At 64.6% G+C, this 55,605-nt stretch carries 54 protein-coding genes (2 of these 54 cut by a window edge); 32 read left to right on the top strand and 22 right to left on the bottom strand.

Annotated features, from left to right (window positions below; genetic code table 11):
- Positions 1–374, top strand: the end of a protein-coding gene (locus tag ISX93_RS12965) for an EAL domain-containing response regulator (protein ID WP_195779152.1). The gene continues 1,681 nt to the left of window position 1, outside the view; only the last 374 of its 2,055 coding nucleotides appear in the window; the start codon falls outside the window, past its left edge; it ends in the stop codon at positions 372–374.
- 56 nt (positions 375–430) lie between these two features.
- Here the strand turns inward: ISX93_RS12965 and serB are convergent, their stop codons facing one another.
- On the bottom strand, positions 431–1,645 hold the full coding sequence (serB, locus tag ISX93_RS12960) for a phosphoserine phosphatase SerB (RefSeq protein ID WP_195779151.1): 1,215 nt from the start codon (positions 1,643–1,645) through the stop codon (positions 431–433).
- 130 nt (positions 1,646–1,775) lie between these two features.
- Here serB and ISX93_RS12955 point away from each other — a divergent pair, with 130 nt between their 5' ends.
- On the top strand, positions 1,776–3,299 hold the full coding sequence (locus ISX93_RS12955; protein WP_195779150.1) for an AhpA/YtjB family protein: 1,524 nt from the start codon (positions 1,776–1,778) through the stop codon (positions 3,297–3,299).
- Positions 3,300–3,437: 138 nt separating this feature from the next.
- On the opposite strand, the gene ISX93_RS12950 is transcribed toward ISX93_RS12955, so the two are convergent.
- Entirely contained in the window at positions 3,438–4,304 is an 867-nt protein-coding gene (locus ISX93_RS12950; protein WP_195779149.1) for a hypothetical protein, read from the bottom strand.
- A gap of 133 nt (positions 4,305–4,437) precedes the next feature.
- Here ISX93_RS12950 and ISX93_RS12945 point away from each other — a divergent pair, with 133 nt between their 5' ends.
- From ISX93_RS12945 to ISX93_RS12935, 3 genes are all read left to right on the top strand, one after another.
- Positions 4,438–5,202: a hypothetical protein gene (locus tag ISX93_RS12945; RefSeq protein ID WP_195779148.1), complete on the top strand. Its 765-nt coding sequence runs from the start codon at positions 4,438–4,440 to the stop codon at positions 5,200–5,202.
- 451 nt (positions 5,203–5,653) lie between these two features.
- Positions 5,654–6,262, top strand: coding sequence for a glutathione transferase GstA (gstA, locus tag ISX93_RS12940; RefSeq protein WP_195779147.1), 609 nt, complete (start codon positions 5,654–5,656; stop codon positions 6,260–6,262).
- Between the two features lie 304 nt (positions 6,263–6,566).
- Positions 6,567–7,691 (top strand): methyltransferase, encoded by a 1,125-nt coding sequence (locus ISX93_RS12935; protein WP_195779244.1) that lies wholly within the window; start codon positions 6,567–6,569, stop codon positions 7,689–7,691.
- A gap of 21 nt (positions 7,692–7,712) precedes the next feature.
- On the opposite strand, the gene ISX93_RS12930 is transcribed toward ISX93_RS12935, so the two are convergent.
- Positions 7,713–9,539 (bottom strand): long-chain-acyl-CoA synthetase, encoded by a 1,827-nt coding sequence (locus ISX93_RS12930; RefSeq protein ID WP_195779146.1) that lies wholly within the window; start codon positions 9,537–9,539, stop codon positions 7,713–7,715.
- Between the two features lie 301 nt (positions 9,540–9,840).
- A complete protein-coding gene (locus tag ISX93_RS12925; RefSeq protein ID WP_195779145.1) occupies positions 9,841–10,398 on the bottom strand; it encodes a DJ-1 family glyoxalase III in 558 nt (185 codons plus the stop codon).
- 165 nt (positions 10,399–10,563) lie between these two features.
- Between ISX93_RS12925 and ISX93_RS12920 the strand changes: the two genes are divergently transcribed.
- The 4 genes from ISX93_RS12920 (at position 10,564) to ISX93_RS12905 (ending at position 14,594) form a co-directional block, all read left to right on the top strand.
- Entirely contained in the window at positions 10,564–11,859 is a 1,296-nt protein-coding gene (locus ISX93_RS12920) for an NCS2 family permease (protein WP_195779144.1), read from the top strand.
- Entirely contained in the window at positions 11,856–12,941 is a 1,086-nt protein-coding gene (trmA, locus tag ISX93_RS12915) for a tRNA (uridine(54)-C5)-methyltransferase TrmA (protein WP_195779143.1), read from the top strand. The genes ISX93_RS12920 and trmA overlap by 4 nt, the downstream gene beginning before the upstream one ends.
- 64 nt (positions 12,942–13,005) lie before the next feature.
- Positions 13,006–13,833: a PIG-L deacetylase family protein gene (locus tag ISX93_RS12910; RefSeq protein WP_195779142.1), complete on the top strand. Its 828-nt coding sequence runs from the start codon at positions 13,006–13,008 to the stop codon at positions 13,831–13,833.
- Positions 13,834–13,925: 92 nt separating this feature from the next.
- Complete coding sequence (locus ISX93_RS12905) at positions 13,926–14,594, top strand: glutathione S-transferase family protein (protein ID WP_195779141.1); 669 nt, start codon at positions 13,926–13,928, stop codon at positions 14,592–14,594.
- A 148-nt stretch (positions 14,595–14,742) separates the two neighbouring features.
- Here ISX93_RS12905 and ISX93_RS12900 read toward each other — a convergent pair whose 3' ends face one another.
- Both ISX93_RS12900 and ISX93_RS12895 read right to left on the bottom strand, forming a co-directional pair.
- Entirely contained in the window at positions 14,743–16,134 is a 1,392-nt protein-coding gene (locus tag ISX93_RS12900; RefSeq protein ID WP_195779140.1) for a hypothetical protein, read from the bottom strand.
- A gap of 51 nt (positions 16,135–16,185) precedes the next feature.
- On the bottom strand, positions 16,186–16,569 hold the full coding sequence (locus tag ISX93_RS12895; RefSeq protein ID WP_195779139.1) for a DUF4345 domain-containing protein: 384 nt from the start codon (positions 16,567–16,569) through the stop codon (positions 16,186–16,188).
- A 143-nt stretch (positions 16,570–16,712) separates the two neighbouring features.
- Here ISX93_RS12895 and ISX93_RS12890 point away from each other — a divergent pair, with 143 nt between their 5' ends.
- Positions 16,713–18,053 (top strand): DEAD/DEAH box helicase, encoded by a 1,341-nt coding sequence (locus ISX93_RS12890; RefSeq protein ID WP_195779138.1) that lies wholly within the window; start codon positions 16,713–16,715, stop codon positions 18,051–18,053.
- 158 nt (positions 18,054–18,211) lie between these two features.
- Here the strand turns inward: ISX93_RS12890 and ISX93_RS12885 are convergent, their stop codons facing one another.
- Both ISX93_RS12885 and ISX93_RS12880 read right to left on the bottom strand, forming a co-directional pair.
- Positions 18,212–18,817 carry a GNAT family N-acetyltransferase gene (locus ISX93_RS12885; protein ID WP_195779137.1) on the bottom strand — a complete coding sequence of 202 codons (606 nt, stop codon included), beginning with the start codon at positions 18,815–18,817 and terminating at the stop codon, positions 18,212–18,214.
- 142 nt (positions 18,818–18,959) lie between these two features.
- The gene (locus tag ISX93_RS12880) at positions 18,960–20,204 is read right to left on the bottom strand and encodes a TIGR03862 family flavoprotein (protein WP_195779136.1); all 1,245 of its coding nucleotides are present in this window, start codon (positions 20,202–20,204) and stop codon (positions 18,960–18,962) included.
- A gap of 124 nt (positions 20,205–20,328) precedes the next feature.
- Here ISX93_RS12880 and ISX93_RS12875 point away from each other — a divergent pair, with 124 nt between their 5' ends.
- Positions 20,329–20,898 (top strand): GNAT family N-acetyltransferase, encoded by a 570-nt coding sequence (locus ISX93_RS12875; protein WP_195779135.1) that lies wholly within the window; start codon positions 20,329–20,331, stop codon positions 20,896–20,898.
- 150 nt (positions 20,899–21,048) lie between these two features.
- On the opposite strand, the gene ISX93_RS12870 is transcribed toward ISX93_RS12875, so the two are convergent.
- Complete coding sequence (locus tag ISX93_RS12870; RefSeq protein WP_195779134.1) at positions 21,049–21,741, bottom strand: outer membrane protein; 693 nt, start codon at positions 21,739–21,741, stop codon at positions 21,049–21,051.
- Between the two features lie 273 nt (positions 21,742–22,014).
- Between ISX93_RS12870 and tesB the strand changes: the two genes are divergently transcribed.
- Together tesB and ISX93_RS12860 are read left to right on the top strand one after the other, a co-directional pair.
- Complete coding sequence (gene tesB, locus ISX93_RS12865; RefSeq protein ID WP_195779133.1) at positions 22,015–22,884, top strand: acyl-CoA thioesterase II; 870 nt, start codon at positions 22,015–22,017, stop codon at positions 22,882–22,884.
- A complete protein-coding gene (locus ISX93_RS12860) occupies positions 22,881–23,471 on the top strand; it encodes an HAD family hydrolase (protein ID WP_195779132.1) in 591 nt (196 codons plus the stop codon). The genes tesB and ISX93_RS12860 overlap by 4 nt, the downstream gene beginning before the upstream one ends.
- Positions 23,472–23,588: 117 nt before the next feature.
- Here ISX93_RS12860 and yedA read toward each other — a convergent pair whose 3' ends face one another.
- Entirely contained in the window at positions 23,589–24,470 is an 882-nt protein-coding gene (gene yedA / locus ISX93_RS12855) for a drug/metabolite exporter YedA (RefSeq protein ID WP_195779131.1), read from the bottom strand.
- Between the two features lie 35 nt (positions 24,471–24,505).
- Complete coding sequence (locus tag ISX93_RS12850) at positions 24,506–24,985, bottom strand: LabA-like NYN domain-containing protein (RefSeq protein ID WP_195779130.1); 480 nt, start codon at positions 24,983–24,985, stop codon at positions 24,506–24,508.
- A gap of 126 nt (positions 24,986–25,111) precedes the next feature.
- Between ISX93_RS12850 and ISX93_RS12845 the strand changes: the two genes are divergently transcribed.
- Positions 25,112–25,795, top strand: a complete 684-nt coding sequence (locus ISX93_RS12845) for a YciC family protein (RefSeq protein ID WP_229732197.1) — start codon at positions 25,112–25,114, stop codon at positions 25,793–25,795.
- On the opposite strand, the gene ISX93_RS12840 is transcribed toward ISX93_RS12845, so the two are convergent.
- The 3 genes from ISX93_RS12840 to hrpB form a co-directional block, all read right to left on the bottom strand.
- A complete protein-coding gene (locus ISX93_RS12840) occupies positions 25,784–26,626 on the bottom strand; it encodes an SDR family oxidoreductase (protein WP_195779129.1) in 843 nt (280 codons plus the stop codon). The two genes, ISX93_RS12845 and ISX93_RS12840, sit on opposite strands and share 12 nt — an antisense overlap.
- Before the next feature lie 14 nt (positions 26,627–26,640).
- Positions 26,641–26,880, bottom strand: coding sequence for a CDGSH iron-sulfur domain-containing protein (locus tag ISX93_RS12835; RefSeq protein WP_195779128.1), 240 nt, complete (start codon positions 26,878–26,880; stop codon positions 26,641–26,643).
- A gap of 366 nt (positions 26,881–27,246) precedes the next feature.
- Entirely contained in the window at positions 27,247–29,766 is a 2,520-nt protein-coding gene (gene hrpB, locus ISX93_RS12830; RefSeq protein WP_195779127.1) for an ATP-dependent helicase HrpB, read from the bottom strand.
- 123 nt (positions 29,767–29,889) lie between these two features.
- Here hrpB and ISX93_RS12825 point away from each other — a divergent pair, with 123 nt between their 5' ends.
- The 7 genes from ISX93_RS12825 (at position 29,890) to ISX93_RS12795 (ending at position 33,240) form a co-directional block, all read left to right on the top strand.
- Complete coding sequence (locus ISX93_RS12825) at positions 29,890–30,309, top strand: polyribonucleotide nucleotidyltransferase (RefSeq protein WP_195779242.1); 420 nt, start codon at positions 29,890–29,892, stop codon at positions 30,307–30,309.
- Positions 30,309–31,208 (top strand): cation diffusion facilitator family transporter, encoded by a 900-nt coding sequence (locus tag ISX93_RS12820; RefSeq protein WP_195779241.1) that lies wholly within the window; start codon positions 30,309–30,311, stop codon positions 31,206–31,208. The genes ISX93_RS12825 and ISX93_RS12820 overlap by 1 nt, the downstream gene beginning before the upstream one ends.
- A gap of 44 nt (positions 31,209–31,252) precedes the next feature.
- Entirely contained in the window at positions 31,253–31,669 is a 417-nt protein-coding gene (locus ISX93_RS12815; RefSeq protein ID WP_195779126.1) for an MAPEG family protein, read from the top strand.
- 194 nt (positions 31,670–31,863) lie between these two features.
- Entirely contained in the window at positions 31,864–32,016 is a 153-nt protein-coding gene (locus ISX93_RS12810) for a hypothetical protein (RefSeq protein ID WP_195779125.1), read from the top strand.
- A gap of 1 nt (position 32,017) precedes the next feature.
- On the top strand, positions 32,018–32,497 hold the full coding sequence (locus ISX93_RS12805; RefSeq protein ID WP_195779124.1) for an Lrp/AsnC family transcriptional regulator: 480 nt from the start codon (positions 32,018–32,020) through the stop codon (positions 32,495–32,497).
- 79 nt (positions 32,498–32,576) lie between these two features.
- Positions 32,577–32,792 (top strand): DUF2788 domain-containing protein, encoded by a 216-nt coding sequence (locus tag ISX93_RS12800; protein WP_195779123.1) that lies wholly within the window; start codon positions 32,577–32,579, stop codon positions 32,790–32,792.
- Positions 32,793–32,847: 55 nt separating this feature from the next.
- Positions 32,848–33,240 carry a globin gene (locus ISX93_RS12795; RefSeq protein WP_195779122.1) on the top strand — a complete coding sequence of 131 codons (393 nt, stop codon included), beginning with the start codon at positions 32,848–32,850 and terminating at the stop codon, positions 33,238–33,240.
- A 6-nt stretch (positions 33,241–33,246) separates the two neighbouring features.
- Here the strand turns inward: ISX93_RS12795 and ISX93_RS12790 are convergent, their stop codons facing one another.
- The gene (locus tag ISX93_RS12790; RefSeq protein WP_195779240.1) at positions 33,247–33,816 is read right to left on the bottom strand and encodes a pseudouridine synthase; all 570 of its coding nucleotides are present in this window, start codon (positions 33,814–33,816) and stop codon (positions 33,247–33,249) included.
- A gap of 161 nt (positions 33,817–33,977) precedes the next feature.
- On the opposite strand from ISX93_RS12790, the gene ISX93_RS12785 reads away from it, so the two are divergent.
- From ISX93_RS12785 to ISX93_RS12760, 6 genes are all read left to right on the top strand, one after another.
- Positions 33,978–35,033: an MBL fold metallo-hydrolase gene (locus ISX93_RS12785; RefSeq protein ID WP_195779121.1), complete on the top strand. Its 1,056-nt coding sequence runs from the start codon at positions 33,978–33,980 to the stop codon at positions 35,031–35,033.
- 33 nt (positions 35,034–35,066) lie between these two features.
- Positions 35,067–36,137: a helix-turn-helix domain-containing protein gene (locus ISX93_RS12780; RefSeq protein WP_195779120.1), complete on the top strand. Its 1,071-nt coding sequence runs from the start codon at positions 35,067–35,069 to the stop codon at positions 36,135–36,137.
- 106 nt (positions 36,138–36,243) lie between these two features.
- A complete protein-coding gene (locus ISX93_RS12775; protein WP_195779119.1) occupies positions 36,244–36,411 on the top strand; it encodes a hypothetical protein in 168 nt (55 codons plus the stop codon).
- Between the two features lie 91 nt (positions 36,412–36,502).
- Positions 36,503–37,297: a sterol desaturase family protein gene (locus tag ISX93_RS12770; RefSeq protein ID WP_195779118.1), complete on the top strand. Its 795-nt coding sequence runs from the start codon at positions 36,503–36,505 to the stop codon at positions 37,295–37,297.
- Between the two features lie 215 nt (positions 37,298–37,512).
- Positions 37,513–37,764 carry a hypothetical protein gene (locus tag ISX93_RS12765; protein WP_195779117.1) on the top strand — a complete coding sequence of 84 codons (252 nt, stop codon included), beginning with the start codon at positions 37,513–37,515 and terminating at the stop codon, positions 37,762–37,764.
- Positions 37,754–38,815, top strand: coding sequence for a helix-turn-helix domain-containing protein (locus ISX93_RS12760; RefSeq protein ID WP_195779116.1), 1,062 nt, complete (start codon positions 37,754–37,756; stop codon positions 38,813–38,815). Before ISX93_RS12765 ends, ISX93_RS12760 begins: the two co-directional genes overlap by 11 nt.
- A 16-nt stretch (positions 38,816–38,831) precedes the next feature.
- Here ISX93_RS12760 and amn read toward each other — a convergent pair whose 3' ends face one another.
- Entirely contained in the window at positions 38,832–40,304 is a 1,473-nt protein-coding gene (amn, locus tag ISX93_RS12755) for an AMP nucleosidase (protein WP_195779115.1), read from the bottom strand.
- A gap of 75 nt (positions 40,305–40,379) precedes the next feature.
- Positions 40,380–41,483 carry an AraC family transcriptional regulator gene (locus ISX93_RS12750; protein WP_195779114.1) on the bottom strand — a complete coding sequence of 368 codons (1,104 nt, stop codon included), beginning with the start codon at positions 41,481–41,483 and terminating at the stop codon, positions 40,380–40,382.
- A 237-nt stretch (positions 41,484–41,720) separates the two neighbouring features.
- Between ISX93_RS12750 and ISX93_RS12745 the strand changes: the two genes are divergently transcribed.
- Positions 41,721–43,148 (top strand): DUF1254 domain-containing protein, encoded by a 1,428-nt coding sequence (locus ISX93_RS12745; protein ID WP_195779113.1) that lies wholly within the window; start codon positions 41,721–41,723, stop codon positions 43,146–43,148.
- Between the two features lie 104 nt (positions 43,149–43,252).
- Here ISX93_RS12745 and ISX93_RS12740 read toward each other — a convergent pair whose 3' ends face one another.
- The 3 genes from ISX93_RS12740 to ISX93_RS12730 are packed head-to-tail and all read right to left on the bottom strand — an operon-like array spanning position 43,253 to position 49,041.
- Positions 43,253–44,710, bottom strand: a complete 1,458-nt coding sequence (locus tag ISX93_RS12740) for an efflux transporter outer membrane subunit (RefSeq protein WP_195779112.1) — start codon at positions 44,708–44,710, stop codon at positions 43,253–43,255.
- Entirely contained in the window at positions 44,707–47,889 is a 3,183-nt protein-coding gene (locus ISX93_RS12735) for an efflux RND transporter permease subunit (RefSeq protein ID WP_195779111.1), read from the bottom strand. Before ISX93_RS12735 ends, ISX93_RS12740 begins: the two co-directional genes overlap by 4 nt.
- 15 nt (positions 47,890–47,904) lie before the next feature.
- Positions 47,905–49,041: an efflux RND transporter periplasmic adaptor subunit gene (locus tag ISX93_RS12730; protein ID WP_195779110.1), complete on the bottom strand. Its 1,137-nt coding sequence runs from the start codon at positions 49,039–49,041 to the stop codon at positions 47,905–47,907.
- A gap of 278 nt (positions 49,042–49,319) precedes the next feature.
- On the opposite strand from ISX93_RS12730, the gene ISX93_RS12725 reads away from it, so the two are divergent.
- Entirely contained in the window at positions 49,320–50,729 is a 1,410-nt protein-coding gene (locus ISX93_RS12725; RefSeq protein ID WP_195779109.1) for a DUF1254 domain-containing protein, read from the top strand.
- Positions 50,730–50,935: 206 nt separating this feature from the next.
- Here the strand turns inward: ISX93_RS12725 and ISX93_RS12720 are convergent, their stop codons facing one another.
- Positions 50,936–52,603, bottom strand: coding sequence for an acyl-CoA dehydrogenase family protein (locus tag ISX93_RS12720; protein WP_195779108.1), 1,668 nt, complete (start codon positions 52,601–52,603; stop codon positions 50,936–50,938).
- A 2-nt stretch (positions 52,604–52,605) separates the two neighbouring features.
- Entirely contained in the window at positions 52,606–53,241 is a 636-nt protein-coding gene (locus tag ISX93_RS12715; RefSeq protein WP_195779107.1) for a TetR/AcrR family transcriptional regulator, read from the bottom strand.
- Positions 53,242–53,427: 186 nt separating this feature from the next.
- Between ISX93_RS12715 and ISX93_RS12710 the strand changes: the two genes are divergently transcribed.
- The 3 genes in view from ISX93_RS12710 to hemL are tightly spaced (at most 19 nt apart) and all read left to right on the top strand, a layout consistent with a single transcriptional unit that may run on beyond the window.
- Positions 53,428–54,225 (top strand): hydroxymethylpyrimidine/phosphomethylpyrimidine kinase, encoded by a 798-nt coding sequence (locus ISX93_RS12710; protein ID WP_195779106.1) that lies wholly within the window; start codon positions 53,428–53,430, stop codon positions 54,223–54,225.
- Between the two features lie 6 nt (positions 54,226–54,231).
- On the top strand, positions 54,232–54,864 hold the full coding sequence (thiE, locus tag ISX93_RS12705) for a thiamine phosphate synthase (RefSeq protein ID WP_195779105.1): 633 nt from the start codon (positions 54,232–54,234) through the stop codon (positions 54,862–54,864).
- A 19-nt stretch (positions 54,865–54,883) separates the two neighbouring features.
- Positions 54,884–55,605: the 5' portion of a glutamate-1-semialdehyde 2,1-aminomutase gene (hemL, locus tag ISX93_RS12700; protein WP_195779104.1), read on the top strand. 565 nt of this gene lie beyond the right edge of the window; 722 of the gene's 1,287 nt are visible here — the first part of the coding sequence; its start codon is at positions 54,884–54,886; the stop codon falls past the right edge of the window.

The raw sequence follows: 55,605 nt of genomic DNA, 5'->3' as shown, positions 1-55,605 counted from the left end.
AGACGGACGCGATCGGCTATCTGAAACAGGTCAAGGACTTGACCACAGGCCTGGCAGAAATGCACTGCAAGGTGTCGATCAACCAGTTCGGTCGCGTCGGCAACCCGCTCAATACGCTGCAGCACTTGCGCGTCGACTATGTAAAAGTCGACGTCTCTTACACCCAGGAACTGAGCAATCCGGAAAACCTCGAGTCACTGAAGGGCTTGCTGGCCAGCCTGCACACCCAGGGCAAGCGCACCATCGCGCCCGGCATCCAGACCGCGTCGAGCATGGCCACGCTCTGGCAAACCGGGGTCAACTATATTCAGGGGGACTTCCTGCAGGGGCCCAGCACGAACATGAACTACGAGTTCGCCTCGGGCAACGAGTAGTCCGCCGCACCAATGAAAAAGCCGTCGCTAGCGACGGCTTTTTCATTTTGCCCTGCTCAGTCCTGTCCCTCGCGATCACGAAAGCCCAGCAGATACAGAATGCCGTCCAGCCCCAGGGTGGAAATTGCCTGCTTGGCGGACTGCTTGACCAGCGGCTTGGCCCGGAAAGCCACCCCCAGACCAGCCAGGCCGAGCATGGGCAGGTCGTTCGCCCCATCACCGACGGCTATCGTCTGCTCCAGGCGCAGGCCCTCCTTCTTTGCCAGCTCGCGCAGCAGGTCGGCCTTGCGCTGGGCGTCCACCACCGGCTCGACGGCTACCCCGGTAAGCTTGCCATCGACAATCTGCAGTTCATTGGCATAGATGTAATCAATGCCGAGTTTTTCCTGTAGCTGACGGGCAAAATAACCGAAGCCACCAGACAGGATCGCGGTTTTGTAGCCAAGCCGCTGGAGCTCGGCAAACAGGGTTTCCGCGCCCTCGGTCAGCCGCAACGCGGCGCCAACTTCTTCCAGCACGGATTCCGGCAGGCCCTTGAGCAGTGCCAGGCGCTCCTTGAAACTGGCGCGGAAATCGAGTTCGCCGCGCATCGCCCGCTCGGTGATGGCAGCCACCTGCTCGCCAACCCCGGCGGCCTTGGCCAGCTCGTCGATGACTTCGGCTTCGATCAGCGTGGAGTCCATGTCGAATACGGCCAGGCGCCGGTTACGGCGGAACAGCGAGTCGCGCTGGAAGGCGATGTCGACATTCAGCTCCTGCGCCACGCTGAGAAACTCGGCGCGCAAGGCGGCGGCATCCGCCGGCTCGCCACGCACGGAAAACTCGATGCAGCCCTTGCCGCACTCCTCCGGCGTATCCAGCGGCATGCGCCCGGAAAGCCGATCGATGTGATCGATATTCAGGCCGTAGCGCGCGGTGATACTGCTGACCCGCTGCAACTGCTCGGCGGTGACCTTGCGCGTGAGCAGGGTCACTATGTAGCGCGGCTTGCCCTGGCCGCCGACCCACTGCTGGTAATCCTCCTCGGACACCGGGGTGAAGCGCACCTGCTGGTCAAGCTTGTAGGCGGTGAACAGCACATCCTTGAGCACCGAAGACGCGGTTTCGTTGTCCGGAATCTCCACCAGGATGCCAAAGGACAGCGTGTCGTGAATCACCGCCTGGCCAATATCGAGGATATTCACGCCACCCTGGGCCAGTACCCCGGTAATGGCCGCAGTCAGGCCCGGACGATCTTCTCCGGTGATATTGATCAGGACTATTTCGCGCAAAGCAGCTTCTCCGCAGTCAGCCGGACCGCATTCTACCCATATTCCGCCCAGTGCTGGCAGTCGTGGCGCTTTGCCGGGCGCAGGGTGACCGTTATACTGCGGGCCAATTCCACTCGAAAGAGCCGCGCCCTTGACCCGGCCCACGACCATCAAACCCGACAACTTCTTTCTGCTGCTGTTCAATGCCGTGCGCTATCGGCGCATTCCGTTGACCTTGCGCATTGCCAGTCACAGCCTGCTGCTGGTCGGTCTTGCCCTGATCATTTGTGCCTGGGTGATGGGCATGCAGTTCAGGAATGCCATGCAGCAGCAGGCCGACGCCATCGGCCAGAGCCTGGTCACCCAGACCGCCGCTTCGGCAACCGAGTTGCTGGTCGCCAACGACATGCTCAGCCTCAACGTTCTGTTGAGCAACCTGAACAAGAATCCGCTGGTGGCGCATGCCGCCATCTACAGCGTCGACAACCGCACCCTGGCCGAAGCGGGCACCCGCCCCAAGCGCGACTTTCTCGGCGAGACCGACGGTCTGTACTCCTCCCCCATCACCTTCCAGGAAGTGATTGCCGGCCACCTGCGGGTCAGCCTGGACATGCAGCAGTTCAACAAGCCGATGAGCATCAGCATGCAGAGCATGGGCCTGCTCGGCGGCATCCTGCTGCTGCTGGCGCTGTACCTGAGCCTGCGCCTGGGCCGCAACATCTCCACCCCCCTGCTGCAACTGCGCGCCTGGCTGCGCGACCCTGATGATCCGGCGCCCGGCGCCGGACGCCAGGACGAGATCGGCGACATCGCCCGGCACCTGCAAAACCTGCTGGTCGAGCCGCGCGAGGAAGCGGTGCCGCTCACGGCAACCGGAGAAGAGCCGGACTTGGAGGATTACACCGACGACCCGGTTGACGATGTCGACGAACCGACCTTCCAGATCCGCAATCTGCGCGACCCCGGTTTCGACAGCCAGGACGACGATGGCGAGCCTCACAGCCACCTGCACCCGGCACAGGAGGAAGATCCGTTTGCCGAGCTGCGCGCCGAAGCCGAGGCCGCTGCTGCGACAATGCCATCCGCCCCCTCGCGCGCCATGAGCAGCCAAAGCGCCCTGCTCGCCGTGCAGATGGGTGCCCAGGACCAGTTGCGCCGCCTGCCCCGCGCCCGCCTGATGGATCTGCTGCAGCGCTATCGCGACTGCCTCGAGCAGATCGCCGAACTCTATCAGGGCTCCCTGCACACCCTGAATGACGGCAGCAGCCTGTTGCTGTTCGACAGCTCGCGCAGCGGCGAAGACTACCTGACCCATGCGCTCTGCTGCGGCGAACTGATGCGCGCGCTCGGCCATGCGCTACAGATCGAGGTGGCCGACAGCGGCATCACCCTGCAGCTGCAGCTGGGCCTGACGCTTGGCGAGAACCTGGCGAGCCTCGATCAGGGTGACCTGCTGCTCAGTGACTCGGCACACAATGCCCTGGCGCTCAGCCAGCACAGCCGCAACCTGCTGCTGGTTGATCGCGCAGTGGCCGATGATCCGCTGCTGCGCCAGCGCGCCCGAATCCGCTCGATCGCCAGCCCCGAGGGTGCCTGCTGCGTGGAGCGCCTGCTCGAGCCCTACCCCGCGCTGCTTGAGCGCCAACTGGCGCGACTGCACGAAAGCCGCACGTGATTGATCGATAGGCGGGATCTCCAGGGGATTGGAGATCCGCTCGAGTTCACCCATTTCTTGGCGATACCGCCATGCGCAAAAAATGGCCGGGGCGGTATAAACCCACCCCGGCCAGATCTCCACCCGAAACAGCCCGCGTCAAAAGAAGAAATCGATCTCGGCCTGGCCACCAAACTGGTTGCCGTCGCCGGCCCCCACGGTCAGCCCGGCCTTGAGGTTGACCGTGTCATTCGGTGCATAGAGCAATTCCGGAAGCAGCGAGGCCTGATTGACGTCGGCAAAGTCACCCAGGTAGGTCACTTCGAGAACCGGATAGAGATTCTCCGCCAAGGGCGCGAAACGATTGGCCAGGCGCAGGTCGGCCACATCGAAATCATCGTCACCCGCCGGGTTGAGATCATCACTCTTGCGGTAGAAACGCGCACCGGCATTCATGTACCAGCGTCCCCAGCCGCCATCGCCCTCGGCCAGCATGCCGGCCAGATACACATCGCCCTTGTGGTTGACCACGTCATAAAGCCGGCCGTCGTGCTTGGCATCCAGCGACTCACGCACCTGGCCAAACCCGGCATACCAGCCCAGCACATAGCTGTGCGAGGTCTCGTCCCAAATCTGCGACTGGAACTCCAGGGTGGTGTAATCCCAGACACCGCCATCACCCTCGATATCCAGATCGGGATAATCGCCCGGTGCGACCGGGCCATAGGACTCCTCACCCGGTTCGGCAGTCGCCCGCCCATCGCCATCGGTATACAACGGCGCATCGAGGCGCAGCTGCGAATGTTCGAACACCGGCAGGGCAAAGCCGAGGCTGCCGGTCCAGCCATCAAAATCATCCACCTCGTCCAGCTCCATATCGGAAAAGCTGGCAGCGCTGGCACTCAGCATCGGCCCGGCCACCGGAATGGCCGAGCGGGTCTCCATCGGTGCCGGCGGCTGGGCCGCCAGAGCACTCGCTGTAGCAAACGCGCCTAGCGCGCCGAACATCCACTGACTTTTGAGCATGACCCCTTTCCCCCAGTAAGTTATTCGTACAGATCAGTGCGCCCCCCTTGCAGGGCTACGCGCAAGTCTGGATAAATCCGATCGCAGTAACAGTGACCATCCACACGCTTTTTAAAATAGACCAGGGAACGCCATGCCGCCCGTTTCTCCGCCCTTCCGCCCGACTCGCCGCCGCGGGCTGCTACTGGCGCTCTGCCTGTTGCTCGGGCTGACCATCTGGTGGCTTATGCGCCCCACCTGGCAGCACGACGTGCCGCGCGACCTGCCCTGGGCCGTGGCCGACTACCGCACGGCGCACTTTTCCCACCAGACCCTGCCTGACGGACGGATCCGCCTGCAGATCGAGCATCTGCCACTGCCGGACATCAGCCCGCAGATGCTCGCCTGGTGGTACCGGGTGCTGCCGATCTCGACGGTCGAAATCAGCGGCACGACCTATCCGCTGTACCAGATCTTCCACCTGAGCGAGCACGGCCAGCTGTGGCTCGAGGAAGCGGCCAGCGATGGCTCGCCGGGCATGGGCGTGGGCGCCCTGGTGGCCCGCCGCGAATGGTTCGGCCCGTTCGACAGCGAGGGTGCCGGGCGCGTGGTCAGCATCTCCGCCGCGGGCATGACGGTTCGTCCCGAAGTGGCCGGGGTACCGATTGGCGAGATCCGCCACCTGTTCAGCGCCACCCCGACCGGCAGCCAGTACCGGGTGGAAACCCTGATCGGGGTCGACTGGCCGCTGCTCGGCCCGCTGGTCAACGCCCTGCTGCGCTACAGCACCTTTCACGAGGCCATGCTGCGCGAATGGGAGCGCCACCAGATCGAAGAGGTCAGCCTGCTGCATTACTACTTGCCGCAACTGTATGCCCAGCAGGCACCGGCGTATCACTTCACGCTGGCGCTGCCGTAGCGCTGGCACTCCTCGCCGGGACAGCGGGACAGCGGCTTGGCTCGCCGGCCGCGGGCACTCGCCAGGTACCCGGGGCCAATGCAGAGCCCATCAATATGTTCTGTACTCGTTATGGGTTGGTTCATCCTAGTGGGCTTTGTCGGGTGGGTGAGGCCAGGGGCCGTCACCCACCAACCGGCCGCACGGGCGGCCACCGCGATGCCGTTGGCATTGATGGCGGATTACACCGCTGCGCGACTAACCCACCCTGCAAAAGCACGTTCAACCACTAACGCAGACATAGCCCATCGATAGGCAGCGAGCGGGCGACTACACTTTTTCTACCGATGAGCCTTCAACCGATGAGCCGCGGGCGGTGGCCCGGGCACCGGCTCATCCCCGGCCAGCAGTGAGGCCCTCCGGCTGTGCCCCTTGCTGCGCTTCGCCAACCCTTCCATGACAGGACTGCACCATGAAACTCTACTATTCCCCCGGCGCGTGCTCGCTCTCCCCCCATATCGCGCTAGAAGAATCCGGCCTGGCTTACGAGGCCATCGCCGCGCCGACCAAGACCCACCAGTTGGCCGATGGCACGGACTACTACAGCATCAACCCGCTGGGCTACGTGCCCCTGCTGGTCCTGGACGACGGTCGGCAGTTGCGCGAAGGCCCCGCCATCGTCCAATACATTGCCGACCAGGTGCCGGCCAGACACCTGGCCCCCGCCAACGGGACCTTCGAGCGCGCCAAGCTGCAGGAGTGGCTCAACTTCATCGGCACCGAGCTGCACAAGGGATTCAGTCCGCTGTTCAATCCCGCCACGCCGGCCGAATACAAAACCATGCTGATCGCCAAGCTCGGTGAACGTCTCAAGTTCACCGACGGGCTGCTGGCAGGCCAGCAGTTTGTGCTGGGCGACACCTTCAGCGTGGCCGACGGCTACCTGTTCACCGTGACCAACTGGGCCCAGCCGCTGGGCATCGACCTGGCCCCCTATGCCAACCTGGTCGCCTACCGCAGCCGGGTGGCGGCGCGCCCGGCAGTGCGCGCTGCCATGCAGGCCGAAGGCTTGATCAAGTAGGAACAGCGGCTTCCGCTTTGGCCGGCCATGCCGGCGACAGCGGTTGAGCGTGCTTCTGTAGGGCGGGCCTTGGCCCGCTGCGGCCAACTTCTGGCCCGACCTGCCATTTCGCGCTTTTTCTGGGCTAAAGCCCAGCCTACGACAAGCGAGCATTCAACCCGTAACGGGTACAGCGCCTTTTTCAACGGCCTGTTAAACCCCATGACAGATGATCTTGTCGGCGTGGCACGGCATACTGCCGGCCCGTCCGGGAAGCGAGCCGAATCCGCCCGTCTCTGCCGGACCCCGCATGCAGTCGATTGCCATGGCCACTTTCACCAGCGCTTTTACCCAGCTCGAGCTGCTGCGTCAGCCGACGCAGCCCAACGAACCGTTGCAGGCATTCGATGCCGCGGACGAATACCTGCTCAGTCAGGTGCAGGCCCTGCCACTGTCCGCGGACTGCCGCGTACTGCTGCTCAACGACAGCTTCGGCGCGCTCGCCTGCAGCCTGGCCGGGCGCTGCCGGCTGACCAGTTCGGGGGATTCGCATCTGGGTTTTATCGCGCTGCAGAACAATCTGGCGCGCAATGACCTTGCTCCGGACAGCGTTACCTTTGTCCCGGCCAGCGCGGCAGTCGAGGGCCCGTTCGATCTGGTGCTGATCCGCGTACCAAAAACTCTGGCGCTGCTGGAAGAACAACTGATCCGCCTGCAGGATCAACTGGCAGCGGGTGCACAGGTGATTGCCGGCGCCATGCTCAAGCATTTACCGCGGGCCGCCGGGGACTTGCTGGAGCGCTACATAGGCCCGGTGCAGGCCTCACTGGCGGTAAAGAAAGCCCGCCTGCTGATTGCCACACCGGTTGCATTACCGGCCGCCGCGTCGCCTTACCCAACCCGCTACAGGCTTGAACAACCGCCATTGGAACTGCTCAACCACGCCAACCTGTTCTGCCGCGAAGGACTGGATATCGGCACCCGTGCCATGTTGCCACATCTGCCGCGCAGCCTGAACCCGCTGCGGGTGGCAGATCTGGGTTGTGGCAACGGCGTGCTCGGGATTGTCTATGCACTGGCTAATCCGCAGGCCGCACTGACACTGATTGACGAATCCTACATGGCTGTGCAGTCGGCAGCGGCGAACTGGCAGGCGGCATTGGGCGAACGCCCGGTGAGCATCCGTGCAGGCGATGGCCTGGCCGAACAGCCGGCCGAATCCCTCGACCTGGTGCTGTGCAATCCGCCATTCCACCAGCAGCAGGTAGTCGGCGACTTCCTCGCCTGGCGCATGTTCACCCAGGCCAGGGCTGCACTGGTGCGCGGGGGCGAGCTGTGGATTGTGGGCAACCGCCACCTGGGTTATCACGCCAAGCTCAAGCGCCTGTTTCGCGGCGTCGAGCAGGTTGCTGCGACGCCCAAGTTCGTCATCCTCAAGGCGATCAAGTAGGCGCCTGTCAGAAGCGACTATTCAGAAACGATAGGCGCCTTGCTGGATTTTCCCGAAGATTGCTTTTGACAGCGGCTTGAAACTGTCGCTGCCCGGCAGGCGCACCAGCAGGGTATCGCTGGTTTGGGCCGGGTCGTAGGCCACCTGTTTCAGGTCGGCTTTCTTGTATTTGAAGGTGCCGGTGCTGTCGACCTCACCCAGCAGGCGGATAAACAGCGGCGCGGCATAGGCCGGCATAACCTTGTCCAGGTACTGCGCCAGCGCCTTTTGCTCCAACCGTTCGCCTGTTTTCAAGCGCAGTGCAGCCATGCCGCAGCGGCCATTGGTCTGCGGAATTTCCACGCCGTAGACCACCGCATCTTCCACCCCGGGAAAAGCCCCGAGCAGGCTTTCGACTTCGTTGGTCGAGACGTTTTCGCCCTTCCAGCGGAAGGTGTCGCCGAGGCGGTCGACAAACTGCGCATGCCGGCAACCGATATCACGCATCAGGTCACCGGTGTTGAACCAGGCATCGCCCTTCTTGAACACGTTGCGCAGGATCACCGCTTCGCTCTTGGCCGGGTCGGTATAGCCGTCGAACGGGTATTTCTGGCTGATCTCGCCAATCAGCAGCCCCGCCTCGCCCTGCTCCGCCTTTTGCATAAAACCACGGGCATCGCGCAGCGGCTGCTCACTCTCCAGGTCGTACTTGACCACGGCAAACGGCGCCGGCGAAAAGCCTACGGTGTTGTCAAAGTTGAAGGCATTGACGAAGGCGATGTTGCCCTCGCTGGCGCCATAGAATTCGATGATGCGTTCGATGCCGAAGCGGGTTTTGAATTCACCCCAGATCGACGGCCGCAAGCCGTTGCCGATCATGCTGGTCAGGCTGTTGTGCTTTTCTTCCGGGCATTCCGGCTGGTTGAGCAGGTAACGGCACAGTTCGCCGATGTAGCAAAAACTGGTGGCCTGGTAAAACGCCACATCCTTCCAGAACGCGCTGGCGGAAAATTTGCGCCGCACGGCCATTGCCGCACCACCGGCCAGCGCGGTGCACCAGCTGATCACCACGCCGCTGCTGTGGTAGAGCGGCAGCGTCATGTACAGCACATCGGTATTGTCCAGCCCCAGCCCGGACAGACCAAAACCGCCATAGGCCTTGATCCACTTGTTATGGCTGATGACCGCTGCCTTGGGCAAGCCGGTGGTGCCGGAGGTGTAGATGTAGAAACACGGGTCCTTGAGCCGGACCCGTTGCGTGTCCGACGGGTTGCTTTCCTCCTGGCCGATCAGCTGCCTGGCCAGATTCACCCAGCCGCGCGGGGCCTTGCCGATATCCTGCAGGGTGTCCGTGTCGGCCAGCCAATAGCAGCCCTCGCGGGCGCCGTGCACGTCCTTTCTGACTTCCTTGAACGCGTCGAGCAGTTCTTCGCCAACCACGAAGAACGCCGGCTTCGCCAGATTCAGGCTATGGGTCAGCACCTTGCCGCGCTGCGTGGTGTTGATCAGTGCCGCGACGGCGCCGAGCTTGGCCAACCCCGCCAGCAGGGCCAGCTGCTCCAGGCGGTTTTCCAGCATCACCGCCACCACTGTGCCGTGTCTTACCCCATCGGCCTTGAGCGCCCGGGCCATGCGGTTGGCCCACGCGTTGAACTGGTAGTAACTGAGCATGCGCGTCTCATCCATGACCGCCGGACGGTCAGGGTGCAGCCGGGCTGCGCGTTCCACCGCCCAACCCAATGACAGAGCCTTTTCCCGGTTGCTGATCGAGCTGTAGTAAACCCCCTGCAGCATGCGCGGCATGCGGTGGAGATTGGCGTGAATCTGCGCGAGCAGACGGACGGGAGAAATCAGATCGGCTGGGGACATAGCGCTCACGTTTTGAGTTGTTGTACGGATCGAATGCGCAAACAGATTAGCCCCTTGCAGTGGCTTGTGCGCCGGAAGATCAACCAGCCGAATGCAGCAAACAAACCGCCTCGTATGCAGGGTTGAGCAGTGCGTGGTTTGCGTTGGGCTTCGCTGCGCTCAACCCAACCTACAAACAACAGCAAAGCCAAAGCCAACACCCAAACCCCGTAGGTTGGGTTGAGCGCAGCGAAGCCCAACATGGCGGCCTATGTTCCAGCGCTGTTTAATCTGCTGGACGCAGCGCAACCCGCTCCACAACTCACTCCGGCAGCAGCATGGCCTTCGCCACCGCGTTACGCGTCTTGCTGCCGGCGAGCTGCTCGACCAGCGTCAGCGCAAAGGCCAGCGCCGTCGCCGGGCCCTGGCTGGTGATGCAGTTGCCGTCGACCACCACCGGCTGATCGACAAAGGTGCAGCCGGACAGCCGGTCACTGAACGCCGGATAACAGGTCATGCGCCGCTGCTTGAGCACGCCATAGCTTTGCAATGCCAGTGCCGGCGCCGCACAGATGGCGGCATAAAACTTCCCGGCTTTGGCCTGCTGCTGCACCCGTTGCGCCAGCGGCGCATGCTCGGCCAACCGCTGGGCACCGGGCATGCCGCCGGGCAGGACGATCAGGTCGAAATCCTGCGCCAGCACATCGTTGAGCATGGCATCGGCGGTCAGGCGCACGCCGCGCGCACAGGTGATCATGCGCCGCGCCTCGATGCTGGCCACCAGCACCTCGACCTCGGCGCGCCGCAGCACGTCGATCAGGGTGACGCTTTCGATATCTTCAACGCCGTCGGCGACGGCGATCAGGGCGCGCTTGGACATGTCGGAACTCCGCCTGGACCAGTAGGTAGGGCCGCCGGCGGGAGCAAATTCTCCGCCTGCAGGCAAGCTGCTATCATGCGCGACCGTTACCTGCTCGTGGCACATTCCGCGCGCCTTGCGCGGGCCCGGCTAGGCGGCCCACACAATAAGAAACCGGAGTCCACCATGCTGGAAAAGTTGTTCCAACTCAAGGCACACCACACCACCCTGCGCATCGAACTGCTGGCCGGCATGACCACCTTCCTGACCATGGCCTACATCCTCTTCGTCAACCCGGCGATCCTCGGTGAAACCGGCATGGACAAGGGCGCGGTATTCGTCGCCACCTGTCTGGCCGCCGCCATCGGTTCGGCGCTGATGGGCCTGATCGCCAACTACCCGATCGCCCTTGCGCCGGGCATGGGCCTGAATGCCTTCTTCACCTACACCGTGGTGCTGACCATGGGCTACACATGGCAAGTGGCACTGGGCGCGGTGTTCATCTCGGCCACGCTGTTCTTCCTGCTGTCGATCTTCCGCATCCGTGAGTGGATCATCAACAGCATTCCGTTGCCGCTGCGCTCGGCTATCACCGCCGGTATCGGCCTGTTCCTCGCGCTGATTGCGCTGAAGGAAGCCGGGCTGGTGGTGGATCACCCGGCCACGCTGGTCGGCCTCGGCGACCTCACCGCACCCGGCCCGCTGCTGGCGATTCTGGGTTTTATGATCATCGTTGCCCTTGAGGCCCGCCGCGTGACCGGGGCTGTGATGATCGGCATCCTGCTGATCACTGCCATCGCCATCGCCATCGGGGTCACTCCGTTTGGCGGCGTGCTATCGATGCCACCTTCAATTGCTCCGACCTTTCTGCAGCTGGATATCGCCGGGGCCTTCGACATCGGCATGCTCAGCGTGATCTTTGCCTTCCTCTTCGTCGATCTGTTCGACAACACCGGCACCCTGATCGGCGTGGCCAAGCGCGCCGGCCTGATGGGTGCCGACGGCCATCTGCCGAAGATGGGCCGCGCACTGATCGCCGACAGCACCGCTGCCATGGGCGGCTCGCTGCTCGGCACTTCGACCACCACCAGCTACATTGAATCAGCCGCTGGCGTCGCTGCCGGCGGGCGTACCGGCCTGACTGCCTGCGTGGTTGCCGTGCTGTTCCTGCTCAGCCTGTTCTTCGCCCCGCTGGCTGGCACCATACCGGCCTTCGCCACCGCACCGGCACTGTTGTTTGTCGCCGTGCTGATGACTTCCGGGCTGGCCGAAATCGACTGGGATGACATCACCGTCGCCGCACCGGTGGTGATCACCGCACTGTCGATGCCGCTGACCTTCTCCATCGCCAACGGCATAGCCTTCGGCTTTATCACCTGGGTGGTAATCAAGGCGCTGGCCGGCCGCTTCAAGGACATCAACCCGGCACTGGTGGTGCTGGCGGCGCTGTTCGTCATCAAATTCGGATTCTTCAACGCATGACCACTATGCGTGACGCTGCGGCCTATGCCGCCCAACTGGCCGACAAGCAGACGCGCTTGCGTGAACTGCTGGCGCCGTTTGCCGCTCCTGAGCCGCAGGTTTTCGCCTCGCCGCCCGAGCATTACCGCCTGCGCGCCGAGTTCCGCATCTGGCGCGAAGGCGGGCAAATGCACTATGCGATGTTCGAGGCCGGCAACAACCGCACGCCGATCCTGCTGGAAGACTTTCCCATCGGCAGCCAGCAGATCAATGCGCTGATGCCGCGCCTGAAAAGTGCCTGGCAGGCCAGCCGATTGCTGTCGCACAAGCTGTTTCAGGTCGAGTTCCTCACCACCCTGGCCGGCGACGCGCTGATCACCCTGTGCTACCACCGCCGGCTGGACGACATCTGGCAGGCTGAAGCGGAAAAACTGGCTGCCGAACTGGGTGTCAGCGTGATCGGTCGCGCGCGCGGGCAGCGCATGGTGGTCGGCCGCGACTATGTGCAGGAGTCCATGCAGGTGGCGGGTCGAAGCTTCAGCTACCGCCAGCCCGAAGGTGCCTTCACCCAGCCCAACGGCGAGGTCTGCCAGCAGATGCTGGCGTGGGCCTATAGCATGCTCGGCGAGCGCACAGATGACCTGCTCGAACTGTATTGCGGCAACGGCAATTTCACCCTGCCACTGGCCACCCGCGCACGGCGGGTGCTGGCTACCGAGATCAGCAAGTCATCGGTCAACGCCGCGCTGGCCAATCTGGCCGACAACGGCGTGGACAACGTGACGCTGGTGCGCCTCTCTGCGGAAGAACTGACCGAGGCGCTGACCGGTGTGCGGCCGTTCCGCCGGCTGGCCGGCATCGACCTGACCAGTTACAACTTCGGCACGGTGTTCGTCGACCCGCCGCGCGCCGGCATGGACCCGGACACCTGCGAACTGACCCGGCGCTTCCAGCGCATCCTCTACATCTCCTGCAACCCGGAAACCCTCGCCGCCAACATCGCCCAGCTCAGCGACACCCATCGCATCAGCCAGTGTGCGCTGTTCGACCAGTTCCCCTGGACTCATCACATGGAAAGCGGCGTACTGCTGGAGCGGCGTTAGCCAAGCGTTGGGCTTCGCTGCGCACAACCCAACAGCAATCAATCGACGAGTAAGAGAGCCCACCATGACGAGAAAAATTGCGCTTGGCCTGTCGCTGATTGTGCTGGCTGCGTTGCTCAGCGGGCTCTACTGGTTCAACTGGCTGTTCGAAGAGGACAGCGCAGCATTCCTGCCGTCGCTGACCGCAAAACTCGGTGTGCAACGCGTACTGTTCATAGGCGCCCATCCCGACGATGAACAGCTGGTCACCGGCCTGCTGGTACAGGCCGATCAGGAGGGCCTGCAGACCTACATGCTGACCGCGACCAAGGGAGAAAAAGGTGATCAGTACCCGGTCATCGCACGCAAGGTTGATCAGGGCCTGATCCGCCAGGCGGAAACCCTGAAGAACAGCTTCGCGCTGGGCGTGGACGCACACGATGTGCTGGATTTCCCCGACGGCTACCTGCAACAAGGCCACGCAGCGGCACTGGTTGCCGCTGTGCGTGAACGCCTGTTGCGCTGGCGGCCGGATCTGGTCGTGAGCTTCTGGCCACAGAGCGGCTTCTCCAATCACCCGGACCATATGCAGATGGGCACCGCCGTCGAGGCGGCGGCGCAGCAGCTGGCCGCGGCGCCGGTCGATGGTTACGCCGGCCCGCGTTATATCGCCTACGCGCTGGCGCCCAGCCGCGCCCTGAGCATGTTCGGCGGTGAACGTGGCCAGCAGGTGGTGGCGCATCAACCCGCGCCGGACTTTGCCATCGACGGCGCCGGCTGGGCAAAGATCCGCGGCTGGGACATCCACGCCTCGCAGGCCGGTTTCGTCCAGGCTGACTACGGCATGCCGGCCGGGCTGATCCACCGCATCTACGACAAGGAGTTCTACCGGGTGTTGCCGCCGCCGCGCTGATCCCGGCCCGAAGCGACCTGTCACTGCAGAATGAAAGCGGGCAGAATCCAGCGCGCCCAGCCACACCAACCAACCACATAAAAGAGTGCCCAATGATTATCCTGCACCACTGCGTCAGCGCCCGCTCCTTCCGCCCACTATGGCTGCTCGAAGAGCTGGGGCTGCCCTATGAACTGCGCATGTGGCCCTTTCCGCCACGCGCGGTGGCCCGCGAATACCTGAGCGAGAATCCGCTGGGCACCGTGCCGTTGCTGGTGGACGGCGCTACGCGCATGACCGAGTCGGCGGGCATCTGTCAGTACCTTGCCACGCGCCACAGCCCTGATCAGCTGGACGTGCCGGTCAGCGATCCGGTATTTGGCGCCTACCTGAACTGGTTGCACATGAGCGATGCCACCCTGACCTTTCCGCAGACGCTGGTACTGCGCTACAGCCATTTTGAAGTCGCCGAGCGCCTGCAACCGCAGGTGGCCAACGACTATGCGCGCTGGTTTCTGGCGCGGCTGCGCGCCGTGGACACCGCCCTGCAGCAGGCCGAGTATCTGTGCGCCGGGCGCTTCACCGCGGCGGATGTGGCGGTGGGCTATGCGCTGCTGCTGGCCGAGCACCTGGGCCTGGATGCCCAGTTCCCGCCGGCGGTCAGTGCCTACTGGGCGCGCCTGAAACAGCGCCCCGCCTACCAGCGAGCCTTGCAGGTGCAGCATCAGGCCGCAATTGAACAGGACGTGCCGACCATCCCCTCGCCTGACATTCGCCCCTGACGGCTCAACTGGCGCCGCGCGACACAGCTCAGCCCCTGGACTCAGGGCATTGAAAGTGGCGGACTGCTGAAGCGAAGCTGAATACAGCCGTCACTCCCGCAAAGGCTGCAACCGGCAACTGCGCAGGCGGGTTGCAGCCAAATCGGCATTACTTAACCGGACAGCCGCGCGCTTCGAAAGCTGCTTTGGCGACATACGCCGAGCGTGGATAGTAAGGCCCCATGACCTGCTTCTCCTCACCCTCGGCCTGAATGGCGAAAATGCTTTCCTTGAAGTCCGGCGCGGCAATCATGTGCCGGTGCAGCAGCAAGCCACCGTGCGGGTTATCGATACCATCACCGCCACCCCAGGGCATCCAGGTGACGCCGCATTCGGCCTTGGCGTTGCTGGGACGCAACTCCGGGGTCGACATGGCGATCAGGTATTCGCCCTGGTCATTCTTGGCCACTTTTTCGTCATAGACACATTGGTCTACCGAGGTGTCGTAGAGCGAGCGGTTCTGGCAGAACGACCAGTAGCGCACTTGCCCAGTGCCCATCAGCGGGTCACCTTTCGCGGTTACCGGCGTGCTTGGTGCCCGACCCTGGATCGTCAGTACATCACCGTAGCGCTTATCCACATAGGCATACAGGTAAGTGTTATCCAGGGTGCTGTAAAACCCGCCGCTGAGTTTCTGACTCATGTAGCCCTTGAGCCACTCCCACGACGTTCCATCCAGTAGCGAAGCAAAGCTCAAGCCCATGTTGCGGAAGGCATTCCACCGGGGCTCGGTCTGGGCCGGATGATAAGGCGCGGTCGGGTTATCGAGCGCTGCCAGTGCCTTGACCGTGGCCCGGCTCAAATGGCGGTCGCGGACAATGTGCTCCTTGACCACAATGGCCTTGCACAGCTCGTCGCCTTCGAGGGTCTTGCCATCCGCCAATGTCAGGCGCGCGCGGGGCAACTCGACACCGCCTTTGGCGGTCAGTGCATCATCCGGGACATAGATGCGCATGACCAGTTGCACCAACTCGCTGTCGGTGGGCGCGAGCAGGGTATTGCCCTGACGTGTCCTGTCGCGCTCGGCCATCGGCACGCCGGCAGTGATCGCGGCCGGTAGCAGCGTCATGCTGTAGCCGCGCCCGGCATCATCACGCGCATTGCCCGGGATAAACGGATTGACGGCGCTTTCATCCGCAGCAATCAACACATCGTTCAGGCGGTCCACCGGCTGACCGATCTCGTCATACACATTGAATGACAAATGGCGCGCGTGGGGAAACTCACCCACGACATCCAGGCGTGAGCCAGCGGGCAACTTGAACTGGGATTTCCAGTAGTTGGCACCACCACTGTCCGGATAGGCGTAGCCAAACCCTTTGCCCTTGCCGGTGTAAGTGACCCAGAAGCAGTCGGTCATGCCGTTGGCTTGGCCAATGCGGTCTATTTCCTCAACCGACGGGTAAACCGTTTCGATCGCCGAGGTCTTGAGGTACCAGCCGCAAGCCACCAGCAGCGCGATAAAACCAAGGGCGGACGTTGCAATTGTTTTTGTTTTCATAGCATTCCTGGCAGTGAGGGCGAAAAATGAATTGACCAGCCAAGCAGCCCTTTAGCGACTCAACTGGCGCAGCGCGACAAAGCACAGCCCGGCGGAGACCACTTCCAGCAGCAGCGCGGTGAGGTTGAAGGTCTGCTGCAAGCCGCCGTCCAGCCACAGGCCGCCGATGCGCGCCAGGGCCATGGCGCTGTACAGCAACACCAGCAGGGTCAGCGCGGCGCGCGTCAGGTCCAGACGGCTCATGGCCAGCAACAGGTAGGTGGCCAGGCCGATCTGTAGCCCGCCATAGTAAGCGCGCACATCGGTAATCGCCGCCGGCGCCATCAGCAGCATGCCGCTGAGGTTGGCCATTTCTTCCGGGCGGACAAAGTAGGCGATGCCCAGGCCGGCCAGAATCAGGGCCTGGGCGGCAAGCAGGATGCGGCTAAACAACATGGTGGACACTCCCTGGTGATTGATCGTGGCCAGCATAGCAGGCCGATCTTCCGATAATCGCAGTGCTTGACGGGATTTGGCTGGGGCGCGACCGGCACAGCAGGTAAACTGCCGACTCGTTGATTGACTGCCGGTTGCCTGCCATGACCTTTGCCGCCCTCGGGCTGATCGAACCGCTGCTGCAGACCCTGACCAGCCTCGGCTACAACGAGCCGACGGCGGTGCAGCGCGAAGCCATTCCTGCCGTGCTGAAAGGCCGTGACCTGCTCGCCGCGGCGCAGACCGGCACCGGCAAGACCGCCGGCTTCGCCTTGCCGCTGCTGCACCTGCTGACCCTGCAGGGCCCGCAAGTGACCAGCAACGCGGTGCGTGCGCTGATCCTGGTGCCGACCCGTGAGCTGGCCGAACAGGTGCACCAGAGCATCCAGACCTATGGGCAGAAGCTGCCCCTGCGCAGCTATGCGGTGTACGGCGGGGTCAGCATCAACCCGCAGATGATGAAGCTGCGCAAGGGTGTCGACCTGCTGGTGGCCACCCCCGGCCGCCTGCTCGACCTGTACCGGCAGAACGCGGTCAAGTTCAACCTGTTGCAGGTGCTGGTGCTCGACGAAGCCGACCGCATGCTCGACCTGGGCTTTTCCAAGGAGCTCGACGAGGTATTCGCCGCCCTGCCGCGCAAGCGCCAGACCCTGCTGTTTTCCGCGACCTTCTCCGAGGCGATCCGGCAGATGGCCGGCGAGCTGCTGCGCGATCCGTTGTCGGTCGAGGTCACCCCGCGCAATGCGGCGGCCAAGAGCGTCAAGCAATGGCTGGTGACGGTGGACAAGAAACGCAAGGGCGAACTGTTCCTGCACCTGCTGCGGTCACAGAACTGGGGCAAGGGCCAGCTGCTGGTGTTCGTCAAGACCCGCAAGGGCGTCGACCAGCTGGAGCAGGACCTGCGCGCCGCCGGCATCAGCGTCGACGCGATCCACGGCGACAAGCCGCAACCCACCCGTTTGCGCGCGCTGGAACGCTTCAAGGCCGGGGAAGTGCAGATCCTGGTCGCCACCGACGTGGCCGCGCGCGGCCTGGACATCCATGACCTGCCGCTGGTGGTGAACTTCGATCTGCCGATCGTCGCCGAGGACTACGTACACCGCATCGGCCGTACCGGCCGTGCCGGCGCCACCGGACTGGCGCTGTCACTGGTGTGCGCCGATGAAGTGAACCAGCTGGCGGCGATCGAGAGCCTGACCCGGCAGACCCTCACCCGCCACGAGGAAGCCGGTTTCGCGCCGGATCACCGGGTACCACTGACCGACCCGTCCGGCCAGGTACTGCGCAAGCCGAAGAAGCCCAAGGCCGGCAAGCTGGCCAAGACCGCGGCCGCCGGCAAGGCCGGCAAGGTACACCTGGGCAACTGGTTCGACAGTGACCAGCCGAAGGTCAAGACGGTGCGCCGATCACCCGGACTGGGCGGCAAGCCCTCCGCCAAGCGCTGAAGCCGGCGCTATCGCGGCGAGGGCGCCGATCTCATCCCTAATCCTACGCAGGTCTGTAGACACAAGCGCCGCCCCCGGCGCGAGCTGTTGCTTTAGATGGGTGGCTCGGCGTCCGCCCTATCGCCGCCGCCCCCGCAAGATCGACACCCGGCGGCCGGCTAAAGCGCGCGGGTCATGTAGCGGTGATTGGCAATCCCGTCCAGCGAGGAAACCCGCTCCGCCACCACTGCAAAGCCGAGACGCTCGTAGAGTTCCTGCGCCTGCGGGTTGCTCGCCGCCACGTCGAGCGCTGCCTGGGTGAAGCCGGCGGCGCGACCGAGCTTGAGCAGGTGCTCCACCAACCGCGTGCCGATGCCCTGGCTGCGCAGGTCCTCGGCAACGCCGAGGTGAGCCAGGTAATAGGTCTGCCTGGGTGGCGGCTGGATGATCCGCTCCAGGCGCAGGCCGTTGAGCATCACCGGCAGGGCGCTCACCGGGCCGTAGCACAGCAGGATCTGCCGGGTCGCACTGAGCATGTTGCGCAGGTTCAGCTCGCCACTGTAGCCAGTTCCGGTGGCCACCACCCGGCCGCCGAGCTCGCCGACCCAGTGCCGCGGGTATCCGAACATGCCGCTACCGTCGACAAACGCCGCGCGCAGGAAATCCTCGGCACTCAGGCCGGCGCGCTTGAACACATAATCGAAGGCCGCCGCGCCCGAGCTGTAGATCAGCGGCACCGCCTGTTCGGCATCACGGGATTCGGCAGGGCGAAATTTCAGCGGCATGGCAGTCTCGGGCGGCGGGGCTCAGGGCCGAATCTAGCAGAAACCCGGAGAACGGGTCAGCCGCCAGATGGCGTAACCCGCCGGAAAATGGCCAGGACGGCTGGCGCTGCCTTGGCGGGTTACGCCTGCGGCTAACCCCACCCTACGCCGGCCGGGTTCGCAGGTAGGTCAGCATGCCCTGCCCGGCCAGGCGCCCGCTGGCGAAGCAGGCAGTGAGAAGGTAGCCGCCGGTGGGCGCTTCCCAGTCGAGCATTTCGCCGGCACAGAACACGCCGGGCAGCTGCCTGAGCATCAGCTGTCCGGTCAGCGCCTCGAAGCGCACCCCGCCGGCACTGCTGATCGCTTCATCCAGCGGCCGCGGCCTGAGCAGCTGCAGCGGCAGCGCCTTGATCGCCGCGGCCAGGCGCGCCGGATCGGCATAGGTGTCGGCCGCCGTGAGCTCGCGCAGCAGGCCGGCACGCACGCCGTCCAGGCCCAGCTGCACGCGCAGGTGATTGCTCATCGATCTGCTGCCGCGCGGCTTGCGCAGGGCCTGCTCGACCTGCTGCAGGCTTTTGGCGGGCAGCAGATCCAGCCTTGCCGTGGCCACCCCGGACGCATTGATCTGCTCACGAATGTCCGCCGACAGCGCATACACCAGGCTGCCCTCGATCCCGCTGGCGGTGATGACGAATTCGCCCAGCCGGGCCGGCTGACCGGCCACGGCCAGCGCGCAGGACTTCACCGGTGCGCCGGCAAATTTTTCGGAAAAAAACCGGCTCCAGCCGGCCACCTCGAAGCCGCAATTGCTCGGCTGCAGGGGCGCCAACGGCACCCCGCGCGCAGCCAGCAGCGGCACCCAGGCGCCATCCGAACCCAGTCGCGCCCAGCTGCCACCGCCCAGCGCCAGCAGCACGGCGTCAGCCACCACCGCGCGCTCGCCCGCAGGGCTGGCGATGCGCAGGCTGCCGTCGCTGTTCCAGCCCAGCCAGCGCTGCCGCGTATGGATATTCACCCCATGCTCGCGCAGGCGCTTGAGCCAGGCACGCAACAGCGGCGCGGCCTTCATGTCCCGGGGGAACACCCGTCCGGAGCTGCCGACAAAGGTCTCGATGCCCAGGCCATGAATCCATTCGCGCAGGGCCGCGGGAGCAAAGCCTTCGAGGATCGCCTGCAACTCGGCGCGCCGCGCGCCGTAGCGGCCGAGAAAAGCCTCGTGCGACTCGGCGTGGGTGATGTTCATCCCGCCGACCCCGGCCAGCAGGAACTTGCGCCCCACCGACGGCATGCCATCGAACAGCTCCACTGGCACCCCGGCCTGGGCCAGCACCTCGGCCGCCATCAGGCCGGCCGGACCACCACCGATGATCACGGCACGCGCGTTTAGGGCAGCAGGTTGGGAAGTCATGGTCAGTGCGTAGCAGCAAGGGAGGCCGGCATTCTAGCCGAATCCAGCGGCCGCAGGGCTGGCGCTCGACGGGGCTGGCGGCTGCGCTATGCTGGCGGGCAATAGCCGCACGGGTAACGCCAGCATGGACCTTGTCGAACTGCACACCGCGCGCCTGCTGCTGCGCAACTGGCGGGCTGACGATCTTGAAGCGTTTGCCGCACTGAATGCCGACGCACAGGTCATGCGCTACTTCCCCGACCGGCTGGAGCGGGCACAGAGCGATGCGCTGGCTGCGCGCATCCAGGCGCACATCGCGCGGTTCGGCTTTGGCCCCTGGGTACTGGAACTGCGCGGGCAGCCGGGCCTGCTCGGTATCCTCGGCCTGCAGCAGGTGCTGTTTGATTCGGCCTTCACCCCGGCGGTGGAAATCGGCTGGCGCCTGCTGCCGGCCTACTGGCGGCAAGGCCTGGCCAGTGAAGCCGCGCGGGCCGCGCTGGAGTTTGCCTTTGTCCGGCTGAACCTGCCGCAGGTACTGGCTTTCACCGTGCCGGCCAACCTGCCGTCGCAGGCCCTGATGCAACGCCTGGGCATGCAGCGTGACCCGGGCGAGGACTTCCTCCACCCGCTGCTGCCCCGCGATCACCCGCTGCGGCCGCACGTGCTGTATCGCCTGAGTCGCAACCAGTGGCTGAACGGTCCGGCAGCCAGTTGAGCCAGCCGTCGAGTGGCCGGGTACCGCGATGCCGTTGGCAGCGATGGCGGGTTATGCCGCAAACAGCACGTTCAACCACCTGCGCGGGCAACGCCATAAAAAAACCAGCGCCAGGCTGGTTTTTTTATGTAACGGGACAAGCTAGCCGGGTCAGAACTGGTAGGAAGCGCCCAGCCGCACGGAGTCTTCGCTCAGGCTCTGCTTTTCCTTGAGGTCCCAGGGGTTTTCATTGACATTCTCGGTGCCGTAGTCCGAATGCCGGTACTCAAGGCGGGCGGCAAAGTTGGCATCGATCAGGTACTCGACACCGGCGCCGGCGGTCCAGCCTTCCTGCCAGTCGGTGGTCGAGGTACTTTCATTCGAATTGAAATCCTTGTACTTCCTTTCGGCTTCTACGGTCGCATAACCCGCAGTGACGTACAGCATGGTCTGGTTTTTCACGTAGTAGGGATTATTGAAGACATAGCCGGCGCGACCGCGGAACGAGCCACCAGCCTTGATGCGGGTAGAGGCTTCGTAATCGGTGTCGGTAACCCCGAGATAGTCTTGATAGTCGCTGTCATCCTGATTGTCGCGGCCTTCGTAATCGGCCTCCAGGCCCAGTACCACATTGTTGCCGATATCCCAGTTGTAGCCGGCCAGCAGGCCATACTGCAGCTGGTCAGGGTTGGTTTCCTGGCGATAGCCATCGAAGGTGTCACCGTCGAATTCCTTGCCATCGTCGGTCGTAAACGCCTTGCCACCGTAGATGCCCAGGTATGGGCCACTGAAGCCTTCAGCCGCCGCGGTCAACGAAGCGAGCGCCGCAGAGACGGCAATTACCAATACAGACAACTTTTTCATTTTTACTCCCGGAGTATCGCTAGTTCTTGTTCTGCCCAAGCGTGACCCAGGCCAGGTCACGGCCGGTTGGGCATGGTCTTCTCAGGTGCAACCGGCTGATTGCGACCTGTGCGCAGCGCGAGCATAACCAAAGGCGGAAATTGCCGCCAGTTTTGCCGCACATCGAAGAACTTCCACCAAGCCGCCCACAGCCACCGGCAAAGCCTTTACCATTTACCTCCGACGCGCAGGGGCGGACACCGCCACCTGCCAGATGAATTTCAGGAGCTATTGATGAGTCAAGTGCTGGATGAACTGGTTGCCCTGCTGAGCATGGAAGCCATCGAGGAAGACCTGTTCCGCGGCGCCAGCCAGGATCTGGGTTTCCGCCAGATGTTCGGTGGCCAGGTGCTCGGCCAGTCGCTGTCGGCTGCCTGCCAGACCGTCGGTGACGGCCGGCTGGTGCACTCGCTGCACGGCTACTTCCTGCGTCCCGGCGATGCAGGGTTGCCGGTGGTGTATCAGGTCGAACGGGTGCGCGACGGCGGCAGCTTCAGTACCCGCCGGGTCACCGCGATCCAGAAGGGCAAGACCATCTTCACCTGCGCCGCTTCCTTCCAGGGCGTGGAAGAAGGTTTCCATCACCAGGCGCAGATGCCCGAAGTGCCGGGACCGGAAACCCTGCGCTCGGAAACCGTGCTGGCGCGGATGGTCGCCGACAAGCTGCCCGAACGCCTGCGCGAGCGCGCGGTGCACGACAAGCCGATCGACATCCGCCCGGTGAGTCTGAACAACCCGTTCGATCCCAAGCCGGCCGACCCGGTCAAGCACGTGTGGTTCCGCGCCGACGGCACGCTGCCGGACAACCCGGCACTGCACCAGTATCTGCTGGCCTACGCCTCCGACTTCGGCCTGCTGACCACCTCGATGCTGCCGCACGGGGTGTCGGTGTGGCAGAAGTTCATGCAGGTGGCCAGCCTCGACCATGCCATCTGGTTCCACCGGCCGATCCGCGCCGATGAGTGGCTGCTGTATGCCATGGACAGCCCCTGGGCCGGCAATTCGCGCGGTTTCTCGCGCGCCAGCATCTTCAATCAGGCCGGCGAACTGGTCGCCTCGGTGGCGCAGGAAGGCTTGATTCGCCAGCGCGAAGACTGGAAGTGAAACGGCTTGCCGAAGCACGGCATTGGGTGTTCGATCTGGATGGCACGCTGACCCTGGCCATCCACGATTTCGCCGCAATCCGCCGCGCGCTGGATATTCCGGCCGAGCACGACATCCTGCAGCATCTGGCCGCCCTTCCCGAATCTGAAGCGGCAGCCAAACATGCCTGGCTGCTGGAACATGAACAGCAACTGGCGCATGCCGCACAGCCGGCTGCCGGCGCCGTCGAACTGGTGCGCAGCTTGGCCGCCCGCGGTTGCCGGCTCGGCATTCTCACGCGCAATGCGCGGCCGCTGGCGCAACTGACGCTGGCCACCATAGGGCTGGGTGAATGCTTTGCCGAGGCCGACATCATTGGCCGCGATGAAGCCCCGCCCAAACCTGATCCGGGTGGACTGCTGCAGATCGCCGAACGCTGGCAGGTAAGACCGGCAACGCTGGTCATGGTTGGTGACTACCGCTTCGACCTTGACTGCGCCCGCGCGGTCGGCGCGACCAGTGTGCTGGTCAATCTTGAACAGAACCCCTGGCCAGAACTGGCCGATCTGTTTGCCCGTGATTGCCACGAACTGCTTGGCTTGATCTAGCCCGCAAATCGTTGGACTTCAGCGCCTTGCGCCCTAACCGCAACCTACGGCTCTCTCCAACCCTGTAGGTTGCGGTTAGGGCGCAGCGAAGCCCAACACGCGCACACTGTCTTTTGATCAACTCGGCCGGCGCCACTGCGGCAGAGTGATCAGCAGCACAGCTGCAAGAATAACCGCCATCGCCAGCCACTCTTCGCGGCCGATCTGCTCACCGGCAAAGACAATCCCCAGCAGCACCGCCACCGGCGGATTGACATAGGCATAGCTGGAAGCGGCCGCCGGGCGCACGGTGTTAAGCAGGTACAGATAAGCACTGAACGCGATGATCGAGCCGAACACCACCAGATAGGCCAGCGCCGCCCAACCCGCCGGCGTCGGCCAGCTGTACAGACGTTCGCCGCTGAGCAGGCTGGCCAGCAACAGCACGGCCCCGCCCACCAGCATTTCTGCAGCGCTGGTCATTGGTCCGGCAGGCAGCGGCAGGTGCTTGCTCCACATCGAGCCGAAGGCCCAGGTCAACGAGGCAAACAGCACCAGCACAGCCCCCAGTGGGCTGGCCTGCAGATTTGAGCCCAGATTGAGCAAAACAATACCGAGCAACCCGAGGAGAATGCCGGCCCACTCCAGACGGGTCGTGCGCAATCCCCAGAACAACCCGAACAGCAGGAAGAACAGCGGCTCAGTGGCGATTGCCAATGCCGCCACCCCGGAAGCCACGCCCAGATGTTCTGCCACCGTCACGGCACCATTGCCACAACTGAGCAGCAACACGCCAAGCATGCCGGCCAGCTTCCACTGCGCCCAGGTTGGTGCCGGCACCCCGCGCCAGCGCAGCCAACCGAACAATAGCGCGCCGGCCAGCAGGAAACGGATCCCCGCCATCAGCAATGGCGGCCAGGACTCCACACCGATGCGGATGGCCAGATAGGTGGAACCCCAGATCAGATAGATGGCGAGAAAGGCCGCGATCAATAGCAGCGAAGGACGACGGGCAGGCATGGCGGGCTCTTGGAAAAAGTGCAGCAAGGCTGCGTTTAATGGCGCAACAGCAGGGTGCCTTCGATCGGGCGGAACTCATCGGCAGCCCTGATCAGCGACTGCGCAGTCAACCCCGGCACGCCATAGACACTGGTGCGCACCTGGTTGACGCAGCGAATGCGCTCCAGCAGCAGGTCGAAATCGCCATCCCCCGAGGCCAGCACCACGCGGTCGACCCGCGCCGCCGCATCCAGCACATCGATGGTGATGCCGACATCCCAGTCACCCTTGGCCGAGCCGTCGCTGCGCTGGATGAACGGCTTGAGCTTCACCACGAAACCGAGCTTGCGCAGGATCTGCTGGAACTGCTGCTGGCGGGCATCGCCACGGTCGATCGCATAGGCATAGGCCTCGACGATCTCGCCTTGCGCCGCCACTTCGGCGCAGAGCGCGGCATAGCTGAAATGGCAGCCATACGCCTGGCGCACGGTGTAATAGAGGTTCTGCACATCGGCAAACAGGGCGATTCGGCTCAAGGGGCGGCTCGCTGGGTGGACAGGTGCATAGTATGCACCTGTCCTGCACTCAAGCATGCGCAGGACAGTCGCCAGCCTGTTACATTTGCCGCGCGCCATTCCGAGCCACCAGCCCACAGACCGCCCATGCCGACCATCAACCCGTTCACTGTCCTGCGCGAATCCGCCTACTTCTTCAGCCACAACCTGCTGCCGATTGCCCGCTTGTGCCTGCCCCTGCTGCTGCTCGAGGGCCTGCTGCGCCAGCAACTGGCCGACAGCAGCCTGCAACTGGCGCCGGAGGCCAGCGAACTGCTGGTCACCCTGCTGTGCTATCCGCTGTACAGCGCCGCGCTGATCCTGTTCCTGCATGCGCGCAGCCAGCAGCTGCCAGCGGCACCCCTGCAACTGCTCAGCCAGGCGCTGCAACTGTGGCCACGCTTTGCCCTTCTCGCCGGGCTGAGCACGCTGCTGATCATGCTCGGCAGCTACCTGCTGATCCTGCCGGGACTCTGGGTCATGCTGCGGCTGCTGTTCGCCGAGTACCTGCTGACGCTGGACGGGCTCGCGCCACTGGCGGCCATGCACGCCAGCTTCCGCCTCAGTCGCGGCTATTTCTGGCTGTGCGCGGTGTGCATCTTCAGCGTCATGCCGCCGCTGTGGCTGCTCGACTGGTGGAGCTTCCAGCAACTCGGCGAGCACCCGGACGCGCTCGCGCAGATCCTGCTGGATGCCGGCAACGGCTTCCTGCAACTGTTTGTCAGCGTGGTGGGCTACCGCCTGTTCATGCTGCGCCGGCAGCAACCCGCCAGCGACGCTTCAGCGGCCTGAAGGCGAGCGGCGGATGCCGGACATGCGCGGCAGCAGCACGCGCTCGAACAGCCGTGGGAAGTAGCGCGCCAGCAGCCGCGCCCGCCAGTCGACATTCGACATCACCAGCAGGCGCTTGCGCTTGAGCGCGGCGCGGTAGATCGCTTCGGCCACATCCTGCGCCGAGGCCACCCTGCCCATCGCCAGGGGGGGCTGGGCAGCGATCGAGGCATCGCCGACCAGCGCGTTCTTGCGCAGGTCGGTGGCGGTGAAGCCCGGGCACACCAGCATCACCCCGACACCCGAACCCAGGAGCTCGCAGCGCAGCGTTTCGAACAAACCGTGCAGGGCATGCTTGCTGGCGTTGTAGGCACTGCGGTAGAGCAGCGGCGAGAAGCCCGACAGCGAACTCATGACAATGATCTGACCATGCCGGTCGATCAGGCTGGGCAGCGCCGCCTGGGTGCAATGCACGGCACCGAAATAGTTGATATCCATGATCCGCCGGAACACCTCCAGCGAGGTTTCCGCAAAGGTGCTGCGGTGGGTCACGCCGGCGTTGTTGATCAACACGTCGATGCCGCCAAAAAGCTCGATGGCCAGCGTCACGCAGTGCTGCACGCGCTCGGCATCGGCGACATCGCAGCACAGCCCGAGCGCTTCGACATTGTGGTGATCGCGCAGGTGCTGCACCAGGCTGTCCAGCGCATCCTGATCGAGATCCAGCAACACCAGGCGGGCACCGGCCTGGGCGAAGCGCAGCGCCAGGGCCCGTCCGATGCCGGCACAGCCGCCACTGATGAGTACCACCTTGCGCTCGAATGTCTTGCTGGCGAATACCTTGCGCTGCATGGGCGGCCTCGGCGTCAGAGTTGCTTGTGCTGGCCATCGCAGAGCGGTGGCGTACGGGTCTGCTTGCAGCCACAGAAATACAGGGTTTTAGCCTGCTCTGCGTGGTATTTCAGCGGGGTGATGCCGCTGCCCTTGTGCGAGCCATCGCAGAACGGTTGCTTGCCGCTGCGCCCGCAGGCACACCAGAAATAATCCTGGCCGGCCTCGACCTCGACAGCAAAGGGCGCCTTTTGTGCAATCACGGATTCAGGCATGGGGATGTCCTCGGCGGCTACGCGACCTGCGTCAGCCAAGCATAGCCGCTCGCGGCTCGCCAGGGCGCGACGGTTTTTTCTGGTGCCTGGCGGAATTGCGGTTGAGTGCATTGACGTCGGCTTGGAAAGCCGTGTGCAGCTTTTTGACTGGTGCTCCGAGTCAGACCGCTGCGCTTTCCTCGGCTGTGGGCTACAGGTTGCGCCCTGCACGGCGCCTCACTTTCTCTTGACTCGCTGCGCTCGCCCGGCGGGGCGAAACCAGAACTCTCAATCACCGCAATAATCAGCCGGGGCAGCCAATCAGAAAATCAGCAGCGGATTTCCCATCCGACACCACCCTTCCCCCGGCTTGCGCAATAAACCCCTTCAGCGCCGCGGCTTGGCGCGTGCGGTCGGCTCGGCCAGCAGCGGGTCATCCGGCCAGTAGTGCTTGGGGTAGCGCCCCTTGAGGTCCTTCTTCACGTCGGCATAGGTGTTGGCCCAGAAGCTGGCCAGGTCCTGGGTCACCTGCACCGGCTTGTGCCCGGGCGAGAGCAGGTGCAGCTTGAGCGGCTGGCGGCCGCCGGCGATGCGCGGGGTAGCCGCCAGGCCGAACAGTTCCTGCAGGCGTACCGCCAGCACCGGCGGGTGTTCCTGGTAGTCGATGCGGATACGCGAACCGGAGGGCACCTCCAGGCTCTTCGGCGCCAGCTCGTCGAGGCGCTGCGGCAACGGCCAGGGCAACCGGCTAGTGAGCATGGCCGGCAGGTCCAGGCTGGCGAAATGGCTGAGCCGCGTGACCTTGTCCAGGTACGGCAACAGCCAGTCCTCGAGGTGTTCGAGCAGCGCCGCATCACTCACCTCCGGCCACTGGCTGTGTCCGGCCTGCTCGATATCCAGCCGGCGCAGCAGCGCGATGCGCGCCTGCCACTGGCGCAGTTCCGGGGTCCACGCCAGCAGCGCCAGGCCCTTGCGCCGCACCAGCGCGAGCAAGGCACGGCCGCGCGCGGCTGCATCCAGCTGCGCCAGTGGCTGGCTGTCGAACAGCAGCTCGCCGACCTTGCGCTGGCGCTCGGCGCGCAACAGGCCCTGGCGCTCGTCCCACTCGAGCACTTCGCTGACCTGCAGCTGGTCCGCCAGCGGCCCGTCGAACAGCTGCGGATCCAGTTCGGCGGCCAGGTAGATGCGCTCCTCGCGCTGGCCCTGACGACTGCCCAGGTCGGCCACCACCAGCCACTCGTGCTTCATCAGCGCATCGGCTTCAGCAAACTGCGCGGCGCGGCCATTGGCCAGGCGGTATTCGGCGCCACCGGCACGGCGCTGGCGGGCGATGCGGTCGGGGTAGGCGAAGGCCAGCAGGCAACCCAGCCAGCACGGATTGTCGAGATCCATCACCGGCTGGATGGTCTGCCTGGGCAACAGCTGGCGGAACTGCCTGGCCAGTTGCCGGGCACGCTGTAGCGCACCCTGGCTGGCGCGCTCAACCCGCTGCTCGCCGGTGAGCAGACTGAGCCGGCGGTGCAGATCCGCGCCGGCGCCGCGCAGCATGTCACGCTCGCCGAGCAACGCCGCCAGGTCACAGGCCAGCGCAGTCAGGCCCAGCGCCTGGGCGCGCAACAGCAGATGGGCCAGGCGCGGATGGGTCGGCAGTTCGGCCATCGCCTGGCCATGGGTGCTCAGCGCGCCCCGCTCATCCAGCGCACCGAGCCGCTGCAGCAGGTCGCGCGCCTGGGCGTAGGCGGCCTGCGGCGGCGCATCCAGCCAGGCCAGCTCGGCCGGGGTCACCCCCCAGCGCGCCAGCTGCAGTGCCAGGCCGGCCAGGTCGGCCTGGAGCATTTCCGCCGTGGCGTAGGCCGCCAGCTGCTCATGCTGGGCTTGCGACCACAGCCGGTAACACACCCCGGGTTCCAGCCGCCCGGCGCGCCCGGCCCGCTGGGTGGCCGAGGCGCACGAAATGCGCTGGGTATCCAGGCGGGTCATGCCGCTGGCCGGATCGAAGCGCGGCACCCGCTCCAGCCCGGCATCGATCACCACCCGCACGCCATCGATGGTCAGGCTGGTTTCGGCGATATTGGTCGCCAGTACCACCTTGCGCAGACCGGCCGCAGCCGGCTCGATGGCCGCGCGCTGGGCGGCCAGATCCAGCTCGCCATGCAACGGACAGAGCAGGATATCGCGCCGGCCGCCCAGTGCCTCGGCCAGCTGCTCGTGCAGCCGGCGGATTTCCGCCTGCCCGGGAAGGAACACCAGCAGGCTGCCGGACTCCTCGCCCAGCGCCTGCAGCACCGTTTGCAACACGCGCGGCTCGACCCACTCGCCCGGTTGCGCCGGCCGCCCCCAGTGGATGCGCACCGGGTACTGGCGCCCGTCACTGCTGACCACCGGCGCATTGCCGAGCAGTGCCGACAAGCGCTGGCCCTCCAGCGTCGCCGACATCAGCAGCACCTTGAGCGGCACCTCGTCACGCAGCAGCTCGCGGCCATTCAGGCACAGCGCCAGGGCCAGGTCGGCGTCCAGGCTGCGCTCATGGAACTCGTCGAAGATCACCAGACCGACCCCTTCCAGCGCCGGATCTGCCTGCAGGCGCCGCGCCAGGATTCCCTCGGTGACCACCTCGATGCGCGTGCGCGGGCCGACCTTGCTCTCCAGGCGGATGCGGTAGCCCACCGTTTCGCCCACCGCCTCGCCCAGTTCGCTGGCCAGCCGCTCGGCCGCCGCCCGCGCCGCCAGCCGGCGCGGTTCGAGCATAAGAATGCGCTGGCCGCCGAGCCAGGGCTCGTGCAGCAGTGCCAGCGGCACCCGGGTGGTCTTGCCGGCACCCGGTGGCGCTTCCAGCACCGCTTCATGGCGCTCGGCAAGGGCTTTGCGCAAGGCAGGAATGGCGGCATCGATCGGTAACGGGAGCATCAGCGGCCTGCTTCACAGAATGAGACGCGATTATACCCTTGCAGCCTTGGGCAACTCTCGGGACATACGCCCGGTGTTATAGTGATGGCCCATTTCAACTCATCCTTTGCAGCCCTGATGACTATGCGCACACCACACAAACTCGTCGGCAGCGCGTTCTGCCTGGCCCTTGTCAGCCAGCTGGCGGCCTGCGGCACCATCTTCTATCCGGAGCGGCGCGGCCAGATCAGCGGCAAGATCGATCCGGCGATTGCCGTCATGGACGCCATCGGCCTGCTGTTCTACATCATCCCCGGCTTGCTGGCGTTTGCCGTGGACTTCATCACCGGCGCCATCTACCTGCCCGGCGGCAAGCATGCCCAAGTCGATCCCGCGCTGCTGCAAAAAGCCATCAACCCGGATGGCAGCATTGACAACCTGCGCCTCAAGACCATCATCGAGGAGCAAACCGGACACTCCCTGCCGCTGGACAACCCCTCCCTGCTCCAGCAGCGCGGCAACCTGCAGCAACTGGCCAGCCTCGGCCTGCGGCCGACAGCATGATCAGCACCAGCGCCGAACATGCACGCCTGCTGCGTCTGGCCACCGGCGCCTCGCTGGCAGTCGCCTGCAGCCTGATCATCGCCAAGGCCATCGCTTGGTGGCTGAGCGGCTCGGTCAGCCTGCTGGCCGGCCTCACCGACTCGCTGATGGACGCCGCGGCATCCTTTCTCAACCTGCTGGCCGTGCATTACGCGCTCAAGCCGGCTGATGAAGACCATCGCTACGGGCATGGCAAGGCCGAGGCCCTGGCCGGGCTGGCACAGGCGCTGTTCATCAGCATCAGTGCGGTGCTGATCGGCGCCCACGCCATCGAGCGCCTCAACAACCCGCAGCCGCTGGCGGCCGAAGGGCTGGGCATTGCGGTGATCCTGCTGTCGCTGGTGCTGACCGCGGCCCTGCTGCTGCTGCAACGGCATGTGGTGCGCGAGACCGGCTCGACGGCGGTGCATGCCGATGCCCTGCATTACAAGTCCGACCTGCTGCTCAACGGCAGCATCCTGCTGGCGCTGGTCCTCGCCGGCCTCGGCTGGAACCGGGTCGATGCGCTGTTCGGCCTGGGCATCGCCTTCTACATCCTGTGGAGCGCCATCGGCATCGGCCGCCAGTCGATCGCCGTGCTGATGGACCAGGAGCTGCCGGTGGAAGTCACCGAACGCATGCTCGAACTGGTCGTCGAGGTTCCCGGCGTGCTCGGCGTGCATGACCTGCGCTCGCGCATCTCCGGCAGCCACTGGCATGTGCAACTGCACGTGGAGATGCCGGCCGAACTGCCCTTGATTCAGGCACATGCGCTCTGCGATGCTGCCGAGGCGGCGATTCACCGCGAGTTCCCACGGACCGAAGTGCTGGTGCATGCCGACCCCAAGGAACGCTCGCAGGACGCCACTCCCCCGCTCTGAGCTGAATCCCGCAGCCACCCTGCATAAACACAAGAGGAAACCTCATGCCCCTTTCTGCAAGTGCGATCGCCCTGCTCGGCCTGGTTGGCTGGAGCCTTTTCCTGGTCGTCCTGCTGGCCAACATGCGCGGCATCAAGGTGATGGGCGGACACAAGGCGGTGAATGCCTTCAATGCCGACGGCAGCGATGTTCCCGGCTTCGGCCAGCGCCTGACCCGCGCCTATGCCAATTGCCTGGAAAACCTGCCTGGGCAAGCGGCCGTGCTGCTCTATGCGCTGCTGGCCGGGCAGACCGCGATCACCGACCCGCTGGCCGGCACGCTCCTCGGCGCACGCCTGCTGCAATCCTGCGTACACCTGCTGAGTACCGCTCCGATCTTTGTCTGGGTGCGCTTTGCCAGCTATCTGGTGCAGGTGCTGATTCTCGCCTGGTGGCTGCTGAAACTGGGTGGCCTGCTGTAGCTGCCGGCGCCTGGCCGCGGGGAGCGAAACCCCGCGCAAGAAAAAGGGCAGCCCCGGGGCTGCCCTTTTTCTTGCGTCCGGCTCTGGCGGGGGTAACGCCATTTTTCGCGCCCGCCTGGTTGGGCTGGGCGGACCCGGTAGCCACGTGATCCGGTAGGACCTGCGGCGGCGGTCGGCCTGGTTGGGCGAACCGCATGGACGATGAAGTCCGGGCCTTGAAACTGGAAACCAGCTTAACCCCGGTAGCGCGAAAGATGCTTGCGAAGATTGCACAGAAAAAGCTTAATTGCGCAATAAATCAGCGCAAGCGCATCATTATCGGCAATGAACAAACTGTCGGAAGCTAAAATGAACAAACTTGACCGCTATGACCTGAAGATTCTCGCCGAACTGCAGCGCGACTCGCGCATTTCCAACCAGGAACTGGCCGAGCGCATCGGCCTGTCGCCCTCGCCCTGCTCGCGGCGGGTCAAGCAGCTGGAGGATGACGGCTACATCCTGCGCCAGGTTGCCCTGCTGGATCGCAAGAAACTCGGCCTGACCCTGACCGCCTACGTGCTGGTCGGCATGGACCGGCACACCCCGGAGCGCTTCGAGGGCTTCGAGAGTGCCATCCGCAAATGCCCGGAAGTGCTCGAATGCAGCCTGGTCACCGGGGTGGACGCCGACTATCAGCTGAAAGTGGTGGTGGCCGACATGGATCACTACCAGCAATTCCTGCTTGGCCAGCTGACCCGCATCGAAGGCGTGACCAGCGTGCGTTCCAGCTTCGTGCTGAACCAGGTACTCAGCAGCACCGAACTGCCCCTGGAGCACTTGCGCAGCTGAATGGCAGGCGAAAACCGCCTCCAGCGCGTATAATCGCCGCCCGCAACCGGCAGCACCCCCGCAACAGCCCGAGGCCCGCATGGAAACCGAACAGTTCGAAGCCCTGATGATGTACGTTCTGGTCAGCGGGCTGATGCTGTTCATGGCCTTCATCATCTGGGACCTGGCCAAGACCTCCAAGGCCGGCCGCCTGGGCACCGCCATCCTGTTTCTCGGCCTGGGCCTGTGCCTGTTCGCCTTTGCGGCCAAACCGATCATCGGCTACATCATCGAAGTCACCCAGGGCATCAACTAAATCCGCCTGGCGTCGCGGCCCGCGACGCCAGGCATTCCACCGTTCAGGAGCGCCAATGAAACCTACCGATCTGGTCATGCAGAGCTATGGCCGGTGCTGTGCCAGCGCTACTTTTTTCGATGACTTTTACCGCCACTTCCTCGCCAGCTCGCCGGAGATTCGCGAAAGGTTCGCGCAGACCGACATGCCGGCGCAGAAACAGCTGTTGCGCCAGGGCATTCTCAACCTGGTGATGTTCGCCCGCGGCATGCCCGACACCAAGCTGCGCGCCCTCGGGCAGTCACACTCGCGCGCAGGCCTGAACATTCGGCCGGAACTCTACAGCCTGTGGCTGGACGCCCTGATGCTGACGATTGCCGAGCACGACAAACAGTACGACGACAAGGTCCGCCTGGCCTGGCGCGAAGTACTGAACAAGGGTGTCGATGTGATCAAGGCCGGCTACTGAGTCCATTCAGGGCAGTTGCGCATCGACTTCGCGCCACTCTCCAGGCGCCAGGCCATCCAGGCTCCAGGGCCCGATGCGCACCCGCACCAGGCGCAGGGTCGGCAGGCCGACAGCTGCCGTCATCCGGCGTACCTGGCGGTTGCGCCCCTCGCGAATCACCAGCTCCAGCCAGCAGGTCGGCACACGCTGGCGAAAGCGTACCGGCGGGTCGCGCGGCCACAGGTGCGGCTCCGGCAGCAGGCGCGCCTCGGCCGGCAGGGTCAGGCCGTCATTCAGTTCCACCCCGGCGCGCAAGCGCTGCAGGTGCGCCTCATCCGCCACGCCCTCGACCTGCACCCAGTAGGTTTTCGCCAGTTTGTGTTTGGGGTCGGCAATACGCGCCTGCAGGCGGCCATCATTGGTCAGCAGCAGCAAGCCTTCACTGTCGCGGTCGAGCCGCCCGGCCGGATACACGCCCGCCACCTCGATGAAATCCTTGAGCGTGGCGCGCCCCTCGCCGCCGCTGAACTGGGTCAGCACATCGAACGGCTTGTTGAACAGCAGCAGGCGCGGCTCGGCCGGCGCCGCCTTGGCCACCCGGCGCGGCGCCGGGGTACGGCCGGACAGGGGGCGAGAGGGCGGGCGCTTGTCGCTGCGCGGAGGACGTGACATGACTGGAAAACACTTGGCCGGGCGCTGGGCAGGAGTGGCATGCTAGGTTCTGCCGCAACCCTTTCGCAAGCTCGAGTTTACCGGCCATGCCCAGCTCCGCCCGCCCCGCCTGGAAAATCAACCTGGACAGCTTCCTCGGCCGCGGCGCCCCCGGCCATCAAGGGCCCGCCACCGCGCATTTCGACGGCAAGCAGTTCCACAATATCGAGCCCAAGCCGCACAAGAACCTGTGGAGCCTGCTCAAGTGGCAGTTCAGCCGCGCACCGCAACCGGCCTGGATCGAGCAGCCGGGTCCGGCCGAACCGCCGGTGCTGGCCGAGCGGGTCGCCGGCAGCGAGCTGCACGTCACCTATATCAACCACGCGACCCTGCTGCTCCAGCTGCACGGCCTGAACATCCTCACCGACCCGGTCTGGTCGCAGCGGGTCAGCCCGTTCCAGTTCATCGGCCCGCGGCGCCATCACCCGCCGGGCCTGAGCCTGGACCAGCTGCCGGCGATCGACCTGATCCTGGTCAGCCACAACCACTACGACCACCTCGACCTCGACAGCCTGGCGCAACTGGCCGAGCGCTTCCCGCAGGCCCGGGTGGTGACCGGCCTGGGCAATGCCGCGCTGATTGCTGAAAGCGGCTTTACCCGGATCAACGAACTGGACTGGTGGCAGAGCCTGCCGCTGGACGACCAGCTCACCCTGCACGCGGTGCCGGTGCAGCACTGGTCGGCGCGCAGCCGCGCCGATACTAACCAGACGCTGTGGCTGGGCTTCGTGCTGGAGTCACCCGACGGTCCTGTGCTGTTCCCCGGCGACAGCGGCCTGGGGCCGGAATTTCGCCTGATCAACCAGCGCTTCGGAGCAATGCGCTTTGCCGCACTGCCGATCGGTGCCTATGCGCCACGCTGGTTCATGCGCGACAACCACATGGACCCGGACGATGCCGTGCAGGCCCACCAGCAACTGCAATCGCAGTGCAGCATGGCGATTCACTTCGGCACCTTCCGCCTCAGCGACGAGGGCCAGTTCGCCCCGCCGATGGCCCTGCAGCATGCCCTGCAGGACCGGCATGTCGCCCACCACGAATTCCGCGCACCGCAACCCGGCGAACACTGGCGGGTAGCACCACTGGCCCGGCCGGCAGGCTAGACTGGTCGCCCCGCCACCGAGGAAGATGCGTAGATGCCTGTAGCCCCGGAACAGATTGCCGACCTGCTGCTGCGCGGCGCCGGGCTCGGCCTGCTGGCCCTGCTAGGCCTGCGCCTGCTGCAGCCGCCACGCCACACCAGCCGCCTGCTGTGCCTGGGTCTGGTGCTGTGCATCGGCGGCTACCTGCTGACCTCGGGCGGCTTCGATGCCGGCATGCCGCTGCCGCTGCGCGTGCCGCTGGTGATGCTGGCCACCCTCGCGCCAGCCCTGTTCTGGCTGTTCGGTCAGGCCCTGTTCGACGACGAGTTGCGCTGGCACTGGCTGCATGCCCTGCCCGTGCTTGCCCTCGGCAGCATGCCGCTGGTGTGGCTGGGCATGCCGCACAACGCCGCCAACCGGCAGCTGCTGGACCTGTTCCAGCACCTGTTTGCCGGGCTGCTGGTTGGCCATGTGCTGTGGCTGATCGGGCGCAACCATGGCAGCGACCTGCTGCTGCCGCGGCGCCATTTGCGCCTGTGGCTGGGCCCAGGGATCGGCCTGTATATCCTCACGGTGCTGCTGGTGGAACTGCTGGAGCTGGGTCAGCCACAGGGCTATCTTCCCGTCTGGCTCGACCTGCTCAACCTGCTCGGCATCTGCCTTGGCGCGCTGTGGCTGAGCCTGCGCCTGGAGGCCCTGCTCGAATTGCTCGCGCCGCCCGCAGCCAGGCCCCACCCGACGGCTGCCGCGGATAGCGGCGGCGTACCCGGTCCCGACCAGCCGGCGCTGCAGCGCCTGCAGCAGGCGATGCAGGTCGAGCAGCTGTGGCGCCGCGAAAGCCTCAGCGTCGGCGACCTGGCCAGCCACCTGGGGCTGGCCGAATACCGCCTGCGCCGGCTGATCAACGGCGCACTGGGCCAGCGCAACTTCAACACCTACCTCAACCAGTTCCGCATCGAGGCGGCCTGCGCCCAGCTCAGCGACCCGGCACGCCGCCGCCTGCCGGTGCTGAGCATCGCCCTGGATGTCGGTTTCGCCTCCATCGGCCCGTTCAATCGCGCCTTCAAGGCCCAACTGGGCGTTACACCGAGTGAATTCCGCCGGGAAAAGCTTGGCGAAAACTGAAATAGCTGCGCAATTTCGGAATCGGCCAACGGTCTGCAACTAATCGGCAAGCACTCCGCGGCCTGCAGCGCCAAGCTGCAGTCCACACCCCACGGAGGATTGCCCCATGCCCGGACTCAACGCTGTTACCCGCAAGACCCTGCCCGCCTGCCTGCTCGGCGCGGTCATCCTCAGCCTGCTGCTGTGCCTGGCCAAACTCGGCGACAACCAGCAGCAGTGGCGCCTCGACAACTGGGACCTGCCCTACACCGGCTGCACCAACTGGTGCAGCTGAACGCAGCGCTCCGACCAGTCCCGCACCGAATCGACCACCGCTCGCACCGCCAGCCGGGCAACCTGCGCTGGCGCAACAGGGAGAACACCAGATGCTGACCCTCGCCCACCTGCAGAACTCGATGCTGCACGACGTGATCAAGTACCTGCTCAGCGCCGGGGCGCTCGCCCTGTTGCTCTGGCTATTGCGCGAGCGCCTGCAAGGACGCCGCCTGCAAGCCCGCCGGCCGACGCCGGCCAACTACCGCCGCGAGATCGGCTGGTCGCTGCTCACCGCCTGCCTGTTCGCTGGCGCCAGCCTGGTCGGCATCTTCTGGGTCGCCCGGCAGGGCTGGAGCCAGCTGTACTGGAATCTGGATGAATACGGCCTGACGTATGCCGGCTACAGCCTGCTGCTGATGATCGTCGCCCACGATGCGTACTTCTACTGGACCCACCGGCTGCTGCACCAACCGCGGCTGATGCGCTGGGCGCATCGCCTGCATCACCTGTCCCGCACGCCGACGCCTTGGGCCGCCTATGCCTTTCACCCCGGCGAGGCGCTGCTGCACACGGCGTTTCCGATCCTGTTCGCCTTTGTGCTGCCGGTCCACCCGCTGGTGCAGCTGCTCTGGAGCATTCACATGATCGTGCGCAACGTGATCGGTCATTGCGGCCATGAACTGATGCCGCGCTGGATGATCCGCAGCGGCTGGTTCGACTGGCTGACCACCACCACCCACCACGACCTGCACCACCAATACGGTCGGCATAACTACGGACTGTACTTCACCTGGTGGGATCGCTGGCTGGGCACCGAGCACCCGGAGTATCGCGCGCGGCTGGCCAGCGCAGTGGGGCTGACCGGTTGGGTTGCGGCGCACCGCGCCGAAGCCCAGCGGGGTTAGTACAGGGTCCGTGTTGGGCTTCGCTGCGCTCAACCGAGCCTACCGGTTCGGCAGCCCCCGCATGGTCGGGCTGGTGTCGCAGCACGCCGCGAAGGCTTGGCGGAAAGTGCAATCTCTGAGCGATTTCAAATTCGCCGCGGGTTTTTCCTGATTCGCCCAGACCCGAACCGCCGCAAGGGTGACAGTGCTGGCGTACCCCAACGGAGGCTTCGACCATGTCCATCCATACCCGGCACATCCAGCAGCATCTGGCACAACGCAGCGCGGCAACTCCCGGCAGCGCAGCCATCCCCGGCAAGGCTGCCCTGCTGCTCGGCAGCCTGCTAATCTGCATCTGCCTGCTCGGCACCCTGTGGGTGCTGGGGCAGGACTGGCACGCCAGCGCCAACGCCATGGGGCGGGTGCCGGCACAGACAATTCAGCCCGAGCTCCACCTGACCGGACGAACGCTGACGAATGCTCCCTGAGCTGGAACAGAACCTCGACCCCATGCTGCGCGGCGGCGGCCTGGCGCTTCTGCTGCTGCTCGCCCTGCGCCTGCTGCAGCCGCCACATCAGGCCAGCCGCCTGCTATGTCTCGGCCTGGTGTCATGCACCGCGGGTTACCTGTTGAGCTCCGGCAGCTTCGGCCAACACTTGCCGGCGGCGTTGCAAGTGCCATTGCGACTACTGGACAGTCTGGCCCCAACAGTGTTCTGGCTGCTCGGCCAGAACCTGTTCAACGACAGCTTTCGCTGGCGCCCGCTGTATCTGGCGCCGCTGCCTCTGATCATCGGGCTAAGCCTGCTGATCGACCATGCCGGGCTGTCTGCACCGGTCCTGCACTACCTGCTCGTGCTGCAGCAAGGCCTGGCCGGCCTGATGGCCGCCCATGTGATCTGGCTGAGCTGGCACCAGCACGGCGCGGACCTGCTGATCGAGCGCCGCAACCTTCGGCTGTGGCTGGGGCCGGGCATCGGTGTGTACATCATCGCTTTCCAGCTGTTGAACCTGGGCGTAAACGTCGAGACGCTGCCCTATCGGGATCTGATCAAATTGGCCGGCATCGCGCTGTTCGCCCTGTGGATCAGCCTGCGCCTGGAAAATATGCTGGAACTGCTGAGCCCGCAGACACCGCGAGCGCAAAGCCCTGGCGCTGTAGCGGCAGAGCCCGAGGTGCTGCTTGAGGAAAAGGCCACACTCGAGCGCCTGCGCCAAGCCATGGACGAACAGCAACTGTGGCGCCGGGAAAGCCTCAGCGTGGCCGACCTGGCCAGCCACCTGGGTGTCGCCGAGTACCGCCTGCGCCGCCTGATCAACGGCTCGCTCGGCCAGCGCAACTTCAACGCCTACCTCAACCAGTTCCGCATCCAGGCCGCCTGCGAGCAACTCGCCGACCCCGCGCGCCGGCGCCTGCCGGTGCTGAGCATCGCGCTGGATGTCGGTTTCGCCTCGATCACCCCGTTCAACCGCGCCTTCCGCGCCCAGCTCGGCATGACCCCCAGCGAGTTCCGCCGGCAACGCCTCGGCGCCAGTTGAGGCGCTGCCGCGCAGCTTAGCGAAACGGCGGTTCGTCGAAGCTGCGCAGCTTGCGCGAGTGCAGCGACTCTAGCTGGCTACGCAGCAGATCAAGGGCGGCCAGGCCGATCTGCAGGTGCTGGCTGACCGCTTTCTCGTAGAACACACCAGCGGCGCCGGGCAGTTTGATCTCGCTGTGCAGCGGCTTGTCCGAGACGCACAGCAGGGTGCCGTAGGGCACCCGCAAGCGATAACCCTGGGCGGCGACGGTGCCGCTTTCCATGTCCACAGCCACCGCCCGCGCCAGGTTGATCAGCGCCCGCTCGTGGGCCCAGTGCAACTCCCAGTTGCGGTCGTCGTAGGTCAGCACGGTGCCGGTGCGCAGGCGCTTCTTCAGTGCCTCGCCACGCTCGCCGGTGACCTGCGCGGCGGCCTCCTGCAGCGCCTGCTGCACTTCGGCCAAGGCTGGAATCGGGATATTGGTCGGCAGCACCCGGTCGAGGATGCCGTCGCGACGCATGTAGGCATGCGCCAGCACGTAGTCACCGATGGTCTGCGACTGCCGCAGGCCGCCACAGTGGCCGATCATCAGCCAGCAGTGCGGGCGCAATACGGCCAGATGGTCGGTGATGTTCTTCGCGTTGGACGGGCCGACACCAATATTCACCAGCGTTACGCCATGACCATCCTCGGCCAGCAGGTGATAGGCCGGCATCTGGTAACGGTGCCAGACCACCGCATCGGCTACCGCCTGGGCGTCTGCCTCAGTGGTGCCGCGCTCGATGATCACATTGCCCGGCAGCACCATGCGCACGAAACGAGGGTTGTCGCGCAACTGCGCCAGACCGTGGCGAATGAACTGGTCAACATAGCGGTGGTAGTTGGTCAGCAATATCCACGGCTGCACATGCCGCCAGTCGCTGCCGGTGTAGTGCTGCAGGCGCTTGAGCGAGAAATCCACCCGCGCCGCATCGAACAGCGCCAGCGGCAGCTGTTCGGGATCGTCGCGCACAAAGAGCCCATCGGCCACGCTGTCGGTGGCCGCCGACAGGTCGGTACTGGGGAACACCCGGGCCAGCTCGGCCGCTGTCACCCCGGAGCCGGCCAGCTCGTCGCCCTGCTCGACCACATAGGGATAGGGGATGCTCTGCTCGCTCGGCCCGACCTCGACCAGCAGGGTGAAGTCCTGCATCAGCGGGCCAAGCTGGTCGAGCAGGTAACGGCGGAACGCCTGCGGCTGGGTCACGCTGACGCTGTAGGTCCCGGGTGTCTGCACCTTGGCGTAGGCACGCACCGTGCTCGGGACTTCGCCCTGGCAGCGATAGGTCAGGCGCAGCAGCGGGTAGCGGAAGCGCTTGCGCTGGTGCTCATCGGGCTCCACGCGTTCTCGCAGATAGCGCCCAAGCGCCTGACTCAGGGCGTCACTCGCCTGTGCGTAAAGTGCAGCCAGGTGGTCCACTGCCTGCTCGGGGCTATCGACGGTGATAAATGCGTTCCGTTCGGTACTCATGCCAAGCAACCTGGTCAAATTCTGGGCTAATCATGCCTGCGTAAAGATGACAGGGACAATCTCTGCGCTGCACCACTACGACAACCGCGCCGATTGCTCTTCGCGACGCCAGCGTCCAGGGGTCGTGCCGGACCAGCGGCGGAAGGCGCGGGTGAAGGTGACGGTATCGGCAAAGCCCAGCTGGCTGGCGATTTCAATCATAGCCACGCGGGAGTCCCCAAGCAGTTGTCGGGCCAGATCAAAGCGGACCTGGTCGAGCAACGTCTGGTAGGTGATACCGCCCGCCCGCAGCCGCCGCGATAGCGTGCGCCGGTTCATGCCGAAACAGCACGCCACTTCCTCCTCGCTGAAACGACCAGCAGCCAGCAAGGCCTGCATCACTCGGGAGATGCGCCCCATCACCTGGAGGTGATTGCCGCTACTGTTCTGCTGACGTGCCTGGCTCAGCAGCAGCCCGTGCAGTACCGGGTCCGCTCCAGGCGGACGGCGATCAAGGTAGGCGGCATCGAACAGCATTGCGCTGCTGGAACTGCTGAAACGCAGGTTAGCGCCGAAGACACTGCGAAACAGCGATGTATCAGCGGGCGCGGCATAGGCGAAGCACACTTCGCGCGGTCGGAACCCTGGACCACAGAGTTCGCGAAGGAAGTTAAGCATGCTCGCCAGCGAACCGAAGGTGAGCTGATCTGCGCCGGGACTGGCCGGATCCAGCACGTCGTAGCCGAATACCGCATCGCTGCCACGCCGTGAGAGAAACGGTACCACCGCCTGATTCTGGATCTGGTAGAAGTCGGTAATGCAGTTGAGGGCGGCCTCGACCGTCTCCGCGCTGGTCGCCAGATAACCTAGCAGACCAAGCGCCCGCAGGTTCGTCTGCATGCCCACACGCAGGCCAAAATCGGCCAGCCCAGTGAGTTCGACCGCACGCGCGCCCAGGCGACCGATCAGGTTCGCCGGAATCAGGTTCTCGGCATCACTGAACGTCATTGGTGCCAAGCCGAACTCGGCCAGCAGGACATAGGGATCAACCCCGTCCCCGGCCAAAACTTGTGGCAGGGCAAGCGCACCACCAACACGGCGCACGGAATCCAAAATTGCTGGCCGCCCCAGTCCGCGCCCCGTGCCTTGATGGTCACCGGGAGCCTGCGCGGCTTCCAGTCCGCCGCCTTTCGGGTTCATTTTTGTCTCCATTTGTCAAAAAATAACCACCGTAATCAATTGAAAAGCGCTTCTGACAACTTAGCATTTTAAGCGCCTGGAACACGCGCAGCATCGACCGTCGCCGCTGGCGGTTACCGCCCGAATGCCTGCATGCCAGCAGGCATAGCCCCAGCGCCATTGCCTGGATATCCAGCAACCATTCACGGATTACCCGCGAGTCCGTCACTACTGACCAGCTATCGAGAGGTACCCTCAATGCCAATCAAAAAAACCCTGCAGCTATCCGCGATAACGCTGGCAGCCCTGAGCGCTACAAGCCTGCAGACCACATTGGCAGGAGAACTGTCCGCCAGCGAAGCACAGCAGATCGCCACTGACGCCTACGTCTACGGCTACTCGCTGGTCACCACTGACGTCACGCGCATCCAGATGTCCAATGTGGACAAGGCTGAAGGCCTGCATGCACCTCTGGGGCAATTTATAAATATCAAACGCTACCCGCCGGGAGACTACCGCGGCGTGTCGGCACCCAATGCCGACACCCTGTATTCAGCCGGCTGGATTGACCTGTCCGAGCCGCAGGTATTCAGCCATCCCGACATGGGTAATCGCTACTTTCTGTTCCCCATGTACGACCTGTGGATGTCCATCCTCCAGAGCCCTGGATCTCGTACAACCGGCGGCAAGGCCGGCAACTTCCTGCTCACCGGTCCGGACTGGAAGGGCGAGGTGCCCAAGGGCATGACGCACTACAGGTTCGGATCACGTTACATGCTGATCCTTGGCCGTACCTATGCTGATGGCACCGATGCTGACTATGCGGCGGTCAACGCGCTGCAGGCTCAATACAAGATCACCCCGCTCTCGGCCTGGGGCAAGCCATACACGCCAGTGGCTCCGGCGGTTGATGCAAACCCTGGCATTTCCATGTCCGACAAGCCACAGGCGGTTATTCTGGCGATGGGCACTGAAGGTTACTTCAACTGGCTGAGCCAGCGTATGTGCAAGGACGCTCCGGCCTACGCGGCCGATGCGCCGACGCTGGGGCGTTTCGCCAGGATCGGATTCGCGCCGTGCAAGCCCTTTGAGCTGGCCAAGCTTGATCCGGCCGTGCAAGCTGCGCTGAAAGACCTGCCCAAGACGGCGCTCGATACCATCGGCGCCAACCAAAAGAGCCTTGGCACGGTGGTCGATGGCTGGCAGATCACCAAGGGACTGGGTCAGTACGGTACTGACTACATGAAACGCGCGGTGGTGGCTGCCTTCGGCTGGCCGGCCAACCTGCAGGAAGACGCGGTCTATCCCTACACAACGATTGATGCCGATGGTCAGACGCTGACCGGCGCCAACAACTACACGATCACCTTTGCCAAGGGTCAGCTTCCACCGGCGAACGGTTTCTGGTCCTTCACAATGTACATGATCGACCAAGGGTGGTGGTTCGTGCCCAATGCGCTCAACAAGTTCACCGTCAGCCCTCGCGACAACCTCAAGACCAATGTCGATGGCTCGACCACGCTGTACTTCCAGAGGGAGTCGCCGGGCAAGGACAAGGAATCCAACTGGCTGCCGGCACCGCAAGGGGAGTTCATCCCGATGCTGCGTATGTATTGGCCGAAGGAGAAGAATCCGTCGATTCTCGACGGCAGCTGGATGCCGCCGCAGATTGTGCGCGTCCGGTAAAACGCATCGCCCGCCAGATCAACGCTGTAAATAAAAAAGCCCCTGGCGTCATGCACCAGGGGCTTTGCGTTTCTGCGTCGATGGCCGATGGGCAGTCTGCGTGACTATTGCTGCGCGGGACTCGCAACGGGCGCCAGTACCGAAACTCCGGCTTTAGTCATGGCCGCGGCCTTGTCCACCCAGCCACCGCCCATCGCCTTGTAGATAGCCGCCAGTGCCGCTTCGCTGCTGGCGGTGGTGCGCGCCAGAGTGAGCTGGGCCGGGAACAGCTGCTGCTCGGCCTGCAACACCGTCGAGTAGGGCGAGTAGCCGCCGTCGTACTGCAAGCGCGCCAGACGCGCGTAATCACTCAGGGCCGCTACCTGCTTGCGCTGGGACTCGACCTGTTGCAGCAGGCTGGCGCGCGCGCTCAATGCATTGCTGACATCACCGAAAGCGGCCTGAATGACCTGCTGATAATTCAGCAAGGCCGCCTGCTGGTTGGCCTCGGCCTGGGCGACCTGGCCACTGATCAGGCCGGCGGTGAAGATCGGGCCGATGAACGAGCCAGTGTAATTCCAGGTTTTCGCCGAGCCGCTGAACACATCAGACAGCTCCGAACTGGCACCACCGAAGTTGCCGGTGAGCGAGATCGACGGAAAGTACAGCGCCTTGGCGGCACCGATCTGCGCGTTGGCCGCAATCAACTGCTGCTCGGCCTGCATGATGTCCGGCCGGCGCTCCAGCAACTGCGAAGGCAGACCGGCCGGAATGGCGGGCGAGCCCATCTGCTCAAGCGGCTTGCCGCGCGGAATCGGTCCGGGATTGCGCCCGGCCAGCAGGGACAAGGCATTTTCCAGTTCGACGATCTGCTGTTCGATCCGCGGAATCTCGGCGGCTGCGGTCTCGTACTGGGAGCGCGCCTGGGCCACGGTCATCTCCGAGGTCTGGCCATACTTGAACTGCAGTTCGAAGTACTTCAGCGACTGCCCGTAGGCATCCAGCGTCTTGCGCGCCACTTCCAGTTGCTGGTCGAGGCCGCGCAATTGCAGGTAGCCGGTCGCCACACCGGACACCAGCGACAGGATCACCCCGCGCCGTGCTTCCTCGGTAGCCAGCAGATTGGCCTCGGCGGCCTCGGACTGGCGCCGGATGCGCCCCCACAGATCGATTTCCCAACTGGCGGTGAAGCCGGCCTGGTTGAAGTCCTGCGGATTGACCGTACCGGGCGCGACAGCCCCGTCGCCGGACTCGCTGTAGCGGGTACGCCCGGCGTCAGCCGAATAACCGAACTGCGGAAAGATCGGCGCACGGGTGGTGGTCAGAAGCCCGGCAGCGGCCTGCACGTTAGCGGCAGCGATCTGCGCGTTCCAGTTGTTGGCCAGCGAATCACTGATCAGCTGATCCAGTACCGGATCGTTGTATTGCTTCCACCATTCGGTGTCGGCTGTTTGCGCCGTCTGCTTGGGCTCGAAACGATACGCTTCAGGCGTATCGATACCCGGCCGCAGATAATCCGGGCCAACCATGCAACCGGAGGCGCCAGCGGCCATCATGGCCAAAACCAGAATGCGCAACTTCATGGCTGTTCTCCCTTGCCTGTGCTCGCCTCGGCGTTAGCCACAGGCTCCTGCTGCGGAGGGTTCGCCTTGCCAAACACCCTTTCGCTGGCGCTGGAGAGCAACCAGTAGAACATTGGAATAAAGAACACCGCGATGACCGTCGCCGCCAGTGAGCCGCCAATCACCCCGGTACCAATCGAATGCCGGCTGTTGGCCGAGGCACCACTGGCAATCGCCAGCGGTACCAGACCGAGAATGAAGGCAAACGAGGTCATCACGATCGGCCGCAGACGCAGACGCGCGGCTTCTGCCGCCGCATCGAAGAAGGACATGCCTTCCTTGCGGTTCAGCTCGACGGCAAACTCGACAATCAGGATGGCGTTTTTCGCCGCCAGGCCCACCAGGGTCAGCAGGCCGATCTGGAAGTACAGGTCATTCGCCGTGCCGCGCAAGGCAATGGCAATCAGCGCGCCGAGAATGGCAAAGGGCACGGCCATCATCACCCCCACCGGCAGCGACCAGCTTTCGTACTGGGCCGCCAGAATCAGGAAGACGAAGATCAGCCCGAAGATAAAGGCGATGGCCGAGGTCGAGCCCGAACTGACCTGTTCACGCGCCTCACCGGCCCAGTCATAGCCGTAGCCAGAGGGCATCTCCTCTTCAACCACCTGGCGAATCGCTTCCAGCGCCGCACCCGAGCTGACCCCTGGCGCAGGCGCGCCATTGATGGCAATCGCCGGGTAGTTGTTGAAGCGCGTGGACAGATCCGGTCCCACCACAAACTTGGGCGTGACCAACGCCGACAGCGGCACCATGTCGCCGTCACGGTTCTTCACATAGAAACGCCCGATATCTTCCGGCGTCATGCGGTATTTCGGCTCGGCCTGCAACACCACCTGATACAAGCGGGAGTCTTTGGGGAACTGGTTGACGTAGAGCGAGCCGAACATGGTTTGCAGGGTGTTGTAGGCGTCCTGCACGGCCACGCCAAGCAGCTCGGCCTTGTCCCGGTCGACGTCGACCAACAACTGCTGGCCATTGGCGCGGATGGTGGTGTTAACCCCGGCCAACTCCGGCCGGGTCTTGGCCTTGGCAATGATCTTGTCGACCACCGCCGCCAGGTCGGTGAAGCTGCCACTGCCCTTCTGCTCGATCCATATCTGGAAGCCGGCAGTCACCCCCAGCCCGGGAATCGACGGCGGGTTCAACGGCACCACCAGGCCATCCTGGAATCCCGCCGTTTCCTTGCGCAACTTGGCCAGCACGTCATCGGCCTGCATGCCTGGCCCCTGGCGTTCCTCGTAGCCCTTGAGGGAAACGAACAGCAGACCAAAGTTGGTCTTGTTTTGCGAGTCGATCAGGCTGTAGCCGTCGACCTGGGTAACGTTCTCCACCGCCGGGTGCTGGCGGGCCAGTTCGGCCACCCGCGCCCCAATCGCTTCGGTGCGATCCAGACTGGCCGAATCCGGCAGGAAGTACGGCACGAACAGGTAGCCCTGATCCTCGGCCGGGACGAAGGCGGTCGGCAACAACTTGAACAACCACACGGTGGCCAGTATCACCAGCACAAAACCGGCCATGGCCAGCTTCCAGTGCTGCATGACCCACTTCACCCCGACCACATAGTGGTTGGTGACGCGGTCCATGTTGTCATCGAACCATTTGTAGAAGCCTTTCTTCTCGCCGTGCTTGGCCTTGATCAACAGCACGGCAAGCGCCGGCGACAGGGTCAGCGCGACGATGCCGGAGAACAGCATGGACAGGGCGATGGTGATGGCGAACTGCTTGTACAGTGCACCGGTAATGCCGCCGAGGAAAGCCACCGGAATAAACACCGCGTTGAGCACCAGCACCACCGCCACCACCGGCCCGCTGACCTCGTCCATCGCCCGTTTGGCCGCCGCCCTGGCGCTGAGGCCAAACTGGATCATGTTGCGCTCGGTGTTTTCCACCACGACGATGGCATCATCCACCACCAAGCCGATGGCCAGGATCATGCCGAACAAGGTGAGCATGTTGACCGAGAAGCCCATCAGCAACATGCCGACCATGGCGCCGAGAATGGAGATGGGTACCGCAATCGCCGGGATAATGGTCAGGCGCAAGCTGTGCAGGAACACGAATACCACCAGCACCACCAGCACCACCGCCTCGAAGAAAGTATGGATCACCTCCTTGATCGAGTCCTGCACAAACAGCGTGGTGTCCAGCGCTACTTCATATTCCATGCCTTCAGGAAAGCTCTTGGACAACTCATCGAGGGTGGCGCGGACATTCTTCGACACCTCGATGGCATTGGAGTCCGCGCCTACCTGCTGATACACCGCAATCAGCGTGGCCGGCTTGCCCTGGTAGCTGGTGCGCAGGTCGTAGTTCTGCTTGCCCAGTTCGGCGTAACCGACATCCTTGACCCGCAACAAGGCCGCGCTGGCGTTGTCCGCGCGCAGGATCATGTTGTTGAACTCTTCCGGTTCGGTAATCGAGCGGGTGGTGGCCGGGAAGGTTTGCACCACGGGACCCTCAGTAGGCGGTGCGCCGATCCGGCCCACGGCAAACTGCTGGTTCTGCATCTTGATCGCGTCGGAAATCTCGCTGGCGGAGATGCCTACCTGCTGCATCCGGTCGGGTTTGAGCCAGATGCGCATGGCGTAATCCGGCACGCCGAAGATCGCCGCCTGGTTGGCTCCCGGGATGCGGTTAACGGCGCCGAGAATCTGGGTATTGGTGTAGTTGCCGATGAAGTTCTCGTCGTAACGGCCGTCCGGCGAATAGATCGCCAGCACCATGAGGAAGGACGTGGTTTTCTGCTGCACCTTGACGCCCTGGGCCTGCACCGCCTGCGGCAGCTTCGACAAGGCCTGGCTGACGCGGTTCTGCACGTCCACCTGGGCCAGGTTGGGGTCGGTGGAAATATCGAAATACACATTCAGGGTGTAGTTGCCGGTCGAGGAACTGGTCGACGACATGTACAGCATGTTGTTGGCGCCGTTGACCTGCAGCTCGAGCGGCGCACCGACGTTCTGCCCGACCAGTGTGGCGTTGGCGCCAGGGTAGTTGGCGGTGACCTGGATCTGTACCGGGGTGATCTGCGGAAACTGGGCGACGGGCAAAGAGACCATCGCCACCAGTCCGGCAATGGAAATAATCAGCGCAACCACCACCGAGAAAATCGGCCGGTCGATAAAGAAGTGCGAAAACATGGGCTAGGTCTCTGACTATTGGACGGCGGGAGCGGGTTTGGCGGTTGCTTCGGTCGCTTTTACCAGCACGCCCGGAGCCAGCTTGGCCATGCCATCGACCACCACCACATCACCGGCAGCCAATCCTGAGCGAATGAACCATTGATCCTTGTACCAACTGCCCACCTGCACCGGGCGGATCTGCGCCTTGCTGTCCTTGTCCACCACGATCACGAAATGCCCTTTGGCACCCTGCATCACCGCCTGCTGCGGCACCACAATGGCGTTCGGCGCTATCGAGCCCAACAGCGATACCCGCACAAACTGCCCCGGCCTCAGCTCCGCATTGGGATTGGGCACCGTGGCGCGCAGCAGGTAGGTACCGGTGCTCTTGTTGAAATCGGCATCGGCAAAGGTGATGCGCCCGCTCTGCGCGTACTGCTTGCCATCCGCCAAGCCCAGCCTGACTTCGTAATCCAAATTTTCTGGCTGTTGCAGGACGCCGCTGCGGACCAGACCGCTGATTTCCAGCAACTGATTCTCCGACAGGCTGAAATTGACATAGATCGGGTCAACCTGATCGACATAGGTCAGCAGGTTATTCGAAGAACTGACGTAAGCGCCTTCCTGCACCCGGGCGTAACTCGAACGTCCGGCCAGGGGCGAGGTAATGGTGGTGTAGCCCAGATTCAGCTGCGCCTGCTCGACATCGGCGCGCGCGGTCTGCACGGCGGCGGCAGCCGACAGCTCCGAGCCAACGGCGTCATCCAGGTCTTTCTGGCTCAGCGCATTCAGCTCCACCAGCGGCTTGACCCGTGCCAGATTCTTTTTCGCCGTTTCCCAGCGCGCTTCCTGGGCGGCCAGAGCGCCCTTGGCCGCATCCAGCTGCGCCTTGAACGGCTTGGGGTCCTGCAGGAACATGACCTGCCCGGCTTTGATCATGCTGCCTTCGGTATACACCCGCTTGTCGAGAAAACCGTCTACCCGCGCCATGATGGTCACCTGGCGCGAACTGACCGTCTGCCCGTCGAACTCAGGAACAATTTGCGTGTCCTTGGGCTGAACCTTGAGCACCGTCACGGCCACCGCTGGCCGCTCGGCCACCTCCGGGGCATCCTTGCCGCAGGCTGAAAGAAGGACCAAAGCCACAAGGGCGGCGGGTAACCGGCGCATTGAAATACTCCTGAGCCTGCAAAAGGGAGGAAACAGATTGTCACAGTATCGATTACCGCTAACGACACGGTCAAACAATAAGACTCGGCCAGGCAATGGCTGCCGCACCCGCTGAAATGCCGACGCTGAAGGCATTGCTAGCATCCTGAATCGACGGAGTAGTTGCCATTACTCCCAGAACAACCCGCGACCCAATAACTGGAATTAGTTCCATTTTTTATCTAGCATCCGAAGCGCCTTCAGGTTCCGCTTGCAGCCATTCAACATTGGAGTTTTCCATGTTCAGACCGTGCCTACTACTTGCCGCCATGGCTTACAGCCTGACGGTCTACAGCAACACGACCTTGCCGGCCGACAAGGCCGGCCAGATCGCCATGGACGCTTACGTCTACGGTTACTCGCTGCTCACCACCGAAGTGACCCGCGTGCAGATGACCAACGTGGCCAAGGCCGAAGGCCTGCGCGCCCCGCTGGGCCAGTTCATCAACGTCAAGCGCTACCCGCCCGCCGAATTTCGCGCGGTGTCCGCGCCGAACGCCGACACCCTCTACTCGCTGGGCTGGCTCGATCTGAAGGAGCCGCAGGTGTTCAGCCACCCGGACATGGGCCAGCGCTACTACCTGTTCCCGTTCACCGACCTGTGGATGACCGACTTCTACACCCCGGGCACCCGCACCACCGGCGAGAAGGCCGCCGACTTCCTGGTCACCGGTCCCGGCTGGAAGGGCGAAGTCCCCGCGGGGATGACCCATGTGCCGGTGAAGACCCGCTACACGGTGATCCTCGGCCGCACCTACGCCGATGGCAGCGAGGCGGATTACCAGGCCGTGAACGCCCTGCAGGCCCAGTACAAGATCACCCCGCTGTCGGCCTGGGGCCAACCCTATACGCCGCCCGCAGAAGCGCCCTTCGACCCGAACCCCGGCTACAGCATGACCGACAAGCCGCAGAAGGTGATCCTCGACATGGGCGTCGATGGCTACTTCAACAAGCTGGCCCAGCTGATGTGCGAAGTCGCGCCGCCGGCCGCTGAAGATGCACCCATCCTGGCGCGCATGGCGCAGATCGGCATCCAGCCATGCCAGCCGTTCGACAGCAGCAAGCTCGGCGCCGAGACCCAGGCCGCCCTCAAGGACCTGCCGCAACGCGCACTGGAACAGATCGGTATCAACAAGGCGAAGATGGGTTCGCTGGCCAATGGCTTGATCATCAGCAAGGGCCTCGGCGTGTACGGCACCGACTACATGAAGCGCGCGGTGGTGGCCGCCTTCGGTTGGCCGGCCAACCTGCAGGACGATGCGGTCTACCCCTATACCGAGGTCGACAGCAACGGCGAAAAACTTAATGGCGCCAACCGCTACACCCTGACCTTCGCCAAGGGCCAGACCCCGCCAGTCAACGCCTTCTGGTCGATCACCATGTACATGGTCGACCAGGGCTGGTGGTTCGTGCCCAACGTGCTGAACAAGTTCACCGTCAGCCCGCGCGACAAGCTGGTGTACAACGCCGATGGCTCGCTGACCCTGTACTTCCAGCAAGAGTCGCCGGGCAAGGACAAGCAGGCCAACTGGCTGCCGGCGCCCAAGGGCGACTTCGTGCCGATGATGCGCATGTACTGGCCGAAGGAAACCCAGCCCTCGGTGCTCGACGGCACCTGGGTACCGCCGAAGATCGTCAAGACGATCTGACGCCTGACGATTGCGCACTATAAAAGCCCCCGCTGGCATGCCACCGGGGGCTTTTTCGTCGGCTATGTCCCAGCCAGCTGCTCGCGCGAAACCTGTAGGAGCGAGCTTGCTCGCGATGCTTTTGCCCGTGCCTATCATCGCCAGCAAGCTGGCTCCTACAAAGATCAAAAGCTGCGCGGCAAAATCATCTTCGCCGCCAGCCCGGCTCACGCCAGATGCGGCGTGCTGCGCGCCAGCAGCGCCGCGGCATCCACGCCGCGTGGCAGGGTGCCGTAGACGCGCCCGCCCTCGCCACCCAGGCGGCTGGCGAGGAAGGCGTCGCTGACCGTGCTGTTGCCGGCTTCCAGCAGCAGCTTGGCCTGCAGCGCCAGGGCCACGTCCTCGGTGAGCTGGCGCGCGCGGTACTGGATGTCTGCGGTGTCGGCGAAGCCGGCCTTGAGCTTGTTGATCTGCGCCTTCAGGCGCGCATCGCCATGGCCGTCGCCCAGCTCGACGAACAGCGCATCGAGCACGCCCGGCTCCTTGGACAGGGCACGCAGCACATCCAGGCACTGCACATTGCCCGAGCCTTCCCAGATCGAGTTGACCGGCGCCTCGCGGTACAGCCGCGGCATGATGGTTTCCTCGACGTAGCCGGCGCCACCCATGCATTCGGAGGCCTCGGCGATCATTGCCGGCGCGCGTTTGCAGATCCAGTACTTGCCGATCGCGGTGACCAGCCGGGCGAACTTGTCCTCCTGCGCATCGTGCGGGTTGTCCAGTGCCCGGCCCATGCGCATGGTCAACGCCAGCGCCGCCTCGCTTTCCAGCGCCAGGTCGGCCAGCACGTTCTGCATCAGCGGCTGTTCGGCCAGCACGCGGCCGCCGACCTGGCGGTGCGCGCAGTGGTGGCTGGCCTGGGTCAGGGCCTGGCGCATCAGGCTGCTGGAACCGATCATGCAGTCGAAGCGGGTCAGCGCGACCATCTCGATGATGGTCGCCACCCCGCGGCCTTCCTCGCCGACCAGCCAGGCCAGCGCGCCGCGGTACTCGACTTCGCTGGAGGCGTTGGCCCAGTTGCCCAGCTTGTTCTTCAGGCGCTGCACATAGAACTGGTTGCGCGTGCCGTCCGGCCGGTGCCGCGGCAGCAGGAAGCAGGACAGGCCCCTGGCGGTGTAGGCCAGGGTGAGGAAGGCATCGCACATCGGCGCCGAGCAGAACCACTTGTGCCCGACCAGCTCGTACGGCTGCCCCGGACCAGCGCTACCCACTGCATGGGCGCGGGTGGTGTTGGCGCGCACGTCGGTGCCGCCCTGCTTCTCGGTCATCGCCATGCCGATGGTGGCCCCGCTCTTCTGTTCCAGCGGCAGGTTGCTTGGGTCGTAGATGCCGGACAGCACCTTGGGCAGCCAGATCTCGGCCAGGTCCGGCTGCAGGCGCAGGGTCGCCACGCTGGCGTAGGTCATGGTCAGCGGGCAGGCATTGCCGGCCTCCGCCTGGTTGTGCAGGTAGTTCAGCGCGGCGCGGGCGACCTGCGCGCCGGGGCGCGGGTCGGTCCACGGCAACGAGGGAATGCCGTGCTCGATGGCGGTGTGCATCAGCTGGTGATAGGCCGGGTGGAACTCCACCAGGTCGATGCGGTTGCCGTAGCGGTCGTGGCTCTTGAACACCGGCTTGTTCTCGTTGGCGAGGAACCCGGCCGCCATCAGCGTACCGCCGGCCAGGCCGCCATACACGCTCAGCTGATCCTCGGCCCAGCCGCCTCCGAAGCGCCGGGCCCACTCCTGCAGCGGCAGGTCGAGACGGTAGAGGTTGGCGCCGTCGAGTGATGGCACCTGGTTGAGGACTTCATGGGTTTCGGCAAATTGACTGCCGGCAAATGACTGCAGTGACATGGCTAGTACTCCTTGGCGCCGACCGCGCGCAGGCAGAAGGTAATCAGATGGCGGCTGATCTCGGCCGCGTTGCTGGCCGTTCGGCCAGAGTCCTGCGCTACCCGCGCCGCCGGCGCCAGCGGCCCGACCAGCGCCTCGGCGATCGCCCCGACCAGGCAGGCCGACGCCAGGCGGATCTGCTCGACCTGGAAATCACCGCTGGCCACCCCCTCCGCAAGCAGGCGACCGAACAGCTCGGCATAGGCCTCACGATAGCGCAGGCGCTGCTCGTCGACCTCCGGCTCGACCGGCTCGGCAATCAGGGCAAAGGCCAGCTGCCGGCTGTGCCAGGCCCGCGTGGCAAACTGGCGGATGCCCTGTGCCAGGCGCGCGCCCGGCGTGCCCGGCGCGGCGAAGGCCACGGCCAGCGCCTCGACCTCGCGGCCGCTGGCGCTGGCGAACACCTCGCAGGCCAGCTGCGCCTTGTTGCGGAAATGCCGGTACAAGCTGCCGGTGGCCAGGCCGACATCGCCGGCCAGCGCCTGCATGGTCAGGCTGGCAAAGCCGCCGTCACTGACCCGCGCCAGGGCGCACTCGAGGATCCGGGCGCGCAGCTCCTGGTCGCGGTCGAGGCGCAGGCTGGTGGTGCGATAGACCATAAATGAATCCCGGTTCAGACCTTGAAGAAGTGAACCATGCTTCAGCTTTTGCCGGAAGCGGCATTTCAGCCATTTCCGCGACAGATACACGCCCTGCTCATTCAGGCCTGAACAATCGTCACCCCGCAGCGCACCTTTAGTGGGCGGAATCAATAGTGATAAGCTTGCCGGCCTATGAATATCCCCATGAACTTCGCCCCTTCCCGACCGGTCGTGCTCTGCCTGTCCGGCCACGATCCCAGCGGCGGCGCCGGCCTGCAGGCCGACATCGAAGCCCTGCTCGCGCAAGGCTGCCACGCTGCGCCAACCGTCACCGCGCTGACCGTGCAGGATACGGTCAATGTTTCCGCCTTCCGCGTGCTCGACCGTGACTGGGTGCTGGCCCAGGCCCACGCGGTGATCGCCGACCTGCCAGTGGCCGCCGTCAAGCTGGGCATGCTTGGCTCGGTGGAGATGGTCGATACGGTGGTCGAGCTGATGCAGTTGCTGCCCGGTGTACCGCTGGTCTGCGACCCGGTGCTGCGCGCCGGCGGTGGCGGCTCGCTGGGCAAGGATGATGTCGGCTACGCCATGCGCGAGCGCCTGTTGCCGATCGCCGCGATTGCCACCCCCAACCTGCCGGAGGCGCGCATCCTCGCCGAACTGCCGGACGGCAGCGCCGACGAGTGCGCCGCCAAGCTGCTGCCGTTCTGCCAGTACCTGCTGATCACCGGCGGCCATGGCGACGAAACGGACATCCACAACCGCCTGTATGTGCGTGGCGGCCAAGCGCATACCTTTACCTGCGCGCGCCTGCCCGGCAGTTACCACGGCTCCGGCTGCACCCTGGCCAGCAGCCTGGCCGGGCGCCTGGCCCTCGGCGAGGAACTGGTCAGCGCCGTGCGCTCGGCCCTCGACTACACCTGGCGCACCCTGCGCGACGCCGAGCAGCCGGGCCGCGGCCAGTATGTGCCGCGCCGCCTGCCGCTCGACTTCTGCAGCTAGCCGCGGATGGCCAGACTGCGCGGGCTTTACGCCATCACCGACAGCCAGCTGCTGGCCGATGGCCGCCTGCTGCCCTATGCCGAAGCCGCGCTGAAAGGCGGCGCGACGCTCCTGCAGTACCGTGACAAGTCCAGCAATGCCGCGCAGCGCCTGCGCGAAGCCGAGGCGTTGCACGAGCTGTGCGTCCGCCACGGCGCCGCGCTGATCATCAATGACGATGCCGAACTGGCCGCGCGAATTGGTGCCGGCGTGCACCTGGGCCAGCAGGACGGCTCGCTGGCGGCGGCCCGCGCCCTGCTCGGCCCGCACGCGCTGATCGGCGCCACCTGCCACGCCCGGCTCGAGCTGGCGACCCAGGCCGTGGCCGAAGGCGCCAGCTACGTGGCCTTCGGCCGGTTTTTCCAGTCGCAGACCAAACCCGGCGATGTCTGCGCCACCCCCGCATTGCTGGCTGCGGCCCGGCGCGACATCCGCCTGCCGATTGCCGCCATCGGCGGCATCAGCCTGGACCACGCGCCCGCACTGATCGCCCAGGGCGTCGACCTGCTGGCCGTGATCCACGCCCTGTTTGCCGCCGCCGATGCCACCGAAGTCGAACGCCGCGCGCGCGCCTTCAGCGAACTGTTCCATACCGTTTAACGTTTACGAGAACCCTGCCATGACCCGTTCGGAAATCCTCTTCAACAACGCGCAGAAACACATTCCCGGCGGCGTCAACTCGCCGGTACGCGCGTTCCGCAGCGTCGGCGGCACGCCGCTGTTCTTCAAGCATGCCGAAGGCGCCTATGTCACCGACGAAGACGGCAAGCGCTATGTCGACTACGTTGGCTCCTGGGGCCCGATGATCCTCGGCCACGGCCACCCCGACGTGCTCGAGGCCGTGCGCCAGCAGCTGCAGCATGGCCTGTCCTACGGCGCGCCGACGGCCATGGAAACCGAGATGGCCGACCTGGTATGCAGCCTGGTGCCGTCGATGGAGATGGTGCGCATGGTCAGCTCCGGCACCGAGGCGACCATGAGCGCGATTCGCCTGGCCCGCGGCTTCACCGGGCGCGACAACATCATCAAGTTCGAGGGCTGCTACCACGGGCACTCGGACAGCCTGCTGGTCAAGGCTGGCTCCGGCCTGCTGACCCAGGGCGTGCCCAGTTCCGCCGGTGTACCTGCGGACTTCGCCAAACATACCCTGACCCTGCCGTTCAACGACCTGCAGGCGGTCGAGACCATGCTCGGCGAAGTCGGCAGCAGCGTGGCCTGCATCATCGTCGAGCCGGTCGCCGGCAACATGAACTGCGTGCCGCCGGCCCCGGGCTTCCTCGAAGGCCTGCGCGCGCAGTGCGACAAGCATGGCGTGGTGCTGATCTTCGACGAGGTGATGAC

Origin of the sequence: Pseudomonas sp. N040, from assembly GCF_015637705.1 — a bacterium.
Classification (GTDB): Bacteria; Pseudomonadota; Gammaproteobacteria; order Pseudomonadales; family Pseudomonadaceae; genus Aquipseudomonas.
This window is presented reverse-complemented; position numbering and strand designations above follow the sequence as displayed.

What these genes read in the sequence shown, in the direction of transcription:
- ISX93_RS12780 (WP_195779120.1), top strand. Translation starts at nt 35,067, where the DNA reads ATGCCTGTAGCCCCGGAACAGATTGCCGACCTGCTGCTGCGCGGCGCC.
- ISX93_RS12945 (WP_195779148.1), top strand. Translation starts at nt 4,438, where the DNA reads ATGCCGCCCGTTTCTCCGCCCTTCCGCCCGACTCGCCGCCGCGGGCTG.
- tesB (WP_195779133.1), top strand. Translation starts at nt 22,015, where the DNA reads ATGAGTCAAGTGCTGGATGAACTGGTTGCCCTGCTGAGCATGGAAGCC.
- ISX93_RS12805 (WP_195779124.1), top strand. Translation starts at nt 32,018, where the DNA reads ATGAACAAACTTGACCGCTATGACCTGAAGATTCTCGCCGAACTGCAG.
- ISX93_RS12715 (WP_195779107.1), bottom strand. Translation starts at nt 53,241, where the DNA reads ATGGTCTATCGCACCACCAGCCTGCGCCTCGACCGCGACCAGGAGCTG.
- trmA (WP_195779143.1), top strand. Translation starts at nt 11,856, where the DNA reads ATGACCACTATGCGTGACGCTGCGGCCTATGCCGCCCAACTGGCCGAC.
- ISX93_RS12925 (WP_195779145.1), bottom strand. Translation starts at nt 10,398, where the DNA reads ATGTCCAAGCGCGCCCTGATCGCCGTCGCCGACGGCGTTGAAGATATC.
- ISX93_RS12950 (WP_195779149.1), bottom strand. Translation starts at nt 4,304, where the DNA reads ATGCTCAAAAGTCAGTGGATGTTCGGCGCGCTAGGCGCGTTTGCTACA.
- gstA (WP_195779147.1), top strand. Translation starts at nt 5,654, where the DNA reads ATGAAACTCTACTATTCCCCCGGCGCGTGCTCGCTCTCCCCCCATATC.
- ISX93_RS12890 (WP_195779138.1), top strand. Translation starts at nt 16,713, where the DNA reads ATGACCTTTGCCGCCCTCGGGCTGATCGAACCGCTGCTGCAGACCCTG.
- ISX93_RS12870 (WP_195779134.1), bottom strand. Translation starts at nt 21,741, where the DNA reads ATGAAAAAGTTGTCTGTATTGGTAATTGCCGTCTCTGCGGCGCTCGCT.
- ISX93_RS12895 (WP_195779139.1), bottom strand. Translation starts at nt 16,569, where the DNA reads ATGTTGTTTAGCCGCATCCTGCTTGCCGCCCAGGCCCTGATTCTGGCC.
- ISX93_RS12785 (WP_195779121.1), top strand. Translation starts at nt 33,978, where the DNA reads ATGCCCAGCTCCGCCCGCCCCGCCTGGAAAATCAACCTGGACAGCTTC.
- ISX93_RS12840 (WP_195779129.1), bottom strand. Translation starts at nt 26,626, where the DNA reads ATGCAGCGCAAGGTATTCGCCAGCAAGACATTCGAGCGCAAGGTGGTA.
- ISX93_RS12835 (WP_195779128.1), bottom strand. Translation starts at nt 26,880, where the DNA reads ATGCCTGAATCCGTGATTGCACAAAAGGCGCCCTTTGCTGTCGAGGTC.
- ISX93_RS12825 (WP_195779242.1), top strand. Translation starts at nt 29,890, where the DNA reads ATGCGCACACCACACAAACTCGTCGGCAGCGCGTTCTGCCTGGCCCTT.
- ISX93_RS12775 (WP_195779119.1), top strand. Translation starts at nt 36,244, where the DNA reads ATGCCCGGACTCAACGCTGTTACCCGCAAGACCCTGCCCGCCTGCCTG.
- ISX93_RS12760 (WP_195779116.1), top strand. Translation starts at nt 37,754, where the DNA reads ATGCTCCCTGAGCTGGAACAGAACCTCGACCCCATGCTGCGCGGCGGC.
- ISX93_RS12810 (WP_195779125.1), top strand. Translation starts at nt 31,864, where the DNA reads ATGGACGATGAAGTCCGGGCCTTGAAACTGGAAACCAGCTTAACCCCG.
- ISX93_RS12795 (WP_195779122.1), top strand. Translation starts at nt 32,848, where the DNA reads ATGAAACCTACCGATCTGGTCATGCAGAGCTATGGCCGGTGCTGTGCC.
- ISX93_RS12800 (WP_195779123.1), top strand. Translation starts at nt 32,577, where the DNA reads ATGGAAACCGAACAGTTCGAAGCCCTGATGATGTACGTTCTGGTCAGC.
- ISX93_RS12885 (WP_195779137.1), bottom strand. Translation starts at nt 18,817, where the DNA reads ATGCCGCTGAAATTTCGCCCTGCCGAATCCCGTGATGCCGAACAGGCG.
- ISX93_RS12765 (WP_195779117.1), top strand. Translation starts at nt 37,513, where the DNA reads ATGTCCATCCATACCCGGCACATCCAGCAGCATCTGGCACAACGCAGC.
- ISX93_RS12900 (WP_195779140.1), bottom strand. Translation starts at nt 16,134, where the DNA reads ATGAAAACAAAAACAATTGCAACGTCCGCCCTTGGTTTTATCGCGCTG.
- ISX93_RS12720 (WP_195779108.1), bottom strand. Translation starts at nt 52,603, where the DNA reads ATGTCACTGCAGTCATTTGCCGGCAGTCAATTTGCCGAAACCCATGAA.
- ISX93_RS12745 (WP_195779113.1), top strand. Translation starts at nt 41,721, where the DNA reads ATGCCAATCAAAAAAACCCTGCAGCTATCCGCGATAACGCTGGCAGCC.
- ISX93_RS12740 (WP_195779112.1), bottom strand. Translation starts at nt 44,710, where the DNA reads ATGAAGTTGCGCATTCTGGTTTTGGCCATGATGGCCGCTGGCGCCTCC.
- ISX93_RS12815 (WP_195779126.1), top strand. Translation starts at nt 31,253, where the DNA reads ATGCCCCTTTCTGCAAGTGCGATCGCCCTGCTCGGCCTGGTTGGCTGG.
- ISX93_RS12710 (WP_195779106.1), top strand. Translation starts at nt 53,428, where the DNA reads ATGAACTTCGCCCCTTCCCGACCGGTCGTGCTCTGCCTGTCCGGCCAC.
- hrpB (WP_195779127.1), bottom strand. Translation starts at nt 29,766, where the DNA reads ATGCTCCCGTTACCGATCGATGCCGCCATTCCTGCCTTGCGCAAAGCC.
- ISX93_RS12905 (WP_195779141.1), top strand. Translation starts at nt 13,926, where the DNA reads ATGATTATCCTGCACCACTGCGTCAGCGCCCGCTCCTTCCGCCCACTA.
- ISX93_RS12730 (WP_195779110.1), bottom strand. Translation starts at nt 49,041, where the DNA reads ATGCGCCGGTTACCCGCCGCCCTTGTGGCTTTGGTCCTTCTTTCAGCC.
- ISX93_RS12725 (WP_195779109.1), top strand. Translation starts at nt 49,320, where the DNA reads ATGTTCAGACCGTGCCTACTACTTGCCGCCATGGCTTACAGCCTGACG.
- amn (WP_195779115.1), bottom strand. Translation starts at nt 40,304, where the DNA reads ATGAGTACCGAACGGAACGCATTTATCACCGTCGATAGCCCCGAGCAG.
- ISX93_RS12770 (WP_195779118.1), top strand. Translation starts at nt 36,503, where the DNA reads ATGCTGACCCTCGCCCACCTGCAGAACTCGATGCTGCACGACGTGATC.
- thiE (WP_195779105.1), top strand. Translation starts at nt 54,232, where the DNA reads ATGGCCAGACTGCGCGGGCTTTACGCCATCACCGACAGCCAGCTGCTG.
- ISX93_RS12845 (WP_229732197.1), top strand. Translation starts at nt 25,112, where the DNA reads ATGCCGACCATCAACCCGTTCACTGTCCTGCGCGAATCCGCCTACTTC.
- ISX93_RS12920 (WP_195779144.1), top strand. Translation starts at nt 10,564, where the DNA reads ATGCTGGAAAAGTTGTTCCAACTCAAGGCACACCACACCACCCTGCGC.
- ISX93_RS12750 (WP_195779114.1), bottom strand. Translation starts at nt 41,483, where the DNA reads ATGAACCCGAAAGGCGGCGGACTGGAAGCCGCGCAGGCTCCCGGTGAC.
- ISX93_RS12880 (WP_195779136.1), bottom strand. Translation starts at nt 20,204, where the DNA reads ATGACTTCCCAACCTGCTGCCCTAAACGCGCGTGCCGTGATCATCGGT.
- ISX93_RS12735 (WP_195779111.1), bottom strand. Translation starts at nt 47,889, where the DNA reads ATGTTTTCGCACTTCTTTATCGACCGGCCGATTTTCTCGGTGGTGGTT.
- yedA (WP_195779131.1), bottom strand. Translation starts at nt 24,470, where the DNA reads ATGCCTGCCCGTCGTCCTTCGCTGCTATTGATCGCGGCCTTTCTCGCC.
- ISX93_RS12930 (WP_195779146.1), bottom strand. Translation starts at nt 9,539, where the DNA reads ATGTCCCCAGCCGATCTGATTTCTCCCGTCCGTCTGCTCGCGCAGATT.
- ISX93_RS12875 (WP_195779135.1), top strand. Translation starts at nt 20,329, where the DNA reads ATGGACCTTGTCGAACTGCACACCGCGCGCCTGCTGCTGCGCAACTGG.
- ISX93_RS12910 (WP_195779142.1), top strand. Translation starts at nt 13,006, where the DNA reads ATGACGAGAAAAATTGCGCTTGGCCTGTCGCTGATTGTGCTGGCTGCG.
- ISX93_RS12935 (WP_195779244.1), top strand. Translation starts at nt 6,567, where the DNA reads ATGGCCACTTTCACCAGCGCTTTTACCCAGCTCGAGCTGCTGCGTCAG.